The organism is Herbaspirillum sp. 1130 (assembly GCF_017833835.1).
Lineage (GTDB): Bacteria > Pseudomonadota > Gammaproteobacteria > Burkholderiales > Burkholderiaceae_D > Herbaspirillum > Herbaspirillum huttiense.
Window position 1 is genome coordinate 171,320 of sequence record NZ_JAFICQ010000007.1, and the last position, 56,378, is coordinate 227,697.

Genomic DNA, 56,378 nt, shown 5'->3' on the forward strand with positions numbered 1-56,378 from the left:
GCCGGTCCCTCTGGCCTTGGAAGTGACGTAGGGTTCGAAGGCACGCGCCAGGATGGTCGGCGAGAAACCGGGACCGTTATCCATGATCGACAAACGCACGGCCGGCCGGCGCTGGCCGTCGGTGCCGGCGATGTCGATCTGTTCGGTCAGCACGTCGATGCGCGGCGCGCTTTGGCCGTCATCGGTCACGGCATCCTGGGCATTCTGCAGCAGGTTGTGGATGACCTGGCGCATCTGGGTGGCGTCGCCCATGACCTTGCTCATTACCGGGGCCAGGCGCGCATGGATCACGTCGCGGCCATCGCCGGCCAGGTAGAGGTTGAGGATTTCCTCGATCAGGGCATTCAGATCGAGCGCCACCGGCTTGGCCGGCGGGGTCTTGGCGTAGTCGCGGAAGTCGTCGACCATGCGCTTCATGGCGGTGACCTGGTTGACGATGGTGGTGGTGCCCTTGTCGAGGATGGCGGCATCGGCCGGCATGAGCTTGTCGGCCAGGCGATGCTGCAGGCGTTCGGCGGAGAGCTGGATGGGGGTCAGCGGATTCTTGATCTCGTGCGCCAGGCGGCGCGCCACCTCACCCCACGCAATCGAGCGCTGGGCCGAGATGACGTTGCTGATGTCATCGAACACCACCACGTAGCCGACGCCGTTTTCCACCGGCAGGTGCGAGCCACGCGCCAGCAAGGTCAGCTTGTCATGGTCGGGCTTGCCGCCTTGCTCGTCACCGGCATCCAGCACCGCGCCGGGCTGGCGCGACAGTTCGAACTGCCGCTGCCAGTGCAGGCCGTCGGCCCCTTCGCTGCTGTGCTGGGCCAGCTGTTCGGAGAAGGCGCGGATGACTGCCTGGGCAAACGGTGCCTGGCTGTCGATGGTTTGCAGCGGCGTGCCGATGTTGGCCGAGAAGTCGTAGCCCAGGATGCGGCGCACCGAATCGTTGGCGCTGACGATGTTGAATTGCCCGTCCAGCACCATCACCCCGGCCGACATGTTGGCCAGCACCGATTCCAGATAGGCCTTGGCGTTTTCCAGTTCGGCCCGGTTCTTTTCGACCGAGGTGCGCGCTTCCAGCAGCTGGCGCGTCATGGTGTTGAAGGATTGGGTCAGCGTGCCCAGCTCATCCGAGGTACTGACGATGGGGCGCGGCGAGAGGTTGCCTTCGGCCACCGCCTTGGTACCTTCGGCCAGCAGCAGCAGTGGCTTGGCGAGGTCGCTGGCGATCAGGAAAGCGCTGGCGATGGCGGCGAAAATGGCCAGCAGCAGGGTCAGGGTCAGCGTCACCAGATAGATCTTGCGCAGCCCCGAGCGCGACACGGAACGTTGCTGGTACTCGTTGTAGGCCAGGCGCAGCGTCTCGGCGTTGGTGGCCAGATAATCCGGGACCGGCTGCAGGATCTGCAGGTAGCGCGTTTCATTCTGCAGCGACAATCCGCGGCTGGGAGCCGGAACCAGCACCACCACGTGCAGCCGCAGGTTGCCGTCGGTATCGGAGCCGCTGGGGGGGCGGGTGTCATCGCTTTCTACCGCCGAGAAGGCACGCGAGACCCGCGCCTGGCGCATCGCCTGGCTGCTGGGCAGGATGGGCGTGAGCGAGCCGATGGAGCCGCCCACCGTACTCATCACCTGGCCATTGGCGTTGGCGATGGTGATCTCCATGTTCTGGTCGCGCTGGCGCGAAAGGTAGGTCACCTGTTCGGAGTCGCTCATGTCGGAGAGCTCCTGGGCCATGCCGCGCGCCCGCGAGACCAGGTCCGACAGCGAGGAGTCCAGTGCATTGCGGCCCAGGTTCAGGCCCGATTCCAGCGCCGCTTCCATGCGCACGTCGAACCAGGATTCGATGGAGCGCGACACGAACTGCACCGACATCAGATAGATCACCGCCCCCGGCACGATGCCCACCAGGGCAAACATCAGCACCAGCCGCGCCAGCAGCTTGGAGCCGAACTTGCCGCGCCGGTAGCGTTTGTAGAGCCGGCCCAGCAGCAGCAGCACCAGGCCCAGCAGCGAAATGGCCGCCAGGCCGTTGAGGAACAGCAGCCACGGATAGTGCTGCTCGAAGAGGGCGGAATTCTCGGAGGCCGACGCCAGCAGGAACAGCAGGACACTGATGACGCCCCCGCCGACCACCAGCAGATAGCGTAAGGTGCGGCTCATTCGGGTTTGTAGTTGAATTCGATCCAGTCGGAGGACAGCCGCCAGTCATTGTTGTTGAGCGCGTTGACCTGGAAGGGCTTGGGCAGCTGCGCCACGTCCAGCCGCATGCGCAGGCCGACATGGTAAGTCTCGCCGGCCTTGAGCGTGTTGTTGTCGGCGATGATCCAGCGTGGCGGACGGCGGATCAGGGTCAGCGCGTCGTCCAGGTTGGTGAAGCTCTGCTGCAGCTGGCCGCTGATGGCGGTGTGATATTGCCGCGTCAGCACGTTGTAGGACAGGCGCAGGGTGCGGGTGGCCGCGACGCTGGTCTCGTCGAACCAGTACCAGCGCCGCCGGGTCAGTTGGACCTCGGTGGTGAAGTACAGGGGCACGCCGCGCGAGAGCGCATCTTCCAGGCCGCGATTCAATTCGAAGTCATAGGACACCGAGAGCCGGTAGCCTTCGTCGCTGGCTTCGATGGCGGCCTGGTTGACGGTGATTTCAGCAGCCTGGACGGCCAGAGCGGAACAGGCCAGCAGCAGCGCCAGCAGCCATTGCAGCGCCGCGCGCAGCAGCCGCGGGAAGCCGGCATCGCGCGGGCGTGCGGACGTGGAAGTGGGGAAGGGGGCCGATTGCGTCAAATTCATGCACCAGGTTTTTGGAACAGCGCATAGAACAGGCCATCGTGATCGGCATCGGCACCGGCGGTCGGCAGCAGTTGACCTGGAGCGGGCAGCCGGATGGCATGGTTTTTCTGCGCGAAGGCGATCGCTTGCTGCTCCGATTCCTGGGGCCACAGCGAGCAGGTTACGAGCAGCAATTTACCATCCGGTCGCAGCATCTGCCAAAGCTTGTCCAAAATTTGCGCGGAAAGTGTTGCAAGCTGCGCGGTGTCGGTCTTGCGGCGCAGCCAGCGGATATCCGGGTGGCGGCGCACGATGCCGGAGGCGGTACAGGGCACGTCAGCCAGGATGCGGTCGAAGCCCTGGCCATCCCACCAGCCATCTTCCCGGGCATCGCCGGTGATCAGTTGCGCCTTGAGCTGCAGACGGTCCAGGTTTTCGGCGATGCGCTGCAGGCGGCGCGGATCGTGGTCCAGCGCCTGCAGTTCGATGTCGGCCAGTTCCAGCAGGTGGCCGGTCTTGCCGCCCGGCGCGGCGCAGGCATCGAGCACGCGCATGCCATCAGCTACCTCCAGCAGCGGCGCGGCCAGTTGGGCCGCCGCATCCTGCACCGAGACCACGCCCTCGGCAAAGCCGGGGATCTGTTGCACCGGGACCGGCTTGTCCAGCCGCACCGCGTAGGGCCCGACGGCACGTGCGCCGATGCCGGCCTGCTGCAGGGTGGACAGGTACTGTTCCACGCTGGCGCGGCGGCGGTTCACGCGCAGGGTCAGCGGCGGTGGCTGGTTGCCGGCGTGCAGGATGGCCTGCCACTGCTCGGGATAGGCGCCCTTGAGGCGGTCGATCCACCAGGTCGGATAATTCCAGGTGCCAGGCGGGGTCTTGGTGGCCTGCGGCATGAGCGTCGCGCGTTCGCGCAGGAAGCGGCGCAGGATGGCATTGACCACGCCCTTGGCGAAACTCATCTCCTGGCTGATGGCGGCGGCCTCGACGGCCTGGTCCACCACGGTGAAGCTGTCGTAGCCCGCGTCTTCTTCATTGACCAGCAGTGCCAGGGCCGTCACCAGCAGGCCGTGCAGGACCTCCGGTTGCGGTGGCTTGTTGGCCAGCAGGCCCAGCAGGCTGTCGCTCAGCCCCAGGCTGCGCATGGCGCGATAGCTCAGGTCCTGGATGGCACCGCGTGCCGGCGGCGGGGCGTCGCTGCGGGAGAAGATCTGCGCCAGTGCCTGCGGCAGGGCGTGGCCGGCGCGTACGGCGGCCACTGCCTGGGCGGCATAGGCCAGCTGATAGGCCAGGGAATCGGCCTTGGCACCGGGAGGGAGGAGAGAAATCTGGATCACGTCTTTGCTGGCTCGGAAGATAAGGCGGCACCCCGTATTGCAACCCGGCAATGGTCGGAGCAAGGGGCGCGGGCCGCCAGTGTACCAGCGGCCAATGGTGCTCACACCTGCGCGATGCATTTTGGGTGGTGCAAGTGTCGGTCCGGCACGGCAGAATGCCGCCCGACAAGGACAAACGGCCGCCGCGGTGGATGTTCGCGGCAGCCGTTCGGCGCGGGTATGTCAGGGTGATGCAGGCAATCAAGCGTCAGGAAGTGTCAGGAGCGCAACGCGTCCGGGCTTCCTGCGGGCATCAGACGCCCCACAGGATGTCGTAATTGCCCTTCTTGGCTTCGCGCAGCATGTCCAGCAGCGGATAGGCGCGTGCCGAGAAGCTGACCGGCTCGATCTTTTCGTGGTTGTGGTCGTCGACGTCGGCGTTGTGGTGGGCGTTGACGTCACGCGCCAGCGCTTCGGCCGCTTCATGCGACTTGCTGGCGTTGATCTGCTGTTCCAGCAGAGTGATGGCGTCACCGGCCTCGGCGGCGGTGATCACGCCACGGGCAGGATCCTTGTGCAACAGGTCCAGAATGGGTTTGGCGTGCGACTCATACATCACCACATCGGCAGCCGCTTTTGATTTGAAGGTAATCAGCATATTTCCTCAGGGTCTTTGATTGATAACGTTTTTTGGGCAGGCCCGCCAAGGCGGGCGCGCTGGAAATGCGCTGCAGACTGCATCCGCATTTCTGCGGGAATGCCTGTTTGGAGAGTCAGGCAGGACAAGAATACCCCGGTAGCCGGAATATTGTCATCCGGCTCGGCCCCGCTCAGGTTGGTTTGAAAGAGCTGAAAAAGGTTTCAATATTTTCCTCGGTGAAGGCCTTTAGTTCCCCCACGATGAGAATCTGGTACACCCGCCGCTCACGCACCGCCAGCCGGGCGACCAGCCGCAGAGGGCGGCCGCGGGACACGCCCCGCGCGTCCAGGTCCAGCGTGCGCGCCAGGCCCGTGGTCTTGCCCGGCCACACCGGCGTGCCCTGCGGCTGGCCGCCGATGTTGTTGAGCAGGGCGGTGCGCATTGCCTCCAGCGCCCGGTTGGCCGCGGCCGCATCGGGCAGTTCGGCCGTTCCCACGGCGAAGGTGAGGCCGTCGACTTCGGCGGCGGTCATGCTCATGTCGACCTTGGGGCCGTCCAGGTCGACCGGGCGCGTCACGCTGGCCGGCTTGGCGGGCAGGAGCACCACGAAATGCGCGCCGTTGTCGCTGGCTTCACGCCAGTTGTAGCGCGGAGAGCAGGCCGCCAGGCACAGGCAGGCCAAGGACAGCAACAGCAGGGCAGGGCGGAGGCGGCGCATGGGAAGGGTCCGGAACGGGGAGAGGGGCATCATATCAAAGCCGGTTTGAGGCACATATGAAGCAAATAGCGCGATTGTCCGATGGCCGTACGGCAATTCTTGCGGTATAAGAACGCATCGAAACGGAACCCTTTCCCGATATGAACCAAGATAACCAAACCGGCCTGCCGGAACTGACCCTGCGCGGGATGCTGCTGGGCGCGCTCATCACGGTGGTCTTCACCGCCTCCAACGTGTATCTCGGGCTGAAGGTCGGCCTGACCTTTTCCTCGGCGATCCCCGCAGCGGTGATCTCGATGGCGGTCTTGCGCCTGTTTTCCAATGCCAACATCCTGGAAAACAACATGGTGCAGACCCAGGCCTCGGCGGCCGGCACGCTCTCCTCCATCATCTTCATCCTGCCCGGCCTGGTGATGATGGGCCACTGGCAGGGCTTCCCCTTCCTGCAGACGCTGGGCATCTGCGCCGCCGGCAGCATGCTGGGGGTGATGTTCTCCATCCCGCTGCGCCGGGTGATGGTGGTGCAGAGCGCGCTGCCCTATCCGGAAGGCGTGGCGGCCGCGGAGATCCTGCGCGTGGGCAGCGCCGACGCCGAGGGCGGCGAGGAAACCCGGCGCGGTCTGCGTGACATCCTCTTCGGCGGCACAATTGCAGCAGCCTTCAGCGTGATCGCCAGCGGACTGAAGCTGTTTGCCGAAAGCATCAGCCTCTGGTTCACCGCCGGTGCTTCGGTGGTCCGCCTGACCATGGGCTTCTCGCTGGCCCTGGTGGGCGCGGGCTACATGATTGGCATCGTCTCCGGCATCGCCATCCTGATCGGCCTGGTAATCGCCTGGGGTGTGGCCGTGCCTTATCTCACCGCCGTCACCCCGCATGCGGCCGATGTCGCCCTGTCGGACTTTGCCAACGGATTGTGGAAGAGCCAGGTACGCTTCATCGGTGCCGGCATGATCGGCGTGGCCGCAGTGTGGACCCTGGCCACCCTTTTCAAGCCCATGCTGGAAGGCGTGAAGGCCTCGCTGTCGACGCTCTCGCGCCGTCAGCAGGGCAGCACCGAGCGCACCGACCAGGACATGTCGCCGCGCTGGATCATCGTCATCAGCCTGGCCATGATTGCGCTGCTGGCGGTGGTGTTCGCGTCCTTCCTGTCCGAAGCACCGGTGTCGCCTGCGCTGTTCATCGGGCTGATCGTCTATGCGGTGGTGTTTGCCTTCATCTTCGGCTTCCTGGTGGCGGCGGCTTGCGGCTACATGGCCGGGCTGATCGGCTCCTCCTCCAGCCCGATCTCGGGTATCGGCATCGTGGCCGTGATCCTGGTGTCGGTCCTGCTGCTGGTCTCGGGCGCAGTCGATCCGCTGCTGGCCACGCCCGAAGGCAGCAAGCTGGCCATCGCGGTGGCGCTGTTCGTCACCGCGGCCATCATTGCGGTGGCGGCCATCGCCAATGACAACCTGCAAGACTTGAAGACCGGCCAACTGGTCGGCGCCACCCCCTGGCGCCAGCAGGTGGCGCTGCTGGTCGGTTGCGTGGTGGGCGCGCTCATCATCCCGCCGGTGCTGAACCTGCTCTACAACGCCTATGGCTTCACCGGTGCCCTGCCGCGCGCGGGCATGGATGCAGCCCAGGCCCTGGCGGCTCCGCAGGCGACCCTGATGACGGCCATTGCCACCGGCATCTTCACCCGCGAGCTGAACTGGACCATGCTGGGTGTCGGCGTGGCACTGGGCATCGTGCTCATCGTGATCGACTGGCTGCTGGCCCGCCGGGGCGGCGTGGCGCGCTTGCCGGTACTGGCCGTGGGCATCGGCATCTACCTGCCGCCGATGGTCAGCAGCGCCCTGTTCCTGGGGGCGGTTCTGGGCTGGCTGATCGAACGCGCACTGCGCCGCCGGGCACTGGCCGCCGGTGCGGATCTGGAAGCCTATACCGACAAGCCGCGCCAGCGCGGCATCCTAGTGGCCTCAGGCCTGATCGTGGGGGAAAGCCTGGTGGGTGTGCTGCTGGCCGCCATCATCGGCTTTACCGGCAAGGATGCACCGCTGGCCGTGGTGTCGGGGGCCTTTGAATTGACCGGGCAGTGGCTGGGCCTGGTTGCGCTGGTGCTGGTGCTGATCGCGTTTGCGCGCCGCATCCTGCCGTCACGTTGACGTTAGCGGGAATGCGCTGCTGGTGGTGCTTCAGTGCACCCACCAGTAGCGCAGGATATGAAAGAAAATCGGTGCCGAGAAACTGATCGAATCGACCCGGTCCAGCATGCCGCCATGGCCTTCGATCATGGCACCCCAGTCCTTGAGTCCGCGGTCACGCTTGATCGCCGACAGCACGAATCCCCCGAAGAAGCCCAGAATGTTGATGGTCAGCGCCACCAGCGCCGCCTGCCACACATTGAAAGGCGTGATCCAGTACAGCGCAGCACCGACGGCGGTGGACGTCAGCACGCCCCCGACCAGGCCTTCCAGCGTCTTGGAAGGTGAAATCTGCGGGGCCAGCTTGCGCTTGCCGAACAGCTTGCCCCACACGTACTGGAACACATCACTGGATTGCACCGTCAGCACCAGGAACACGATGAGCTGCAGGTTGCGGCCTTCGAAGCCCTCGATGGGCAGCGTCAGCAGGGCCGGCACGTGCGAGATGCAGTAGACGCAGATCATCAGCCCCCACTGCACCTTGGCCGCACGCTCCAGGAAATGCTTGGTATCGGTGGAGAGCGAGGCCGAGATTGGCAGCAGCAGGAAGGCGTAGACCGGGATCAGGATGGAGAACAGGCCATACCAGTCCATCCCGATGAGCACGTACTGCAGCGGCAGGAACACGAAGAAGCACCACAGCAGCGCCCGATGGTCGCCCACGCGGGTGTAGGTGACGGAAATGAATTCACGCAGCGCCTGCAGCGAGATGAAGGCAAACAGCACCACCACGCCGGTCTTGCCGATCCAGAACGCGATGGCCAGCGCGCCGATCATCCACCACCAGGCCTTGATGCGGGCATTGAGATTGTCGATGACGCTGCTGCTGCGTCCGGCCAGCCGCCAGCGCAGCAGGCCACCAACCGAACTGGCCAGGGCGAGGACGGCGAACACGCCGCCAAACAGGGCGATGAGGGTATCTTGAGGAGTCATGGTCGTTCGTCGCGGATCATTCGGCCACGGGGGCCAAGGCGAGCAGGGCCTGGCGGGTGCGGGCCAGGAATTGTTCCTTGCTTTCGTCGGGGCGCAGCATCAAGGGCTCGCCGAAGCTGAGGGTGCAGAGCAGCGGCAGCGGCACCAGATGGCCTTTGGGCATGGCCCGGCCGAGGTTCTCGATCCACACCGGCACCAGTTCCACTTCCGGATGAGCGCAGGCCAGGTGGTACAGCCCGCTCTTGAAGGGCAGCAGGCCCTCTTCCAGGTTGCGCGTGCCTTCCGGGAACAGGATCAGCGATTCACCCCCTGCCAGCACCTGCCCCATCACGCCGATGGGATCGGCGCTACGGCCAGCCTGGCGGTCCACCAGTACACCCCGGAAGACCCGATTGATCACATAGCGCCGCACGGCACTGCTGAGCCAGTAGTCCGAGCCGGCCACTGGCCGGGTGCGCTTGCGCATGGCGCGCGGCAGCATGCTCCAGACCAGCACGAAATCACCGTGGCTGCGGTGGTTGGGATAGTAGACACGCAGCTTGCCGGGATCGGGCGCGGCAAACCAGCGGGCGCGCACGCCCGTGAGGACGCGGGCGAAGGTGCAGATGGCGGAGGCGAAGAGGCGGTCGATCAGCATACAAATTCAGTTTTCAAGGATCAGGAAAGGAACAGTAACGCCAGGGTGACCACCCAGGCCACCACCTGCAAGGCCAGGTATCGGACCTGATTCTTCACCAGGCGGCGTACCCCGGCGATGCGTTGCGCCAGCGGGCGCGGCGCCGCACCGGCTTTGGGCCCAAGACCGCTGTCTGCGAGGGCCAGGTCAAAGGCAGCCAGATCGTCCTGCGGTGGATTTCCCTGGTGCCAGCGGCGCGCCCATGAGGTGAAGATGGGGACATCGAAGGCGCAGCGCAGCGCGAAACTGCATTCGGCGATCCCGAACACGATGGACAGCGCCAGCGCAGCCCAGACTGCAGGGCCGCCTGGATGCAAGACCAGCAAGACCAGCGCGCAGAGGCTGAGCAGGCGGCTGGTGTTGTCCAGCGGACGGCTCACGGCCAGGATTGCCAGGGCAATGTCGGCCTGGTGGGCTGCCTGCTGCGCAGCTGGGGCGTTTTCAGGCGGGAGGCCTTGATGAGCGGCATCGTTGGCGGCATCGCTGCCGGATCCTTGGCGCAGGTCAGACATGGCGTTCTCCCTTCAGCAACTGCTGCTCGACCTCCCGCAGGCGTTCCCGCAGCGCGGCGTTGATGACCACCGTGGGGCGGCGTTCGGCCAATAGCGCGAGAGCAGAGTCCATGTCGGGACAGCGTCCGCTCAGGCACAGCCAGGTCGCCACTGCAGCAGCGCTGCGCGAATAGCCCAGCGCACAGGCCACCAGCACGGGTCCATGGCTGCGCAGCGATTCGATGCTGCGGGCGGCCGCCAGCAATTGGTCGGCGTCGGGGGCGACCAGGTCCAGCCAGGCATGGCCGGCATAAGCCCACGGACCGCGCGGGGCGGGCAGTTCGGCGCAGAGGTCGCACAGGGCGGCGAACGGGCTGGCGCGCAGCTCGGCAGCGCTTGGCAAGCGGCCCAGCCAGACATCCCCGGTGATGGGATCTGGCTGCGGACGGCGGCGGGTCCACAGGCGGGCATTGAGCCAGGCACCCAATACATGTGGAGCCAGCAACCAGGTGACGGCCAGCGACCGGCGGCCGTCGTGCTTCTGGAAACCGGCGGCACCGGCATGGGCGTAATTCCAAGCCACGATGGCCAGCGACAAGGCCAGCCAGCCCAGTGGGGCGGCCAAGGCGCGCACGGAGATTGCCAGCGCCAGTGCCAGCAAGGCTCCCAGCGCGTAGGCCAGCGCCAGACGCATGCGTCGCGCACTGCGCTGGCCGCTGCGGCGCAGCGGCGTACCCCCCTCATCCGGCCACAGCCACAGGCAGAACAGGCCCAGCATGGCACCGGTCGGGATATCAATGAAGTGATGCTGCCAGGTCGTCAGCACGGACAGGCCGATCAGCAGCGCCCAGCCATGGATGACCAGCTGCCAGAACCAGTGCGTGCGCAGCCGGGCGAACTGGACCCAGATCAGCACCAGCAGTGCGATATGCAGCGAGGGGGCTTGGTTGAAGGGCAGGTCGAAGGCCGCCAGCGAGGCGAAGAGCGCGCCAAACAGTCCGTCGGTGGCCGGCCGCACGAAGGCAAAGCGCAGCGGAAAGGCCAGGAAGCAGGCCACCGCGATCAGCTGCGTCGTCAGCAGCCGCAGCGCGTGGCGATCGGTCTCGCGCGGGGTGCGGCAGCACAGGAAGGAAAATCCGTAGAGCAGGTCGATGGACCAATAGGGCAGGATGGTCCAGGGCAGGAAGGGAATATGACGCTCCCAGCCATAGAAGAAGCTGGGCACGCTGGCGCGCGCGGCGGCTGCATGGTTGGCGAAGCCATAGCTGAGGAAGAACAGCGGCCCCAGCAACAGCAGCCAGGCCACGCCGCGCTTCCACGGCAGCGGCGTGGCCGGTGCTGCCGCGGGCAGCAGGCGGTCGGCCTGGCTCATGCGGCCTTGCGCCGGGCCAGCGAGACGGTAAAGATGCCCCACTGGTCGATGCGCTGTTCGATCTTCTCGAACCCCGCTTCGGCCACCAACTGGTCCATCTCGGCTTGCGTGCGGCGGCGCATGACCCAGGCCTGGCCGCCGCGATGGCTGGTCAGGGCGCGGGCGATCAGTTCCAGTTGCGGATGCCAGGGCTGGCCGGTGTAGACCAGATAGCCACCCGGCGCGATGGCATCGGCCAGTCCGGCCAGGGAGGTGGCCACGGCGTCATTGTCCGGGAACAGTTCGTACAGGCCGGAGACGATGCCCACCGTCGGGCGCGGCGTGACGGCGGCCAGGCTGGCGCGGTCGAAGGCGTCTCCCTGCACGAAGCGGGCAATGTCGGCGAGGCCCTTGTCGGCAATCAGCGCCGTGCCTTGCTGCACATTCAGTTCGCTGTAGTCGCGCAGCAGGATGGAGTGGGGACGCGGTCCCTGGCCCAGCGCTTCCAGTACGTAGCGGCCATGGCCGGCGGCGATGTCAAGCACGTGCAGCGGCTGTCCCTCGGCCTGCAGGCGGGCCAGGGCCGTGCGCAGCAATTCTTCCACATGCAGCTTGCGCTGGCGGATGCCTTTCCAGCCGATCGCGTCCAGATACTGGCGATCGATGGCGCGGCCCAGCGGACCGACGCCTTCGGAGGTGTTGCGGTAGACGTAGTCGAGCGTGCTGCCCGAATCAAAACCGGTGCGATGCCCCAGCGCCACGCCCTTGGAGAGCAGGCCGCCCAGCTTCATGTTGGCGCGGTAACCGGCCCAGTACAGCCCCTTGGGGCTGAGAGCGGGCAGCGGCGCGGACAGCTGGCGCGACTCCTCGAAGGTCGGGCCCTGGCGGTGCGACTGGCGCAGGTCCGGACGGGCCCAGGCTTGGGAGAATTGACGCAGGATGAATTCACGCGCCAGGTCAGTGGCGATCTTGCGGTCCTTCTCGCCGAAGGTGTCGTGATAGAAGCCGGGGAGGACGTGCTTTTCCTTCACTGGTGTGCCCAGGCGTGCGAAGAAATCGTGCTGGGGGCCATGGTGCACCACCCAGTCCGCGCCGGATATGAGCAATTGCGTGGGAATGGTGATGGCCTGGGCATCGGCGACCACGCGTTCGGCCGCTTCATACAGCGCCAGCAGGATATTCACGGAGATCGGACGGCTGATCAGCGGATCGCTGTCGTAGGAGGCCTGGCGCTGCCGGTCGTGGGTCAGATACTTCGCCTTGACGTAGCTGTTGACGAAGAAATTGCCGCGCAGCTTCTGCTGCAGGGCCAGTCCCGGACGGGCGAACGGAACATAAAGCTTCACCTTGAAGGCGGGCGAGGCCAGCACCAGGCAGCGTACGCGGGGCGCGTAGTCATGCGCCCAGGTCGAGACCAGCACCGCGCCCACGCTCTGGGCCAGCACGGCCATGTCTTCCTCGGCCACCTGCCACTGGTCGCGCAGATGGTGGATGAAGGTTTGCACGTCCCGCACCGAGTGCGCAAAGCTCGGGGAATAGCCACGCGGGCCGGGCGAACGGCCATGGCCGCGCGCATCCCAGGCATAGAAATCGAAATCGGAGAGGCCGAGTTCATCGACCAGATGCTCCATGCGCCCGCCGTGCTCGTGGCCGCGATGGAACATGACGACAGCGCCGCGCCGCTGCGGGCCGGTGGCCGGCCAGCGGCGATAGAACAGGGATTGGCCGTCGTGGGTGGTGAACTGGTGTTCCTGGCAGGATCGTGTCATGGGTGGGGGGCGGCGCGCAGGCCGCTGCGGATGCGGTTGACGATATTGAGGAGGATGGCGGCGACAGCCAGCGGCAGCACCCAGAAGATCCAGCCCGGGAGGCTGCCGGCCAGTCCCAGCCACAAGCCCAGCGCGCCGAACAGGAAGGCGCGGTCGCTCTTGCCCATGGGGCCGTCGTACTGGCGCGGCGCACCGACCATGGGGCCGAGCGCCCCGGTCATCTCCGACACCGCCGACAGGAAGATCACTCCGCCCACGCTGGCCCAGCCAAATGGGGCCACCAGCGCAAAGGGCAGGTACAGGGCGGCATCGGAGACGACGTCGGTCAGCTCGTTGAGATAGGCCCCCAGCGCCGACTGCTGGCCGAATTCACGCGCCAGCATGCCATCCACGGCATTGAAGGCCATGCGCAGGAACATCCACAGCGGCAGCAGCAGGAACAGCGCCGGCCGCTGCGGCCCGGCCACGAACAGCAGCGCGCCCAGTGCCAGCGAGACCAGCATGGCCAGCACGGTGACCGCATTGGCCGTCACGCCGGCCTCGGCCAGGGCACGCACCATCGGCCGCAAGAGTGCCTGAAAGCGGGGTTTGAGTTGATAGATGCTGATCATGCGGCACCTGCCGCACGGTCGTCGGGGAGGGAAGAGGGCATGGGGGATCGTCCTTGTTGTCGATTCTGATTTGTTATTTGTTGTATCGGGCGAAGCTCACCTTAGGCAACGCAATGACGATTTCTGTTCCCGGCTTATGCGAGCAGAAGTTGAATCCGAGGGAATGAAAAGGGGGAGTTCTCGTCGCCGTTCGAGGCTTGCGTTGACTGAATGTCATCGGCTTTGGCGCCTTTGCGCAGGCAGGCGAGGGAGAAGGCGACGTAACGATGCGCTCCCGGTGAGCGCATCGTTACGTCGGGAAGTGAGGCGGGGGAGGGTCAGCGGCGCTGGATCAGCATATGGACGGCCAGTCCGGCCAGCACGCTGCCCATCAGCCAGCGCTGCAGGCGTTGCCAGTGTGGACGGCCAGCCAGCAGGGCCGAGATGGAAGCCGCAGAGAAGGTGATCACGGCGTTCATGCTGACGCCGACCACGATCTGCGTCAGGCCCAGGGCGAAGGACTGGAGCAGTACGCTGCCGTGCTCGGGCTGGATGAATTGCGGTAGCAGCGACAGATACATCACGGCGATCTTGGGATTGAGCAGGCTGGTCAGCAGACCCATGCTGAAGAGTTTGCGGGGGCTGTCCGGGGGCGGGGTGCGCAGGGCAAACGGCGATCGGCCGCCTGGCTTGAGGGCTTGCCAGGCCAGGTAGAGCAGGTAGAGCGCTCCCGCCAGGCGCAGCGCGTCGTAGGCCAGCGGCAGGGTCATCAGCAGGGCGCTGATGCCCAGCGCGGTACAGAGCATGTAGAACACCAGCCCCAGCGCGATTCCGGCCAGCGAGATCAACCCGGCCTTGCGGCCCTGGCAGACCGAACGCGAGACCAGATAAAGCATGTTGGGGCCGGGGGTGAGCACCATGCCCAGGCAGAGGGCGGCGAAGGCCAGCAGGGTGGAGACAGTGGGCATGGCGATGATCCTCTTTCGGTCGGCAGGTGGGGGCGGCAGTCGATGCCGTGTGAATTGCAAGGCTAAAGCCCGGCCGGCCGAGGGAGAAGATACAGACGGTCCTCTTGCATGGCGCAACAGGGGAACGCTCTTGTCTGCCGGGACAGATCCGTTGCCGCTCAATTACCGGCCAGCATCCGCCGGTATTGCACTGCCTCGGCCACATGCGCCTGTGTGATTACATCGGACTCCGCCAGATCGGCGATGGTGCGCGCCAGTTTCAGCACCCGGTGATAGGCCCGCGCCGACCAGTTCAGCCGCAGCATGGCGGCTTGCAGCAGTTGGGCCGCCGCCACATCGTGCTGGCAGTGCCGGTCGATTTCGCTACCCCCCAGCTGGCTGTTGGGTTTGCCCTGGCGCTGGCGCTGTCGTTCAAACGCGCGCGCGACCCGTTCCGCGATGGCGGCGCTGGTTTCACCCGGCTGCTGGACGGCCAGTTCGGCGGGGCTCAGGGCGTTGACGTGCAGTTGCATGTCGATGCGGTCCAGCAGCGGGCCGGACAAGCGCGCCTGGTAGCGCTTGACCAGTTCCGGCGTGCAGCGGCAGCGGCCTTGGCTGTCGCCATACTGTCCGCACGGACAGGGATTCATGGCCGCGATCAACTGGAATCGTGCCGGGAATTGCGCCTGCCGCGCCGCCCGCGAGATCACGATGTGGCCGGACTCCATCGGCTGGCGCAGCACATCCAGCACGCTGCGGGGATATTCGGCGATCTCGTCCAGGAACAGGACCCCATGATGTGCCAGCGAGATTTCACCCGGCCTGGGCGAACTGCCGCCGCCGACCAGTGCCACGGCGGAGGCGGTGTGGTGCGGCGCCCGATAAGGCCGCTGCCGCCAGCGCGCGATGTCGAAACTGCCGCTCAAGGATTGCACTGCGGCGGATTCCAGCGCTTCGTCCTGCGTCATCGGCGGCAGGATCCCGGGAAAGCGGGTCGCCAGCATCGACTTGCCGGCACCGGGCGGGCCGACCAGCAGCAGGCTGTGCTGGCCCGCCGCGGCCACTTCCATGGCGCGCCGCGCCTGCAATTGCCCCTTGATATCGCTGAAATCCGGATAGGCCGCCCGCTTGCCGACCGGCTGCGGATGGTGCCGCTGCAGCCGGGCGGCGGGATCGCGCGTGCTGAAGTGGGTGCAGACCTCTAGCAAGGAGGTCGCCGGGAGGATTTGCGCCTCGGGCAGCAGTGCGGCTTCGTCGGCATTGGCGGCCGGCAGGATGAAGCTGCGCCGGTGGCCATCCTGCTGCTGCTCGCGCTGCATGGCGCAGGTCATGGCCAGCGCGCCGCGAATGGGCAGCAGCTGGCCCGACAGCGACAGTTCGCCGGCATATTCGTGGTCGTCCAGACGATCCGCAGGCATCTGTTCGGAGGCGGCGAGGATGCCCAGGGCGATGGGCAGGTCGAAGCGACCGGAGTCCTTGGGCAGGTCGGCGGGGGCCAGGTTGACGGTAATGCGGCGGGCGGGGAATTCAAACCGGGCGTTTTGCAGCGCCGCCCGGACGCGGTCCTTGGCTTCCTTCACCTCGGCCTCGGGGAGTCCGACGATGGTGAAGGCCGGCAAGCCATTGGCCAGATGCACCTCGACCGTCACTGGCGGGGCGCTCATGCCGGCCAGGGCGCGGCTGCGCAAGACTGCCAGGCTCATCGCGATGAACCCGGCAGCTGGTCAGCAGAAAGAAGGGAAGGGGGAGGGAAAGAGAAAAGTGTCCGGGCCAGGGTCATGGATTCTGTTTTTGCTGAGCCTCAAGCTCGGCAACACGCGCTTCCAGCGCCTCCAGGCGGGCACGGGTCTTGGCCAGTACCTGGGCCTGGACGTCGAATTCCTCGCGCGTGACCAGGTCCAGTTTGGCAAAACCCTGACTCAGCATGGCCTTGACGTTCTTCTCGATGTCCTTGGCCGGAGAGTTCTCGATCGCCTTGTTGATCTTGGATTGCAGGTCTTCAAAAAATGGGGGCTTGTCCATGTCGGATCTCCTTGGCAGATAGCTGTACTGCAAGTTTAGCGGTTTCCCGCCCATCCTCCTACCGGGATGTCCCGCTGAGACCGCATTTTTGCCAACAGGTGCCGGCTAGCGCTTCAAAACGGGCAGAAAACGCGCTGAAATGCAGTGAATTTTCCTGCAGGAAATGCTCCGACTTGGTGATCTTTGCTTCGCCCGCCACCCGCGCACCAAAATGTGTTCGCCGCGTTTGATGCAGGATTAATAAAAAACCATCAATATCGCACCAGCAGCGTGCATTTGGGTGGCGCATGCACTATTTTGAAGCTGATCTCGAAAAAAATCGTTGCAAATCTCTGGTTTCACGCAAAAAGACAAGTCTGCCTTGCCGAACGGACATGGCACGGCTCCTGCTAATGAGTCTGGGCAAAGACAAAAAAACCGACTTTATTGTTAAAACATAAACCAGAGGGAAAGTCATGAAGAAACTGATTCTTGCAACAGCCATCGCCGCATCCTTCGTTTCTACCGTGGCCCGCGCAGAAGACGCCAAGCCGGACAATGAACTGAGCTTCAACGCTGCCGTGGTGAGCGACTACCGCTATCGTGGCCTGACCCAGACCCGCTTTGATCCGGCCCTGCAGGTTGGCGCTGACTACACGCACAACCCGACCGGCCTCTACGCCGGGACCTGGCTGACCAACATCAAGTGGATCAAGGACGCGGGCACCCTGACCGGTACCGACACCAAGGGTGACGTCGAGTGGGACATCTACGGCGGCAAGCGCGGCGACATCGGCGGCGGCTTCACCTATGACGTCGGCGGCCTGTACTACTACTACCCGGGCAACACCCTGGCCAACAGCGGTGCCAAGAACGCCAACACCTTCGAACTGTATGGCCAGGTCGGCTACGGTCCGGCTTACTTCAAGTATTCGCAATCGCTGACCAACCTGTTCGGCGCCGTCAACAGCAAGTACAGCCAGTACTTCGACCTGGGTGCCAACATCGAGACCTACTACGGCGTGATGCTGGGTCTGCACGTCGGTCACCAGAGCGTGCGCGGCAACCCCAACGACTTCAGCTACACCGACTGGAAGATCGGCCTGTCCAAGACCTTCGACGAGGCAGCCGGCATCACCCTGGGCCTGGCCTACGTCGGTACCGACCTGAAGGACGGCGTGACCACCACCCCGGCATCGGATGGCGCCAAGAACGTCGGCAAGAACGGCTTCGTCTTCTCCATCAGCAAAACTTTCTAACAAGAGGTTCGTATGAAACTGATCACTGCGATCATCAAACCGTTCAAGCTGGATGAGGTGCGTGAAGCCCTCTCGGCCATCGGTGTGCAAGGCATCACCGTGACTGAAGTCAAGGGCTTCGGTCGTCAGAAAGGCCATACCGAGCTGTATCGCGGTGCCGAGTATGTGGTGGATTTCCTGCCCAAGACCAAGATCGAGGCCGCCGTGGACGACGCCATCGTCGAACGCGCCCTGGAAGCCATCGAGACCGCCGCCCGCACCGGCAAGATCGGCGACGGCAAGATCTTCGTCCAGGACTTGCTGGACGTGATCCGTATCCGTACCGGCGAGACCGGTAAAGACGCTCTGTAAAAAAGGGGAATTCTAATGAGCATGAAGAAAATGTTTTCCGGCGCGCTCGCCATTGGCGCGCTGTTGTTGGCGGTAGGTTTTACCGCTCCGGCCCAGGCGCAGGACGCGCCCAAGCCTGAAGCTGCAGCGGCCACCGCCGCTGCCCCGGCCGCTGCCGCTCCGGCTGCGCCCAAGGCTGAAGCAGCTGCCCCGGCTGCCGCTGCCCCTGCAGCGCCGGCCGCGGCCGCTGCTGCTCCGGCTCCGGTCCCCAACAAGGGCGACACTGCCTGGATGCTGGTGTGTACCGCTTTCGTCATCCTGATGACCCTGCCGGGCCTGGGCCTGTTCTACGGCGGCCTGGTGCGCAGCAAGAACATGCTGTCGGTGCTGATGCAGTGCTTCATGATCTTCTCGTTGATCTACATCCTGTGGTTCGTCTACGGCTACAGCATCGCGTTCACCGAGGGCAGCGCCTTCTTCGGCGGCTTTGATCGCCTGTTCCTGCACGGCCTGACCGGTGACTCCAACACCGCTACCTTCAGCAAGGGCGTGGTCATTCCGGAACTGGTCTTTGTCGCCTTCCAGGGTGCCTTTGCCGCCATCACCGTGGCGCTGATCATCGGTGCCTTCGCCGAGCGCGTGAAGTTCTCCGCCGTGATCCTGTTCTCGATCCTGTGGTTCACCTTCTCCTACCTGCCGATGGCCCACATGGTCTGGTTCTGGCCGGGTCCGGACGCCTTCACCGATACCGCCGCCGCCGAAAAGGCGACCGCCATCTCGGGCTGGCTGTTCCAGAAGGGCGCGCTGGATTACGCTGGTGGCACCGTGGTGCACATCAATGCCGCCATCGCCGGCCTGGTGGGTTCCTACGTGATCGGCAAGCGTATCGGTTTCGGCAAGGAAGCCTTCAAGCCGCATAGCCTGACCCTGACCATGGTCGGTGCCTCGCTGCTGTGGTTCGGCTGGTTCGGCTTCAACGCCGGCTCCGGTCTGGAAGCCAACGGCACTGCTGCCCTGGCCTTCGTCAACACCATCCTGGCCACTGCTGCCGCGGTCCTGTCCTGGAGCTTCGGCGAATGGATCGGCAAGGGCAAGCCCTCCATGCTGGGTGCTGCTTCGGGTGCCGTCGCCGGTCTGGTGGCGATCACCCCGGCGGCCGGCTTCGTGGGCGTCATCGGTGCCGTGGTCATGGGTCTGCTGGCCGGCCTGCTGTGCCTGTGGGGCGTGAGCGGCCTGAAGAAGATCCTGGGTTCGGACGATGCACTGGACGTCTTCGGCGTGCACGGCGTGGGCGGCATCCTGGGTGCCATCCTGACCGGCGTGTTCGCAGCGCCCAGCCTGGGCGGCACCGGCATCTACGACTACGTGGCCAACGCCGTTGCTCCGGATTACTCCATCGGCGGCCAGGTCTGGATCCAGTTCCAGGGCGTGCTGACCACCGTGATCCTGTCGGGTGTGGTTTCCTTCATCGCCTACAAGATCGTCGACGTCGTCATCGGCCTGCGTGTGACCGAGGAAGAAGAACGCGAAGGCCTGGACATCTCCAGCCACGGCGAATCGGCCTACCACTAAGCATCTGTCGTACTGAGTCTGCAGTATTCCTTCGGGGCTGGAAACGGCCTCTTTACAAGGCACCTTCGGGTGCCTTTTTTCATTTGCAGGCTTCACGACATGAAGAGGATGCAAGCTTGCCAGGGAGTCAAGCTGTCGTTTTTTTGCCATTTCCTTCAGGTAAAGCGGTTTCCTGATGCATTGCCGCGTCGCAGGGGGATAATTCCCGAGTATTTGAGTCGGACTCTTTAAAATGCCGCCATCATCGCCATGTGAACACTCCCGGCCACGCCTTTGCAGCGATCGTGGCCGGATCCCGGCTTTGCTGAAATGGCAACAGCGGCGTCTACTGCGTCGCAACACGGTTTCAGGAATCCGCTAAAATCGAAGCTCGCTGCCGGCATTTACATATTGTTAAGGTCTTTTATGGTCCCGCATCTCGTCACCGCTCTGAATGGTCCCCTGCTGGAGCTGGAGAAGAAAATCCTGGGTGCCACGCCGGCCATCGAACGCTGGTTCCGCATGGAGTGGCAGGAGCACACGCCGCCCTTCTATTGCTCGGTGGACCTGCGCAATGCCGGTTTCAAGCTGGCACCGGTCGATACCAACCTGTTCCCGGGCGGCTTCAACAACCTCTCGCCGGAAATGCTGCCGCTGGCGGTGCAAGCGGCCATGGCGGCCATCGAGAAATACTGCCCGGATGCACGCAACCTGCTGCTGATCCCCGAAACCCAGCCCGGCAATACCTTCTACCTGCAGAACATCGGCCGCCTGATGCAGATCTTCCGCCAGACCGGGCTGAACGTGCGCCTGGGTACGCTGGCCCAAGGCGCAACGAAGCCGCAGCAGATCGAACTGCCCGACGGCACCCACATTACGCTGGAACCGCTGGAGCGCTCGGCCAACGGCCGCCGCCTGGGCCTGAAGAACTTCGACCCCTGTACGGTGCTGCTCAACAATGACCTCTCCAGCGGCATTCCCTCGGTGCTGGAAGGGCTGCATGAACAAAGCGTCCTGCCGCCGCTGCACGCGGGCTGGGCGCTGCGCCGCAAGAGCAACCACTTTGCCGCCTACGATGAAGTGGTGAAGAAGTTTTCCAAAATGGTCGAGGTCGACCCCTGGATGCTCAACCCGCTCTTCGCCAAGGTCAGCGACATCGATTTCCAGGAGAACACCGGCACCGACGCGCTGGCCGACAGCGTGTCCTCGCTGCTGTCGAAAATCCGCAAGAAGTACAAGGAATACGGCATCAAGGAACAGCCCTTCGTCTTCATCAAGGCCAATGCCGGCACCTATGGCATGGGCATCATGGCGGTCAAGGATGCCAGCGAGATCAAGGACCTCAACCGCAAGCAGCGCACCGGCATGCTGGCCGGCAAGGAAGGCCTGGAAGTCTCGGAAGTGATCGTGCAGGAAGGCGTGCACTCCTTCGAACGCATCAACCAGGCCGTGGCCGAGCCGGTGGTCTACATGATCGACCGCTATGTGGTGGGCGGTTTCTACCGCGTGCACGCCGAACGTGGCGTGAACGAAAACCTGAACGCCCCCGGCGCGCATTTCGTGCCGCTGGCCTTCGCCCAGCAGCATGCCCTGCCTGACATGCATGCCAAGCCGGGCACGGCGGCGCCCAACCGTTTCTACATGTATGGCGTGGTGGCGCGACTGGCGCTGCTGGCCGCCTCGGTGGAGATGGAAAAGACCGACCCCAACCCGGAAGTTTATTAATATCGCGCCTTTGCCAGGCTCAACAGGACCCCAGCCTCATGAAAATCGCTTTCCTCGCCGATCCTCTGGATACGTTCAAGACGTACAAGGATTCCACCTTCGCCATGATGCGCGAGGCCGCACGCCGCGGGCACAGCATCTACGCCTTCGAACAGGGCGACCTGGTGCTGGAAAACGGTCTGGTGACTGCCAATGCCTTCAAGATCACGCTGACCGGCGAGGCCGATGACTGGTACCGCGCCGACAAGCCGGCGTCGTCCTTCCTCTCCGAATTCGATGCGGTGATCGTGCGCAAGGATCCGCCCTTCGACATGGAGTACATCTACACGACGTACCTGCTGGAGCTGGCCGAGAAGCAGGGGGCGCGCGTATTCAACAAGCCGGCTGCCATTCGCAGCCACAACGAGAAACTGGCCATTGCCCAGTTCCCGCAGTACACCGCGCCGACCCTGGTCACGCGCGACGCCAAGCGCCTGCGCGCCTTCCACGACGAGCACCAGGACGTGATCCTGAAGCCGCTCGACGGCATGGGCGGCATGGGCATCTTCCGCGTCAAGGCCGATGGCATGAATCTGGGCTCCATCATCGAAACCCTGACCGACAACGGTCAACGCACGATCATGGCGCAGCGTTTCATTCCCCAGATCAGCGCAGGCGACAAGCGCATTCTCCTGATCGGCGGCAAGGTGGTGCCCAATGTGCTGGCACGCATTCCGCAGGGCAACGAGGTGCGCGGCAACCTGGCCGCAGGCGGTCTGGGCAAAGCGCAGCCGGCATCGGCTCGCGACATCGAGATCGGCGAGGCTTTGGGGCCGATCTTGTATCAACGTGGCCTGTTACTGGTAGGATTGGACGCTATCGGCGACTATCTCACCGAAATCAACGTCACCAGCCCGACCTGCTTCCAGGAAATTACCCAGCAGACCGGCTTTGATGTGGCGGCGATGTTCGTGGACGCGCTGGAGGCAGCCGCAGGGGCAGCAGAGGTTACAGGGTCGGTCGGATAATGGGATCGACAGAGCATGACGGGCTGCTCGGGGAAAAGCGCGTCGCAACAGATGGCAACAATTCCATGGTTGGTATTCTTCTCTTGACGCACGCCCCGCTGGGGCAAGCTTTCCTGGCCGCCGCCACGCACGTTTTCCGCGGCCGCCCCGAACGGATGGAGGCGATCGACGTGATCGCCGACCAGAACCCGGCGGAAGTGCAAAAACTGGCCATCGAGGCGGTCGGACGCCTCGATGATGGCAGCGGCGTACTGGTCATCACCGATGTGATGGGCGGCACGCCCTCCAACTGTACGGGCTTCCTGTGCGGCTTGGGCAACGTCCAGGTGATCGCCGGCATCAGCCTGCCCATGCTGCTGCGGGCGCTGACCTACCGTAACGATACGCTGGATGTGGTGGTGGAAATGGCGCTGGCAGGGGGCCAGAATGGTGCGGTGCGGATCGACAACCGCATCCGGGTGGCGGCCTCGGCCTGAACCTTGCTTGCCCGGCGGCATCGAACCGCGCCAATACGATAAAAACGAAAGCAGAACATGATTCAAAAAGAACTCGAAATCGTCAACAAGCTGGGCCTGCATGCACGCGCCTCGGCCAAGCTGACCCAACTGGCCGGCAAGTTCAAGAGCGAAGTCTGGCTGACCTTCAACAAGCGCCGCGTCAATGCCAAGTCCATCATGGGCGTGATGATGCTGGCCGCTGGCAAGGGCAGCATCATCACCCTGGAAACCAACGGCGCCGATGAGCAGGAATGCTTCACCGCCCTGGAAGCGCTGATCGCCGACAAGTTCGGCGAAGGCCAGTAAGCCCCTTCACCGCGCTCGCGGTATTGCGCCGCAGCACCGCGGCGCGGCTGGAATGCTTCTTGCGATATGTCAAGGCCCGCGCACTTCCTGTGCGGGCTGAAACAATGTTCATATACGCTGCCTGTCCATCTGTCTTCAGTGTGTCGCGCCCGGTCCTGATTGCCAAACCGTACATTGTTCGGTAACTTGCTCCAGCTACCGCGCGCAGGCAACACGGCGGACTATAAGAAAACAGGCAGGAGATACGCGATGGCTTCATTCAGCTTACATGGAATCGCGGTGTCGCAAGGCATCGCCATCGGACGCGCGCACTTGATGGCGCCGGCCGCACTGGACGTCAAACACTACCTGATCGCGCCCGACCAGGTCGAGGCCGAGATCGGGCGCTTGAAGAGCGCGGTCAAGGCGGTGCACCAGGAACTTCATATCATCCGCTCGGAATTGCCCAAGGATGCGCCGCCCGAGCTGGGCGCGTTCATTGATGTGCATTCGCTCATTTTGTCGGATCCGATGCTGGCCGAGGTGCCGCAGGACATCATCCGGCACCGCTACTACAACGCCGAATGGGCGCTGGTGACCCAGATCGAGGAATTGTCGGCCCAGTTCGACGAGATCGAAGACCCTTACCTGCGCGAGCGCAAGGCCGACATCCAGCAGGTCGGCGAGCGCATCCTCAAGATCCTGACCGGCAGCGCCACCCACCTGCCGCCCACCGGCGAGGCCGCCGCCAACATCATCGTGGTGGCCCACGACATCTCGCCGGCCGACATGCTGCAGTTCCGCGAGAGCGCCTTCGCCGGCTTCGTCACCGACCTGGGCGGTCCCAACTCGCACACCGCCATCGTGGCGCGCAGCCTGGCCATTCCGGCAGCGGTCGGCATGCACAATGCGTCGGTGCTGGTGAAGCATGACGATGTGCTCATCATCGATGGCGACGCCGGCGTGGTCATCGTCGATCCATCCCCGCTGGTACTGGCGCAGTACCGCGCACGGCAGGAGAGGCTGCTGCGCGAGCGGAAGAAACTTTCACGTCTCAAGAAGACCCCGTCCATCACCCAGGATGGCGAGCCGATCACGCTCCTGGCCAACATCGAGCTGCCCAACGATGCCGCCAACGCCTTCGAGGCGGGCGCGATGGGCATCGGGCTGTTCCGTTCGGAATTCCTGTTCATGGGAAGGGCCGGGCATCTGGAGAAATTCCCCAGCGAGGATGAGCAGTTCGAATCCTACAAGCAGGCCGTCATCGCCATGAAGGGCAGGGTGGTCACCATCCGTACCCTGGACGTGGGCGCCGACAAGCCGCTGGACGAGGATGAAGAAACCGCCCTGAACCCGGCGCTGGGTTTGCGCGCCATCCGCTACTGCCTGTCCGAGCCGCAGATGTTCCTGACGCAGCTGCGGGCCATCCTGCGGGCGTCGGCCTATGGTCCGATCAAGCTGCTGGTGCCGATGATGGCGCATGCCTTCGAGATCGACCAGACCCTGGCCATGATCGAACAGGCCAAGCAGCAGCTGCGCGACCGCAAGCAGAAGTTCGATGAAGAGATCCCGGTCGGTGCCATGATCGAGATCCCGGCGGCTGCCCTGGCGCTGCCCTTGTTCATCAAGCGGCTGGACTTCCTCTCCATCGGCACCAACGACCTGATCCAGTACACCCTGGCCATTGACCGCGTGGACCATGAGGTGGCGCATCTCTACGATCCCCTGCATCCGGCGGTGCTGTTCCTGCTCTCGACCGTGATTGCCCAAGGCCGCAAGGCGGGCATTCCGGTCTCGGTGTGCGGCGAAATGGCCGGTGACCTGAAATGGACACGCCTGCTGCTGGGCATGGGGCTGCTGGAGTTCTCCATGCATCCTTCGCAGATTTTGTCGGTGAAGAACGAGATCCTCAACAGCGACTTGCGCCTGCTGGAACCGCAGGTCAAGAAGGTCCTGCGTGCCACCGAGCCCGCCGCCATCAGTGCGGCCATGGCGCAGTTGCAAGCCTTGCACGCCGAGCCGGCCGTGGCTGAAGCCAAGGTGGCGGCGCGCCGCCGTTAACCGCAAGGGAGCCGGGCAGGGCCGTTTGACGGGCCTGCCCGACTTGGGTATTCTTACGCCACTGCGCCGATTTGAACGGTTTGACCAACTTCAGCTTGCGGGCGCCGGGATCCTGATCCCATCTAAATGCGGCTAAAGCGAGCTTGGATCAGCTGTTCCTCCCAAGACTGCCCCGCCCCATCGATGAGTGAGCCCGCAAGCACTGCTTCCGGGCTTTTTTGTTGCCCGCGCACGAGACTGGCCACCCGCCCGGCGAAGCGACCGCCAATGCCGCTCCCCGGAGCCGGCTGGCGCCGAGTCACTTACGCAGAACAATCATGTCGATCGGAATCGTATCGCCCCAGGTCATGCATTTCGCCGAGCCGCTGCCGCTGCAAAGCGGTGCCGCGCTGGCGGACTACTCGCTGACCTATGAAACCTACGGCACCTTGAATGCCGACAAATCCAATGCCGTGCTGGTCTGCCATGCGCTCAATGCTTCACATCACGTGGCTGGCGTCTACGCCGACGCCCCGGACAACGTGGGCTGGTGGGACAACATGGTCGGTCCCGGCAAATCGCTGGATACCGACCGCTTCTTCGTCATTGGCGTGAACAACCTGGGGTCCTGTTTCGGCTCGACCGGGCCGATGCACCCGAACCCGGCTACCGGCCAGCCCTATGGTGCAGACTTCCCGGTGGTGACGGTGGAAGACTGGGTCAACGCCCAGGCGCGCCTGGCCGACCGCCTCGGCATCACCTGTTTCGCCGCCGTCATGGGTGGCTCGCTGGGCGGCATGCAGGCGCTGGCCTGGAGCATGATGTATCCGGACCGCCTGCGCCATTGTCTGGTGATCGCCTCCACGCCCAAGCTGTCGGCGCAGAACATCGCCTTCAATGACGTCGCGCGCCAGGCCATCCTGACCGATCCGCAGTACCACGGCGGCGATTTCTATGCGCATGGCGTGGTGCCCAAGAACGGCCTGCGGGTGGCGCGCATGGTGGGCCACATCACCTATCTGTCGGACGACGACATGGCCGAGAAATTCGGCCGTGACCTGCGTTCGGGCGAGTACCAGTTCGGCTACGGGGTGGATTTCGAGATCGAATCCTATCTGCGCTACCAGGGCGACAAGTTCTCGACCTACTTCGACGCCAACACCTATCTGCTGATCACCAAGGCGCTGGACTACTTCGATCCTGCGCGCGAATTCGGCGGCGACCTGGCGCGCGCTTTCGCCCGCACGAAGGCCAAGTTCCTGCTGGTGTCCTTCACGACCGACTGGCGCTTCTCGCCCGAACGCAGCCGCGAGATGGTGCAGGCGCTGGTGGCCAACAAGCGCCGCGTGAGCTATGCCGAAATCGACGCCCCGCACGGGCATGACGCTTTCCTGCTGGACGATGCGCGCTACATGAAGGTGGTGCGCGAGTACTACGGAAGCATCTGGACTGAACTGCAGCAGGAGGGCCGCGCATGACTTTCGAACAATTGAGCGCGCTGCGCCCCGACCTGGCCTTCATCGCCCACTGGGTGCGCGAGAAGTCGCAGGTGCTGGATCTGGGCTGCGGCGATGGCGTGATGCTGGACTATCTGCAATCCGACAAGGGCTGCTCGGGCTATGGCGTGGAGATCGACGATGAGCAGATCCCCAAGTGCGTGGCGCGCAATGTCTCGGTGATCCAGCAGGACCTGAACGGCGGTCTGGCCATGTTCGAGGACAATGCCTTCGATACCGTGCTGTGCCTGTCGGCGCTGCAGATGGTCAAGGATGTGGAGGGGACCTTGCGCGAGATCGCCCGGGTCGGACGCGAGGTGACGGTGTCCTTCCCCAACTTCGCCTACTGGCCGCACCGCGTGGCGCTGCTGCGCGGACGCATGCCAGTGTCCAGGAGCCTGCCCTACCAGTGGTACGATACGCCGAACCTGCGCTGCGCCACGATCAGGGACTTTGAGGCGCTGGCCAACGAGCTGGGCCTGGAAGTGCTGGAATGCGTGGCCCTGAAGGATGGCAAGCCGGTGCGCTACTTCCCGAACTGGCGCGGCAGCCTGGCGGTCTTCCGGCTGCGCAAGAAATAAGCTGGAATCGCATCGACAGGTTTTTGCAAAAAGCTTCACCATGCCCCGCAGACGCCGGTCCGGCAGTGCCTATCGCTGGCGACCGGCGTTTTTTGTTTCATGTTTCGCGTTTTTCGAGCTGATCCGCCCATGACCGCACCCGCCGCTTCCTGGCAGCAATACCTGAACCGGCGCATGCTGATCTGCGTCTTCCTCGGATTCACCTCCGGCCTTCCGCTGTTCATCCTGCTGAGCCTGTTGCAGGCGTGGCTGGCCAAGTCCGGCCTGAACGTCAAGACGCTCGGGCTGTTTGCGTTGGTGATGTTCCCCTACACCTGGAAGTTCGTCTGGTCGCCGCTGATGGACCGCTTCCACTTCGGCCGCATCGGTCGCCGGCGCGGCTGGATGGTGTTCACCCAGCTGCTGCTGTTCCTGGCCATCGGCGGCATGGGCATGCTCGATCCGCTCACTGACGTGAGCACGATTGCCTTCATGGCCTCGGTGGTGGCCTTTCTCTCGGCCAGCCAGGACATCGCCATCGATGCCTACCGGCGCGAGATCCTGCCCGAAGCCGAACTGGGCCTGGGCAGCGCCATCCACGTCAATGCCTACAAGCTCTCCGGCATGGTGCCGGGCGCGCTGTCGCTGGTGCTGGCCGACCAGATGCCATGGCCGACCGTGTTCTGGATCACTGCAGCCTTCATGCTGCCGGGGCTGCTGTGCTCGCTGGTGGTGAAGGAGCCGAAGGTCTACGGGACGCCACCCAAGAGCCTGACTGAAGCCGTGGTGCTGCCTTTCCGCGAATTCATCGCCCGGGGCGGCTGGGTCAATGCGCTGTGGGTGCTGGGCTTCATCTTCCTCTACAAGCTGGGCGACAGCATGGCCACGGCGCTGGCCACCAAGTTCTACATCGACCTCGGCTTCTCGATGACGGAGATCGGCGTGGTCTCCAAGACGACCAGCCTGTGGGCCAGCGTGGCCGGCGGCATCATCGGCGGCATCTGGATGGTACGGCTGGGCATCAATCGCGGGCTGTGGGTGTTCGGGGTACTGCAGGCGGTACCCATCCTCGGGTTTGCCTGGCTGGCCCACGTCGGTGCCAGCCTGCCGGTGCTGGCGGTGGTGATCGGGCTGGAAGCCTTTGGTGTGGGCCTGGGGACCACGGCCTTCGTCGCCTACATCATGCGCGAGACCGATCCGCGCTACACCGCCACGCAGTTTGCTTTGTTCACCAGTTTGATGGCCGTGCCTCGAACTTTTGTGAATTCTTCGGTGGGTTACATCGTCGCCGACACCGGCTGGTTAAATTTTTTTCTAATTTGTTTCGTTCTGGCCTTGCCTGGAATGCTGATGTTGCCTAGAATTGCGCCCTGGAATGAAAAGCCGGTTGAGTCGCAGACACAAAAAGCCTGAAGATTCGAAAAAACGTCGCGGGTCGTTCCTCTGAGCAATATCCGGCAGTTGATAAAATATTTTGCCCCGAAGCGAAAATTTAGTTGACAGTCCAGAGATGTTCCTCTATAGTTTTGAGTTCCCTGCACGGAGAGGTGGCCGAGTGGTTAATGGCAGCAGACTGTAAATCTGCCCTCTTACGAGTACGCTGGTTCGAATCCAGCCCTCTCCACCATTAGGCCGGGAGTCAAAGCAGTCTGCAGTACATACGCGATCGAAAGACGCGGCGGTTGTGAAGTGAAGGTTGTTTCCTCGCGGGTGTAGCTCAATGGTAGAGCTGAAGCCTTCCAAGCTTAAGACGAGGGTTCGATTCCCTTCACCCGCTCCAAGTTTTGGTCCGGTTGCATGTTTGGTTGTTGTGCAGTCGGAAAAATGCCCTTGTAGCTCAGTGGTAGAGCACTCCCTTGGTAAGGGAGAGGCCACGTGTTCAATCCACGTCAAGGGCACCAGTTTCTCGTCGTATCGCTGACAAGTCAGTAATCAGTCGGGCGTGTTGCCTGGACATTCTCATCAAATTTAGGAGTCTAAGATGGCAAAAGGCAAGTTTGAACGGACCAAGCCGCACGTGAACGTCGGCACCATCGGTCACGTTGACCACGGCAAGACCACCCTGACCGCTGCAATCGCAACCGTTCTGTCGAAGAAGTTCGGCGGCGAAGCGAAGGCCTACGACCAGATCGACGCAGCGCCTGAAGAAAAGGCACGCGGCATCACCATCAACACCGCACACGTCGAATACGAAACCGCAAACCGTCACTACGCACACGTTGACTGCCCAGGCCACGCCGACTATGTGAAGAACATGATCACCGGCGCAGCCCAGATGGACGGCGCGATCCTGGTGTGCTCGGCCGCTGACGGCCCGATGCCCCAGACCCGCGAACACATCCTGCTGTCGCGTCAGGTTGGCGTGCCTTACATCATCGTCTTCCTGAACAAGGCTGACATGGTGGACGACGCTGAACTGCTGGAACTGGTGGAAATGGAAGTCCGCGAACTGCTGTCGAAGTACGAGTTCCCTGGCGACGACCTGCCCATCGTGAAGGGTTCGGCCAAGCTGGCGCTGGAAGGCGACACCGGTCCCCTGGGCGAGCAAGCCATCATGGCCCTGGCCGAAGCCCTGGACACCTACATCCCGACCCCGGAACGTGCCGTTGACGGTACCTTCCTGATGCCGGTGGAAGACGTGTTCTCGATCTCCGGCCGTGGCACCGTGGTGACCGGTCGCGTTGAGCGCGGCATCATCAAGGTCGGCGAAGAAATCGAAATCGTCGGTATCGCTGACACCCAGAAGACCACCTGCACCGGCGTGGAAATGTTCCGCAAGCTGCTGGACCAGGGTCAAGCTGGCGACAACGTTGGCGTGCTGCTGCGCGGTACCAAGCGTGAAGACGTGCAGCGTGGCCAGGTTCTGGCCAAGCCGGGTTCGATCAAGCCGCACAAGCACTTCACCGGCGAGATCTATGTTCTGTCGAAGGATGAAGGCGGCCGTCACACCCCGTTCTTCAACAACTACCGTCCGCAGTTCTACTTCCGTACCACTGACGTGACCGGTGCGATCGAACTGCCGAAGGACAAGGAAATGGTCATGCCGGGCGACAACGTGTCGATCACCGTGCAACTGATCAACCCGATCGCCATGGAAGAAGGTCTGCGCTTCGCTATCCGTGAAGGCGGCCGTACCGTCGGCGCCGGCGTGGTTGCCAAGATCTTCGACTAAGATCAAGCTGTAAAACACTTTGCCGCGGTGCGTAACGTATCGCGGCATTCGTGTCTCAATCGCGAGTTTTTGTAGGGGCGTAGCTCAATTGGCAGAGCGTCGGTCTCCAAAACCGAAGGTTGGGGGTTCGATGCCCTCCGCCCCTGCCACCGAATCTGGTGCAGGGTACTGAAAGTAAATATGTCTAGCCAGCCAGTTCAAACCGTCAACACCTCCAACGACAAGATCAAGATCGCATTGGCGATCGTGGCTGTGGTTGCAGGCGTGGTCGGTTTTTTTGTGTTGTCTGATCAGTCGACTCCGGTGCGCGCTGTCGCCCTGGTCGCCGGTCTGCTGGTGGCTGTGGCGTTTGCCTGGACGTCTGCACAAGGCCGCGGCTTCGTCGGTTTCGCCAAGGAATCCGTGCGCGAAACCAAGAAAGTCGTCTGGCCCACCCGCAAGGAAGCCATGCAGATCACGGCGGTGGTCTTCGCCTTCGTGCTGATCATGGCGATCTTCCTCTGGGGTACGGACAAGTTGCTCGAGTTCCTGTTGTACGACGTAATTTTGGGCTGGAAATAACATGAGCGATAGCACGCAAGACAGCGCACCGATTGGTGCGCAAAGCGTTTCAAGCGCAGGAAACAAGCGCTGGTACGTGGTGCATGCATATTCCGGCATGGAAAAGAGCGTGCAGCGCGCGCTGACCGAGCGCATCAATCGCGCCGGCATGCAAGAACAGTTCGGCCAGATCCTGGTGCCGACTGAAGAAGTCGTTGATATGAAGAATGGTCACAAGTCCGTGACCGAGCGTCGTTTCTTCCCGGGCTACGTCCTGGTCGAGATGGAAATGACGGACGAAACCTGGCACCTGGTGAAGAATACCGCCAAAGTGACCGGTTTCATCGGTGGCAAGTCGAATCGTCCGACTCCGCTGCCGCAGCGCGAAGTGGACTCGCTGCTCCGCCAGATGCAAGAAGGCGTCGAGAAGCCCCGTCCGAAGGTGCTCTACGAAGTTGGCGAAATGGTCCGTATCAAGGAAGGCCCGTTCACCGACTTCAACGGCAACGTCGAGGAAGTGAACTACGAGAAATCGCGCGTGCGCGTCTCGGTCACCATCTTCGGTCGCGCCACCCCGGTCGAACTCGAATTCGGCCAACTGGAAAAAGTCTGATCCCGCCCTCCGGAATCCCGCCTTTCCCTGTCAAGTTTTCAACGCCCGCTGGAGCGTACCGGACAAGTCATCGTCCGATCATCCAGTCATCCGAGGAGCCGCAGTAAGGAGCCGCAAGGCGAATGACACGGCGCTACAACTCAATCAATAAGGAGCCGTCATGGCAAAGAAGATTATTGGTTTTATCAAGCTGCAAGTGCCAGCTGGTAAAGCAAACCCGTCCCCCCCGATCGGCCCGGCCCTGGGTCAGCGCGGTCTGAACATCATGGAGTTCTGCAAGGCCTTCAACGCCCAGACTCAAGGTGTCGAACCCGGTCTGCCGATTCCGGTCGTGATCACCGCCTTCGCGGACAAGTCCTTCACCTTCGTGATGAAGACCCCGCCGGCGACCATCCTGATCAAGAAGGCTGCTGGTATCCAGAAGGGTTCCGCCAAGCCGCATACCGACAAGGTCGGCAAGATCACCCGCAAGCAAGCGGAAGAGATCGCAACCCAGAAGAAGCCGGACCTGACCGCTGCTGATCTGGAAGCTGCCGTGCGTACCATCGCTGGTTCCGCACGTTCGATGGGCATCACGGTGGAGGGTCTGTAATGGCTAAGGTATCCAAGCGCGTCAAGGCAATGAAGGAAAAGGTCGATCGTACCAAGGCCTATCCGTTCGACAACGCCGTTTCCCTGATCAAGGAATTTGCAACCGCCAAGTTCAACGAATCGATCGACGTCGCCGTCCAGCTGGGCGTGGACGCGAAGAAGTCGGACCAAGTGGTCCGTGGTTCGGTGGTGCTGCCTGCCGGTACCGGCAAGACCGTTCGCGTGGCCGTGTTCGCCTCCGGCGACAAGGCTGAAGCTGCCAAGGCAGCCGGCGCTGACGTGGTCGGCATGGAAGACCTGGCAGAGCGCGTGAAGGCCGGCGACATGCCGTTCGACATCGTCATCGCTTCGCCCGACACCATGCGTATCGTCGGTACCCTGGGTCAGATCCTGGGTCCCCGTGGCCTGATGCCGAACCCGAAGGTTGGCACCGTGACCCCGGACGTGGCAACTGCCGTCAAGAACGCCAAGGCTGGTCAAGTGCAATACCGTACCGACAAGTCCGGTATCATCCACGCCACCATCGGCCGCAAGTCGTTCTCCGACGCCGATCTGAAGGCCAACCTGCTGGCCCTGATCGATGCCCTGAACAAGGCCAAGCCGGCCAGCAGCAAGGGTGTGTACCTGCGCAAGATCGCTCTGTCGTCCACCATGGGCGCTGGCGTTCGCGTGGACCAGGCTTCCCTGGCTGCCTAAGCAAGCAATACAGTCCCCGTTTCCGTAAGGAGGCGGGGCATCTCTTTGGGCTGTCGCAGTTGAGCGCAATCAGCAATCGATTGCGGCAGGCCTTCAAAGACCGTTGGGCGGAAGCCGGCAGCAACAAGCCGGACGAAGTTAAAAACGCTGGCCGCAAGTCCAGTGAACCCAACGCAGATGGTGAACCCGAGCAAGTTTCGTAGTCTCAGGCAGCATATTCAGTTTTGCCCTATGCTGCAGTGAACTCCTAAACGTCGGACGCCGTGTTCGAACCGGTGCAAGGCAAGCAGGCAGTGGCCTGTGTAGTGGCCGAGTACTATTTTTGGAGGTTGATCTTGAGTCTCAATCTGAATGACAAGAAGGCCGTCGTCGCCGAAGTTTCCGCAAAGGTAGCAACTGCGCAAACGATCGTCGTGGCCGAATACCGTGGCATCCAGGTTGGTTCCTTGACGCAACTGCGCGCACAAGCGCGTGCCCAAGGCGTGTACCTGCGCGTGTTGAAAAACACGCTGGCTCGTCGCGCTGTTGAAGGCACGAAGTTTGCCGACCTCGCCCCGCAACTGACCGGTCCGCTGATCTACTCGATCTCGGAAGATGCCGTGGCCGCTGCCAAAGTCCTGTCGGACTTTGCCAAGACCAACGACAAGCTGGTTGTGAAGGCAGGTAACTACGAAGGCAAGCAGCTGGACAAGGCTGCTGTGGCTTCGCTGGCAAACATCCCGTCTCGCGAAGTTCTGCTGGCCCAGGTCCTGGGCATGATGCAGGCTCCGGTGTCGGGCTTTGCGCGCGCTCTGGCTGCCCTGGCAGCCAAGAAGGAAGCCGAAGCCGCATGAGGCACGGCCGCCTGAGGCGGCCCCGCTCTGCAGTTTCGATGCTTTCGCGTCACTACCAATCTGATGTTATTACCGAAATAAATTTAGGAGTTTCAAATGGCAATTAGCAAAGAAGACATCCTGGAAGCCGTTGGCGCGCTGTCCGTGATGGAACTGAATGACTTGGTCAAGGCATTCGAAGAGAAGTTTGGTGTTTCCGCTGCCGCAATGGCCGCTCCCGCTGCTGGCGGTGGCGCTGGTGCCGCTGCTGCTGCTGAAGAGCAGACCGAGTTCACCGTTGTGCTGGCTGAAGTCGGCGCCAACAAGGTCGGCGTCATCAAGGCCGTGCGTGAAATCACCGGTCTGGGCCTGAAGGAAGCCAAGGATCTGGTTGACGGTGCACCGAAGCCGGTCAAGGAAGGCATCGCCAAGGCTGACGCTGAAGCTGCCAAGAAGAAGCTGGAAGAAGCTGGCGCCAAGGCCGAACTGAAGTAATTCTCTTGCCTACCAAGGCGAGTCATTACTCCGGAGTCAAAGTGCAGAATCCCTTGAAAAAGGGATTCGGCTTTGGCTCCTTTGTCGTTTCTTATTTTTGCTGGTGATGTTGATGCGCCGCAGTATTCGTTGTCGGGAATATTAAGCGCGATCTCAGCAAAAAACTAGGGTAGACATTTGAAGATTTGAGTGCCGATGGCCCGGACTGCTTTGCCGGCAAGTCGCGCGGTCTGATCGAATCTTGAATTCTCTATCCTTCCTGTCACTCACGGAGTGTCCATGCACTACTCATTTACTGAGAAGAAGCGCATTCGCAAATCCTTCGCGAAACGCGCAAACGTCCACAACGTTCCGTTCCTGCTCGCGACTCAGATCGAGTCGTATCAGAATTTCCTGCAACCCGAACGTGCCGCATCGGAACGCAAGAATGAAGGCCTGCAATCGGCTTTCACCTCGATTTTCCCCATCGTGTCGCACAATGGCTTTGCGCGCCTCGAATTCCTGTCGTATGTGCTGGGCGCTCCGCCGTTTGACGTCAAAGAGTGCCAACAACGTGGCCTGACCTTCGCGTCCCCGCTGCGTGCCAAGGTGCGCCTGGTGATCCTGGACAAGGAATCGCCGACCAAGCCGGTCGTCAAGGAAATGAAGGAACAGGAAGTCTACATGGGCGAACTGCCCCTGATGACCACCACCGGTTCCTTCGTCATCAACGGCACCGAGCGCGTGATCGTGTCCCAGCTGCACCGCTCCCCGGGCGTGTTCTTCGAACACGACCGCGGCAAGACACACTCGTCGGGCAAGCTGCTGTTCTCGGCCCGCATCATTCCTTACCGTGGCTCCTGGCTGGACTTCGAATTCGACCCGAAGGACATCCTGTTCTTCCGCGTCGACCGCCGCCGCAAGATGCCGGTGACGATCCTGCTCAAGGCCATCGGGATGACCTCCGAGCAGATCCTGGCGAACTTCTTCGTCTTCGACAACTTCAACCTGCACGCCGAAGGCGCGGACATGGAGTTCGTCTCCGAGCGCCTGCGCGGTGAAGTCGCACGTTTCGACATCACCGACAAGTCGGGCAAGGTGATGGTCGCCAAGGACAAGCGCATCAACGCCAAGCACGTGCGTGACATCGAAGCCGCCGGCATCAAGCACATCTCCGTGCCTGAGGACTACCTGCTGGGCCGCGTGCTGGCCAAGAATATCGTCGATCCTGAGACCGGTGAAGTCGTGGCCAGCGCCAACGACGAGCTGACCGAAGAACTGCTGGCCAAGCTGCGCGAAGCCAACATCTCGGCCATCCAGACCCTGTACACCAACGACCTGGACCAGGGCGGCTACATCTCGCAGACCCTGCGCACCGACGACACCGCTGACCAGACCGCTGCACGCGTGGCGATCTACCGCATGATGCGTCCTGGCGAACCGCCGACCGAAGAGTCCGTGGAAGCCCTGTTCAACGGCCTGTTCTACAGCGAAGACCGTTACGACCTGTCGGCCGTGGGCCGCATGAAGTTCAACCGTCGCGTCAGCCGCGACGAGCTGACCGGTCCGATGACCCTGTCCAATGACGACATCCTGGCCGTCATCAAGATCCTGGTCGAACTGCGTAACGGCCGTGGCGAAGTCGATGACATCGACCACCTGGGCAACCGTCGCGTGCGTTGCGTGGGCGAACTGGCCGAAAACCAGTTCCGCGCCGGCCTGGTGCGCGTGGAGCGCGCTGTCAAGGAACGCCTGGGCCAAGCCGAGGCGGACAACCTGATGCCGCACGACCTGATCAACTCCAAGCCGATCTCGGCTGCCATCCGTGAGTTCTTCGGTTCGTCCCAGCTGTCGCAGTTCATGGACCAGACCAACCCGCTGTCGGAAATCACGCACAAGCGCCGCGTTTCCGCCCTGGGCCCTGGCGGTCTGACCCGCGAACGTGCCGGCTTCGAAGTGCGCGACGTGCACCCGACCCACTACGGCCGCGTCTGCCCGATCGAAACGCCTGAAGGCCCGAACATCGGCCTGATCAACTCGCTGGCGCTGTATGCCCGCCTGAACGAATACGGTTTCCTGGAAACCCCGTACCGCAAGGTCGAGGGCAGCAAGGTCACCAACCAGATCGACTACCTGTCGGCCATCGAAGAAGGTCGTTACGTGATCGCCCAGGCGAACGCGACCATCGACGGCGAAGGCAAGCTGTCCGACGAACTGGTGTCGGCCCGTGAAGCTGGCGAAACCATCCTGGTCTCGCCGGAACGCGTGCAGTACATGGACGTGGCCCCGGGCCAGGTGGTGTCGGTGGCAGCCTCGCTGATTCCGTTCCTGGAACACGATGACGCGAACCGTGCACTGATGGGCGCCAACATGCAGCGCCAGGCCGTGCCTTGCCTGCGTCCGGAAAAGCCGCTGGTCGGCACCGGCATCGAGCGTACCGTGGCAGTCGACTCGGGTACTACCGTGCAAGCCCTGCGTGGCGGCGTGGTGGACTACGTCGATGCAGGCCGTGTGGTGATCCGCGTCAACGACGAAGAAGCGCAAGCGGGCGAAGTCGGTGTGGACATCTACAACCTGATCAAGTACACCCGTTCCAACCAGAACACCAACATCAACCAGCGCCCGATCGTCAAGATCGGTGACCGCGTGGCCAAGCATGACGTGATCGCCGACGGTGCCTCCACCGACATGGGCGAGCTGGCCCTGGGCCAGAACATGCTGGTGGCGTTCATGCCCTGGAACGGTTACAACTTCGAAGACTCGATCCTGATCTCCGAAAAGGTCGTGGCCGATGACCGCTACACCTCGATCCACATCGAGGAACTGTCGGTGGTCGCACGTGACACCAAGCTGGGTGCAGAAGAAATCACCCGCGACATCTCCAACCTGGCCGAGAACCAACTGGCCCGTCTGGATGAGTCGGGTATCGTCTACATCGGCGCCGAAGTCGAAGCCGGCGACACCCTGGTCGGCAAGGTCACCCCGAAGGGCGAGACCCAGCTGACCCCGGAAGAGAAGCTGCTGCGCGCGATCTTCGGCGAGAAGGCTTCCGACGTGAAGGACACCTCGCTGCGCGTGCCCTCGGGCATGGTCGGCACCGTCATCGACGTGCAAGTGTTCACCCGCGAAGGCATCCAGCGTGACAAGCGCGCCCAGCAGATCATTGATGATGAACTCAAGCGCTATCGCCTGGACCTGAACGACCAGCTGCGTATCGTGGAAGGCGATGCCTTCCAGCGTCTGGAGCGTCTGCTGATCGGCAAGGTCGCCAACGGCGGTCCGAAGAAGCTGGTCAAGGGCACCAAGCTGGACAAGGCTTACCTTGACGACCTGGACAAGTTCCACTGGTTCGATATCCGTCCGGCCGATGACGACATCGCCAACGCGCTGGAAGCCATCAAGGAATCCATCGCCGAGAAGCGTCACCAGTTCGACCTGGCCTTCGAAGAGAAGCGCAAGAAGCTGACCCAGGGCGACGAACTGCCGCCGGGCGTGCAGAAGATGGTCAAGGTCTACCTGGCCGTGAAGCGCCGCCTGCAGCCTGGCGACAAGATGGCCGGCCGTCACGGTAACAAGGGTGTGGTCTCGCGTATCCTGCCGATCGAAGACATGCCGCACATGGCCGACGGTACCCCCGCCGACATCGTGCTGAACCCGCTGGGTGTTCCGTCCCGTATGAACGTCGGCCAGGTGCTGGAAGTTCACCTGGGCTGGGCGGCCAAGGGTCTGGGCCTGCGTCTGGGCGAGATGGTGCAGGCGCAAGCCAAGGTCGCGGAACTGCGCAAGTTCCTGACCACCATCTACAACGAATCGGGCAAGAAGGAAGAACTGGATACCTTCAGCGATGAGGAAATCATCGAGCTGGTGACCAACCTGAAGAAGGGCGTGCCCTTCGCGACCCCGGTGTTCGACGGTGCGCATGAGGAAGAAACCCGCCGCATGCTCGATCTGGCCTATCCGGACCCGATCGCCAAGCAGCTGGGCATGACCCCGTCCAAGAACCAGGTCACCATGTATGACGGCCGTACCGGTGAAGCCTTCGAGCGCACCGTGACCGTTGGCTACATGCACTACCTGAAGCTGCACCACCTGGTCGACGACAAGATGCACGCCCGTTCCACCGGCCCGTACTCGCTGGTGACCCAGCAGCCGCTGGGCGGCAAGGCGCAGTTCGGCGGCCAGCGTTTCGGCGAAATGGAAGTGTGGGCACTGGAAGCTTACGGTGCCTCCTACGTCCTGCAGGAAATGCTGACGGTGAAGTCCGACGACGTGAACGGCCGTACCAAGGTGTACGAGAACCTGGTCAAGGGCGATCACGTGATCGATGCCGGCATGCCGGAATCCTTCAACGTGTTGGTGAAGGAAATCCGCTCGCTGGGTATCGACATCGACCTGGAACGCGAATGATGTAAAGGGGTGCGTGGCGCAGGCTGCGCACCCCGCCGGTTTTTCCGGCAAAACAAGAATTCAAGAATTCAGTAGTGACGCATCGCTCCACGGGCGATGTGAACGAATCAAGAGATTCAACAGATTCAAGAGATTCAAGCGAAGTACGGCAGTAAGCTGGGGAGGTCTGTCCCGGTATCGAGCGGCACCACGAAGCAGAGGCTTCGCTGGCTCTCCCGCCGATGCGAACAGGGTTAAGCAGGGTGAACCGGCCACACGTAAATTTAGTTTCTCACGCCAACCTGGAGTGATACATGAAAGCACTGCTCGATCTATTCAAGCAAGTCCAGCAAAACGAACAATTCGACGCGATCAAGATCGGTCTGGCTTCGCCTGACAAGATCCGCTCGTGGTCCTTCGGCGAAGTCAAGAAGCCGGAAACCATCAACTACCGTACCTTCAAGCCTGAGCGCGACGGCCTGTTCTGCGCCAAGATCTTCGGCCCCATCAAGGACTACGAGTGCCTGTGCGGCAAGTACAAGCGCCTGAAGCACCGTGGCGTGATCTGCGAGAAGTGCGGCGTGGAAGTGACCCTGGCCAAGGTGCGCCGTGAGCGCATGGGCCACATCGAGCTGGCTTCCCCGACTGCCCACATCTGGTTCCTGAAGTCGCTGCCGTCCCGTCTGGGCATGGTGCTGGACATGACCCTGCGCGACATCGAGCGCGTGCTGTACTTCGAAGCCTACGTCGTGACCGATCCTGGCATGACCCCGCTGAAGAAGTGCCAGATCATGTCCGAAGACGACTACGCCGCCAAGTACGAAGAGTACGGCGACGACTTCATCGCCTTCATGGGCGCCGAAGGTATCCGCGAACTGCTGCGCTCGATCGACATCGACCGCGAAGCGGAAACCCTGCGCCAGGAACTGAAGGACTCCAAGTCCGAAGCCAAGATCAAGAAGTACGCCAAGCGCCTGAAGGTGCTGGAGGCGTTCCAGCGCTCGGGCATCAAGCCCGACTGGATGATCATGGAAGTGCTGCCCGTGCTGCCGCCGGAACTGCGTCCGCTGGTGCCACTGGATGGCGGCCGCTTCGCGACCTCCGACCTGAACGACCTGTACCGCCGCGTCATCAACCGCAACAACCGTCTGAAGCGCCTGATGGAGCTGCGTGCTCCAGAAATCATCACGCGCAACGAAAAGCGCATGCTGCAGGAAGCAGTGGACTCGCTGCTGGACAACGGTCGTCGTGGCAAGGCCATGACCGGCGCCAACAAGCGCCCGCTGAAGTCGCTGGCCGAAATGATCAAGGGCAAGGGCGGCCGTTTCCGTCAGAACTTGCTGGGCAAGCGCGTGGACTACTCCGGCCGTTCGGTCATCGTGGTGGGCCCGCAGCTGAAGCTGCACCAGTGCGGCCTGCCCAAGCTGATGGCCCTGGAACTGTTCAAGCCCTTCATCTTCAACAAGCTGGAACTGATGGGTCTGTCGACCACCATCAAGGCCGCCAAGAAGCTGGTGGAAGCGCAAGAGCCGGTGGTCTGGGACATCCTGGAAGAAGTCATCCGCGAACACCCGGTCATGCTGAACCGTGCGCCGACCCTGCACCGTCTGGGCATCCAGGCGTTCGAGCCGGTCCTGATCGAAGGCAAGGCGATCCAGCTGCACCCGCTGGTTTGCGCGGCGTTCAACGCCGACTTCGACGGCGACCAGATGGCTGTCCACGTTCCGCTGTCGATCGAAGCGCAGATGGAAGCCCGCACCCTGATGCTGGCCTCCAACAACATCCTGTTCCCGTCCAACGGCGAACCGTCGATCGTGCCGTCCCAGGATATCGTGCTGGGTCTGTACTATGCCACCCGTGAAGCCATCAACGGCAAGAACGAAGGCATGATGTTCCAGGACGTGTCGGAAGTCATCCGCGCTTACGACAACAAGGAAGTCGAGCTGGCCACCCGTATCACGGTGCGTATCGTGGAACACCCGAAGGATCCGGTCACCGGCGAATTCGTGCGTACCGTCAAGCGTTACGAGACCACCATCGGCCGCGCCATCCTCTCCGAGATCCTGCCCAAGGGCCTGCCGTTCTCGGTGCTGAACCGTGCGCTGAAGAAGAAGGAAATCTCCAAGCTGATCAACACGTCCTTCCGCAAGTGCGGTCTGCGTGCCACCGTCGTGTTTGCCGACCAGCTGATGCAGTCGGGCTTCCGCCTGGCGACCCGCGCCGGTATCTCCATCTGCGTGGACGACATGCTGGTGCCGCCGCAAAAGGCCACCCTGATCGCGGCTGCCGAATCGGAAGTCAAGCAGATCGAACAGCAGTACTCGTCCGGTCTGGTGACCGCAGGCGAGCGTTACAACAAGGTTGTGGACATCTGGGGCAAGGCCGGTGACGAAGTCGGCAAGGCCATGATGGACCAGCTGAAGGTGGAAGACGTCATCACTCGCGAAGGCAAGAAGACCACTCAGGAATCGTTCAACGCGATTTACATGATGGCCGACTCCGGCGCCCGTGGTTCGGCTGCCCAGATTCGCCAGCTGGCCGGTATGCGCGGCCTGATGGCCAAGCCTGACGGCTCCATCATCGAGACGCCGATTACCGCGAACTTCCGCGAAGGCCTGAACGTGTTGCAGTACTTCATCTCGACGCACGGCGCCCGTAAGGGTCTGGCCGACACCGCGCTGAAGACCGCAAACTCCGGTTACCTGACCCGTCGTCTGGTGGACGTGACCCAGGATCTGGTCGTGATCGAAGACGATTGCGGCACTTCCAACGGTTCGGCCATGAAGGCGCTGGTCGAAGGCGGTGAAGTCATCGAAGCCCTGCGCGACCGTATCCTCGGCCGTGTGGCTGCGACCGACATCGTCAACCCGGAAGATCAATCCACCCTGTTCGAAGCCGGCACCCTGCTGGACGAAGACAAGGTCGAAGAGATCGAACGCATGGGTATCGACGAAGTGAAGGTGCGTACTCCGCTGACCTGCGACACCCGCTATGGCCTGTGCGCCAAGTGCTATGGCCGCGACCTGGGCCGTGGCCTGCTGGTGAACTCCGGCGAAGCCGTCGGTGTGGTGGCTGCGCAGTCCATCGGTGAGCCGGGTACCCAGCTGACCATGCGTACCTTCCACATCGGTGGTGCGGCATCGCGTGCAGCGGTGGCCTCCTCGGTGGAAGCCAAGTCCAACGGCACCGTGCGCTTCACCGCCACGATGCGTTACGTGACCAATGGCAAGGGCGAACAGATCGTCATTTCCCGTTCCGGCGAAGTGCTGATCACCGACGACCTGGGCCGTGAGCGCGAGCGTCACAAAGTGCCGTACGGCGCCACCCTGATCGTCAAGGATGGCCTGACCATCAAGGCCGGTACCGCCCTGGCGACCTGGGATCCGCTGACCCGTCCGATCATCACCGAGTACTCCGGTACCGTGAAGTTCGAAAACGTGGAAGAGGGTTCGACCGTGGCCAAGCAGATCGACGAAGTCACCGGTCTGTCGACCCTGGTGGTCATCGATGCGAAGCGCCGTGGTCCTTCCTCGAAGGTCATGCGTCCGCAGGTGAAACTGCTGAACGAACAAGGCGAAGAAGTGAAGATCGCCGGCACCGAGCACTCGGTGACCATCGGCTTCCAGGTCGGCGCGCTGATCACCGTCAAGGACGGCCAGCAAGTGCATGTGGGTGAAGTGCTGGCCCGTATCCCGACCGAATCGCAGAAGACCCGTGACATTACCGGTGGTCTGCCGCGCGTGGCCGAGCTGTTCGAAGCCCGTTCGCCGAAGGATGCCGGCATGCTGGCCGAAGTCACTGGTACCGTTGCCTTCGGCAAGGAAACCAAGGGCAAGCAGCGTCTGGAAATCACCGACATGGAAGGCACCAAGCACGAGTTCCTGATCACCAAGGACAAGCAAGTGCTGGTGCACGACGGCCAGGTGGTGAACAAGGGCGAAATGATCGTCGACGGTCCGGCCGATCCGCAGGACATCCTGCGTCTGCTGGGTATCGAAGCGCTGGCTCGCTACATCGTGGACGAAGTGCAGGACGTGTACCGTCTGCAGGGCGTGAAGATCAACGACAAGCACATCGAAGTGATCGTGCGCCAGATGCTGCGCCGCGTGCAAGTGGTGGAGCCGGGCGACACCAACTACATCACAGGTGAGCAGGTCGAGCGCTCCGAGCTGCTGGACGAGAACGACCGCGTGACCGCCGAAGGCAAGATCCCGGCGACCTACGAAAACGTGCTGCTGGGTATTACCAAGGCATCGCTGTCGACCGACTCCTTCATCTCGGCCGCATCGTTCCAGGAAACCACCCGCGTGCTGACCGAAGCGGCGATCATGGGCAAGAAGGACGGCCTGCGCGGCCTGAAGGAAAACGTCATCGTCGGCCGCCTGATCCCGGCCGGTACTGGCCTGGCCTTCCACCGCGCCCGCAAGGAAAAGGATGCATGGGAAGCCGAAGAGCGCGCAGCACTGCTCGAAGCCGAACGTGCCTCCCGTTCCGACTTCGCCGACGAGGAAGTCTCCTCGACCGAATCCATCGGTGGCGGCGAAGGCGAAGCGTAAGCATCGCTGGCAAGGCATCAAGGGGTGGCCAGCTGGACCGGCCACCCCGGCAAAACAACAAGCTGCAAGAGAGAACGGCACCGGAAGCAATTCCGGTGCCGTTTTTTCGTTCATGGGGGTTATTTGCCGGGGCATCACGGCCTTCATATCCCTGTTTGTCCCTACTGGCGGTAGGCCTTGCTGCTTGCGGCATTGCCAAGGATGAGTGAATCTTTTATCATCTCCAAATAATAATGATTCTCATCTGATTCCCGTCGCGTGGAATCAATCTTCATATCGACGACGACCTGCGCCCGCAGGCCGTTTTTATCCAAGAGGTAGCCAGCCAGCGCTAGTAACCGAACCAGACCAAGGGGTGGTTACCAGTGTTTCCATGCAAATCGAAATGTGCAGCGGCCGTTTTCCTGGCGCTGCAGCAGTGGCTGTGTGCGGGTGCCTTTGCGCAATCGGCCGATGCCAATACCCAAGCCGATCCCGCTCGCGCGTCTGCGAGCGAGTCCATCACGTTGGCGCAAGCCAGCGGCAAGAAGCTGCAGGACGTGGTGGTCACGGCCAATCGTTCCGGCAGCAGTGACCTCGATCACGCGGCCGCCACTGTCTCCGTCATCACCTCCGAGGAGATCGAGCAGCACAACGCCAAGGACATCAAGGATGCCTTGCGCTACGAGCCGGGGGTGGAGGTGCGGCGCTCGGTGTATCGCATGTCCGGCATCACGGGGGCGACGGCCACCACCGGGCGTGGCGGCAATGAGGGCATCACCATTCGTGGCCTCGATGGCAATCGCGTGCTGATGCTGGAGGATGGCATCGTCATGCCGCGCGCTTTCAGCCAGGGCGTGGCCAGCGTGGGGCGGGGTGCGACTACGGACACCGAACTGTATCGCCGCATCGAAGTGCTGCGCGGGCCTGCGTCTTCGCTCTACGGCAGCGATGGGCTCACCGGCGCGGTCAACTTCATCACCAAGGACCCGTCCGACTTGCTGGACGTTTATGGCAAGTCCAGCTATTTCTCCTTCAAGCCTTCCTACGACTCGGTCGACAAGAGCTTTGGCGCGACCGCCAGCGCGGCCTGGGGCAGCGAGCAATGGCAGGGCATGCTGATCCTCAATGCGCGCCACGGCAACGAGAGCGACAACAAGGGGACCAACGACGTGCGCGGCAGCGCCCGCACCACGCCCGACCCGATGAGCACTACCAATCGCTCGGCCCTGGGCAAACTGGTCTTCAAGCCCAATGGCATCGACACCTTCAAGCTCACCCTGCAGGCCACCGAAGAGCGCGAGAGCGGGGACAGCCTCTCTGCGATCGGCAATGGTGTGACCGCCTACAGCACCAGCAGCAAGTCCACCGGCCAGCGTGCCACGCTGGCCTATGAACGCAACGATGCGGATCAGCCGTGGATACAAAAATTCAAGGCCAGCCTCACCTGGCGCAATGCCGACACCGACCAGCTCACCAATGAAGCCGGCACCAGCACGGCGACGATCGTGCGGCCGCGTTTCCGTGCGGTTTCCTACAGCGACCAGATGATCAGCGGCAGCCTGCTGGCCGAGAGCAACTTCGGCTCCGATAGCTGGCGGCACAAGCTGGTCTATGGGCTGGACCTGAGCCTGTCCACCTTACAGACCAGCGCCGACGGCACCGGCTGGACCAGTTGCACCGGCACGCAGTATTGCCAGTACTTCCCCAAGACCGAGAGCACCCAGCTCGGGGCCTATGTGCAGGATGAGATGCGCACCGGCGCGCTCACCACCATCGCTGGCCTGCGCCTGGACAGCTATGAACTCAAGCCCAAGGCCAGCGCGAAATATGACGCCCAGGCCATCGCCAACGGGCAGCCTGCAGTGAGCAGCCGCGACAGCGCCTTTTCGCCGCGCCTGGCGTTCCTCTATGAAGTCACGCCGGCTTTCATCCCCTACATCCAATATGCGCGCGGCTTCCGTTCGCCCTCGCCGCAGGAGATCAATTCCTTCTTCAACAATACCGTCTATCGCCAGATCTCCAATCCTGACCTCAAGCCCGAAACCAGCAACACGGTCGAAGTCGGCCTGCGCGGCAAGCTGGCGGCCGGGCCCGGAGCGCTGCGCTACAGTGCGGCGGCATACAAGGGCAATTACCGCAACTTCATCGACCTCGTGACGGTGGGCGGCAACCTCACGGCGGCCAACCCGACCATCTTCCAGTACCGCAATGCGGCCAAGGCCGAGATCCACGGGCTGGAAGGGCGGATCGATTACGCGCTCGACAATGGCTTCACCGTCAAGGGCGGGTTCGCCTGGACCAAGGGAACTACGACCACCAATGGCGTCGAGCAGGGACTGGAATCCGTGGCCCCGCTGTCGGTGGTGGCGGGCCTGCGCTATGAGCGTGCCCAGCAGTGGTTCGTGCAGAGCGACCTGGTCTACAACGCGGCCAAGAAGAAGGAAGACATTCCGACCGCCACCAACTTCGTCTCGCCCTCCTTCTTCGTGATGGATCTCTCGGGGGGCTATCACCTCACCCGCAACATGACCGTCACCGCCGGCATCCGCAACCTGTTCGACCGCAAGTACTGGAGCTGGACCGACATCCGCGGCTTGTCGCTGGCCGACAGCGCGGTCAACAAGGATGCCTATACCGAGCCGGGGCGCAGCTTCAATGTCAGCCTGAAGATCGCCTACTGATTCACCGGACCCGTCCACCTCTCATTCATCCTGAAGGAATTCCATGAGCAAGCACATCATCGCCCGCCCCGCATTGCGCCGTACCTCCCTGGCCGTGTTGCTGGCCGCGACCTTGGCCGCTGCCGGCTGCGCGACTCAGCCCTCCTTGTCCGAACGCTGGGCAGAGCTGCAGCGTTCGCAGCCAAAACTTCATACCCGAGATGCCGCACGTGAACTCGGTGTCAAAGAATCGGCCTTGCTGGCCACCCAGGTCGGCCGCAATGCCGTGCGCCTCAAGGGGGACCCGGCCGATATCGAGGCCCTGTTCGAACGTCTGCCGGAGCTGGGCCGCATCAAGGCCATCACGCGCAATGAAGATGCCGTGCTGGAGCGCAGCGGCGAAGTCACGCCCGTCAAACGGGATGAGCAGGGCAGGGTGATCCCCGGGACCGGCTTCGCGGGCGGCCCCATTGATCTGCGTTTTTTCACGGCCAAATGGGGCAGCGCCTTTGCGGTGGTGCAAGCGCGCCGGGATGGCAAGACCAGCCGCAGCCTGCAGTTCTTCGACCGCCAGGGCGATGCCGTGCACAAGGTCTATCTGGACAATGAGCAGCACGTGGCCCAATTCGATCGTCTGGTGGCGGACTTCAGGCTGCCCGATCAACAGGCGGCCTTGAACATCGAGCCCGGCCCGGTGACGGCGACTGCACAGCAGGCTGCGCCACCCAGTGCCGAGGCGATCCGCGAACTGCGCCAGTCCTGGCATGAGTTGACCGACGTGCACCAATTCCCGCGCCTGCTGCGCGAGCTCAAGCTGACCCGCGAACAGGCACTGCAGCTCATTGGTCCCGACTCCGCCTGGCGCATCGCTCCGCAGGCGGCCCAGGCGCTGCTGGAAGACGCCAGGCAACGCCAGCAGCCCATCATGGTGTTCGTCAGCAATGGCGGCATGACGCAGATCTATAGCGGCCTGATCGGCAAGACAGCCGTGGCGGGGGACTGGTACAACGTCCTCGATCCGGATTTCAACCTCCATCTGCGCGCCAAGGCGGTGGATCACGGTTGGGTGGTGCGTCGTCCGACCGATCACGGCATGATCACCTCGGTGGAGTTCTATGACGCCCAGGGCAAGCAGATCGTCAACTTCTTCTCGCGCCGCGACCGCGGCCAGCCCGAGACGATGCAGTGGCGCAACATGGTCGAGGCGCTGCCGCGCGGCTGAACTTGCCACGAGGGCAATGCAGGCGTTGCGTGCAACTCTTGCATCAAGGAAAACATTGCCATTTCGCCACCCGTAAACCGTGGCGAAATGGCCATAAACCGCGTCAAATCGGCACCGGAGCCCGCTTCGGGTTGACCCGCTGGACATTCCGGCGTACACTCGCGAGTTCTCGAATTTAGGCTCTCCCGGGCTTATGCGTTCTTTGGTCTGAAACATCGCTTCTGCGACGCTACCCTCCCTTCCGGTCTTAAATCCGATTTGCGCATTGTCTTGCGCACAAGAGTTTCCTGTGTGGTTCCGGGCAACCGATTCCGGAACCTGTTTTCAATGTTGTACTTTGTTGGATTAAAACGATGCCAACCATCAATCAACTGATTAGCAAACCACGTGTCCGCGCGATCGTGAAGAGCAAGTCGCCGGCGCTGGAAAACAGCCCGCAAAAGCGCGGTGTCTGCACCCGCGTGTACACCACCACCCCGAAGAAGCCGAACTCGGCGCTGCGTAAGGTGGCCAAGGTGCGCCTGACCAACGGTTTCGAAGTCATTTCGTACATCGGCGGTGAAGGCCACAACCTGCAAGAACACAGCGTCGTGCTGATCCGCGGCGGCCGTGTGAAGGACTTGCCGGGTGTGCGTTACCACATGGTTCGCGGTGCACTGGATACCCAGGGCGTCAAGGATCGTAAGCAAGCTCGCTCGAAGTACGGTGCCAAGCGCGCCAAGGCAGCGAAGAAGTAATAATTGGTGTTTATCATGACGCTTTCGCGCGTCGTGTGAACAGACTCAGAGTCGGTCCAGGTTGGGCCGAGTAAGTGGAAGCCATGATGGCTCTCCGCGAGTGCAGGCGAAGTTGAAGCAGGGTTCGCCCACTCAACTGAAGATTGAAAGGAATCGAAATGCCACGTCGTCGTGAAGTCCCCAAGCGGGAAATTCTGCCGGATCCGAAGTTCGGCAACGTTGAAGTCGCCAAGTTTGTGAACGTGTTGATGCTGTCGGGCAAGAAGTCCGTTGCTGAAAACATCATCTACGGTGCCTTCGACTACATCCAGACCAAGTCGGGCAAGGACCCGCTGGAAGTGTTCTCCGCAGCCCTGAACAACTGCAAGCCGATGGTGGAAGTCAAGTCCCGCCGCGTCGGTGGCGCCAACTACCAGGTGCCCGTTGAAGTGCGTCCGGTGCGCCGTATGGCCCTGTCGATGCGCTGGCTGCGTGAAGCCGCCAACAAGCGCAGCGAAAAGTCGATGCCGCAGCGCCTGGGTGGTGAACTGATGGAAGCCGCCGAAGGCCGTGGTGGCGCCATGAAGCGTCGTGATGAAGTGCACCGTATGGCAGAAGCGAACAAGGCGTTCTCGCACTTCCGCTTCTAATCAAGACTGGGCCTGGACGTACCCTATCCGGGTGTTTCCTGGCCTGCATCTAAATTGGTTCGAGCCGAGCGTTTATTTGAAAAAAATGACGCTCGGTTTCGTGCATTAAAGACTTAGGAATAAATCATGGCTCGCAAGACCCCCATTGAGCGCTACCGCAACATCGGTATCTCCGCGCACATCGATGCTGGCAAGACCACCACGACCGAGCGCGTGCTGTTCTACACCGGTGTGAACCACAAGATCGGTGAAGTGCACGACGGCGCCGCCACCATGGACTGGATGGAACAGGAACAAGAGCGCGGCATCACCATCACGTCCGCAGCGACCACCTGTTACTGGAAGGGCATGGCGAACAACTTCCCGGCCCACCACATCAACATCATCGATACCCCGGGTCACGTTGACTTCACCATCGAAGTGGAACGTTCGATGCGCGTGCTCGACGGCGCCTGCATGGTCTACTGTGCAGTGGGCGGCGTGCAGCCGCAGTCGGAAACCGTGTGGCGTCAGGCCAACAAGTACAAGGTCCCGCGTCTGGCCTTCGTCAACAAGATGGACCGTACCGGTGCCAACTTCTTCAAGGTCTACGAGCAGATGCGTGCTCGCCTGAAGGCCAACCCGATCCCGATGCAAGTGCCTATCGGCGCCGAAGAAAACTTCGAAGGCGTGATCGACCTGGTCAAGATGCGTGCGATCTACTGGGACGACGCTTCCCAGGGCATGAAGTTCGACTACCGCGACATCCCCGAGCACCTGAAGGCTGACGCGCAGAAGTGGCGTGAAAACCTGGTCGAAACCGCTGCTGAAGCATCGGAAGACCTGATGAACAAGTACCTGGAAGAAGGCGACCTGACCGAAGCCGAAATCAAGGGCGCGATCCGTCAACGCACCATCTCCGGCGAAATCGTCCCGATGATGTGCGGCACCGCCTTCAAGAACAAGGGCGTGCAAGCGATGCTGGACGGCGTCGTTGAATACCTGCCGTCGCCGGTGGACATTCCCCCGGTTCCGGGCCTGAACGAAGACGACGAGCCGGTCGTGCGCGAAGCCAAGGACGACGAGAAGTTCTCCGCCCTGGCCTTCAAGATCGCTACCGACCCGTTCGTTGGCCAGCTGTGCTTCATCCGCTGCTACTCCGGTACCCTGAACTCGGGCGACACCGTGCTGAACTCGGTGAAGTCGAAGAAGGAACGTATCGGCCGTATCGTTCAGATGCACGCCAACCAGCGTGAAGAAATCAAGGAAATGATGGCTGGTGACATCGCCGCCGTCGTGGGCCTGAAGGACACCACCACCGGTGACACCCTGTGCGACGACAAGGCAATGGTCGTGCTGGAGCGCATGGTCTTCCCCGAGCCGGTGATCTCGCAGGCTGTGGAACCCAAGACCAAGGCCGACCAGGAAAAGATGGGCCTGGCCCTGAACCGCCTGGCTGCTGAAGATCCGTCGTTCCGCGTGCGTACCGACGAAGAATCGGGCCAGACCATCATCGCCGGTATGGGCGAGCTGCACCTGGACATCATCGTTGACCGCATGAAGCGTGAATTCAACGTGGAAGCCACCGTTGGCAAGCCGCAAGTGGCTTACCGCGAAACCATCCGCAAGACCTGCGAAGAATCCGAAGGCAAGTTCGTCAAGCAGTCGGGTGGCCGTGGTCAGTACGGTCACGTCGTCCTGAAGATCGAGCCGCAAGAAGCCGGCAAGGGCTTCGAGTTCGTCGACGCGATCAAGGGCGGTACCGTTCCTCGCGAATTCATCCCGGCCGTTGAAAAGGGCGTGCGTGAAACCCTGAACACCGGCGTGCTGGCGGGTTACCCTGTCGTTGACGTCAAGGTCACCCTGTTCTTCGGTTCGTACCACGATGTGGACTCGAACGAAAACGCCTTCCGCATGGCCGGCTCGATGGCCTTCAAGGAAGGTTGCCGCCGCGCCAGCCCCGTCATCCTGGAACCGATGATGGCTGTCGAAGTGGAAACCCCGGAAGATTACGCCGGTACCGTGATGGGCGACCTGTCCTCCCGCCGTGGCATGGTCCAGGGCATGGATGAAATCGCCGGCGGTGGTGGCAAGATCATCAAGGCGGAAGTGCCCCTGTCGGAAATGTTTGGTTACTCGACCACGCTGCGTTCGGCTACCCAAGGCCGTGCAACCTACTCGATGGAATTCAAGCACTACTCCGAAGCGCCCAAGAACGTGATCGACGCAATCGTCACTTCCAAGGCCAAGTAAGTTGCAGGAATGGCGATCTCTTCCGAGTGGAGGGGATCGCTGGCTGGATCACCAGCCTTACATTGAATATTGAACATCGAACATATCGTTCTTTTGAAGGAAATTTAAAATGGCAAAAGGCAAGTTTGAACGGACCAAGCCGCACGTGAACGTCGGCACCATCGGTCACGTTGACCACGGCAAGACCACCCTGACCGCTGCAATCGCAACCGTTCTGTCGAAGAAGTTCGGCGGCGAAGCGAAGGCCTACGACCAGATCGACGCAGCGCCTGAAGAAAAGGCACGCGGCATCACCATCAACACCGCACACGTCGAATACGAAACCGCAAACCGTCACTACGCACACGTTGACTGCCCAGGCCACGCCGACTATGTGAAGAACATGATCACCGGCGCAGCCCAGATGGACGGCGCGATCCTGGTGTGCTCGGCCGCTGACGGCCCGATGCCCCAGACCCGCGAACACATCCTGCTGTCGCGTCAGGTTGGCGTGCCTTACATCATCGTCTTCCTGAACAAGGCTGACATGGTGGACGACGCTGAACTGCTGGAACTGGTGGAAATGGAAGTCCGCGAACTGCTGTCGAAGTACGAGTTCCCTGGCGACGACCTGCCCATCGTGAAGGGTTCGGCCAAGCTGGCGCTGGAAGGCGACACCGGTCCCCTGGGCGAGCAAGCCATCATGGCCCTGGCCGAAGCCCTGGACACCTACATCCCGACCCCGGAACGTGCCGTTGACGGTACCTTCCTGATGCCGGTGGAAGACGTGTTCTCGATCTCCGGCCGTGGCACCGTGGTGACCGGTCGCGTTGAGCGCGGCATCATCAAGGTCGGCGAAGAAATCGAAATCGTCGGTATCGCTGACACCCAGAAGACCACCTGCACCGGCGTGGAAATGTTCCGCAAGCTGCTGGACCAGGGTCAAGCTGGCGACAACGTTGGCGTGCTGCTGCGCGGTACCAAGCGTGAAGACGTGCAGCGTGGCCAGGTTCTGGCCAAGCCGGGTTCGATCAAGCCGCACAAGCACTTCACCGGCGAGATCTATGTTCTGTCGAAGGATGAAGGCGGCCGTCACACCCCGTTCTTCAACAACTACCGTCCGCAGTTCTACTTCCGTACCACTGACGTGACCGGTGCGATCGAACTGCCGAAGGACAAGGAAATGGTCATGCCGGGCGACAACGTGTCGATCACCGTGCAACTGATCAACCCGATCGCCATGGAAGAAGGTCTGCGCTTCGCTATCCGTGAAGGCGGCCGTACCGTCGGCGCCGGCGTGGTTGCCAAGATCTTCGACTAATCGTCGGATCAGCAGTAGCAGTACCCCAGTAACACTAGTCGCATTTTTAACATCGCCGGGGATGATTCCCATCCCCGGTTCGTTCTTTAAAGGAAAATCATGTCGGTTCCTAGCCAAAAAATCCGTATCCGTCTGAAAGCTTTCGACTATCGTCTGATCGACCAGTCCGCACTGGAAATCGTTGACACCGCCAAGCGTACCGGCGCTGTCGTCAAGGGCCCGGTTCCCCTGCCGACCCGCATCCAGCGCTTCGACGTTCTGCGTTCGCCGCACGTCAACAAGACCTCCCGCGATCAGTTTGAAATCCGTACCCATCAGCGCCTGATGGATATCGTCGATCCGACCGACAAGACGGTTGACGCATTGATGAAGCTGGACCTGCCCGCTGGCGTTGATGTTGAAATCAAGCTGCAGTAATCAGCTGGCATAGTGTTGGAAAAGCGCACAACCTCGGTTGTGCGCTTTTGTTTTACGGGCTATAATGCTCGGCTTCGATGTGGGTTTTGCGTTTGCAAGGCCCATAATTTATGGTAGTACGAACATCAGCCCCGCCCAATCGCAGGCGGGAATGGAGAAAACAATGAGCCTGGGCCTTGTTGGTCGCAAGGTTGGTATGATGCGCATCTTCACGGAAGATGGGGATTCGATCCCTGTGACCGTGCTGGACGTGTCCAACAACCGCGTGACTCAAATCAAAACGCCTGAAGTGGATGGTTATTCCGCTGTTCAGGTGACCTTCGGTCAACGCCGCGCTTCGCGCGTGGTGAAAGCCGCCGCCGGCCACTTCGCCAAAGCTGGCGTCGAGGCAGGTACTGTCCTCAAAGAATTCCGTGTTGACGCTTCCAAGGCTGCCGAACTGAAGGCTGGCGACGTCGTTGGCATCGGCATGTTTGAAGCTGGCCAGAAAGTCGACGTGCAAGGCGTGTCGATCGGTAAGGGCTACGCCGGTACCATCAAGCGTTACAACTTCTCGTCGGGTCGCGCGACCCACGGTAACTCCCGCTCGCACAACGTTCCTGGCTCCATCGGTATGGCGCAGGATCCGGGCCGCGTGTTCCCCGGCAAGCGCATGACCGGTCATCTGGGTGATGTCAAGACCACCGTCCAGAACCTGGAAATCGCCCGTGTGGACGCAGAGCGTCAGTTGCTGCTGGTGAAGGGTGCCGTTCCTGGCGCCAAGAACGGTCAAGTGATCGTTTCGCCGGCAGTCAAAGTCAAAGCGAAGAAGGGGGCTTAATAATGGAACTGAAGCTCCTGAATGACCAAGGTCAAGCTGCTTCGAACGTCGCCGCACCGGATACCATTTTCGGTCGTGACTACAACGAAGCCCTGATCCACCAGGTCGTGGTTGCCTACCAAGCCAACGCTCGTAGCGGCAACCGCAAGCAAAAGGATCGTGAAGAAGTCAGCCACACCACCAAGAAGCCTTGGCGTCAAAAGGGTACTGGCCGTGCACGTGCCGGTATGTCCTCGTCGCCTCTGTGGCGCGGTGGTGGCCGTATCTTCCCGAACTCGCCTGACGAAAACTTCACCCACAAGGTCAACAAGAAGATGTATCGCGCAGGTGTCTGCTCGATCCTCTCCCAGTTGGCACGTGAAGGCCGCCTGTCGGTCGTCGAAGAGTTCGCCGTCGAAGCCCCGAAGACCAAGCTGCTGGCCCAGAAGTTGAAGGGCATGGGCATGGAATCGGTGCTGGTTATTACCGACAGCCTGGACGAAAAGCTGCTGCTGGCCTCGCGCAACCTGCCGGGCGTGCTGGTGGTCGAGCCGCGTCAAGCTGATCCCGTGTCGCTGGTGTACTTCAAGAATGTCTTGATCACCAAGCCGGCTCTGGCAAAGATTGAGGAGTTGCTGGCATGAACGCAATCGTGAAACATAGCGAAGAGCGCCTGATGAAGGTGCTGCTGGCACCGGTGATCTCCGAAAAGGCAACCTTTGTCGCCGAGAAGAACGAGCAAGTCGTCTTCCTGGTCGCCAAGGACGCCACCAAGCTGGAAGTCAAGGCCGCCGTCGAACTGCTGTTCAAGGTGGAAGTGGAATCGGTGCAAGTCGCCAACCGTCAGGGCAAGCAGAAGCGCTCGCGCAACGGTATGGGCCGCCGCAACCACACCCGCCGTGCTTTCGTCAGCCTGAAGCCGGGTCAAGAAATCAACTTCACCGAGGAGGCTAAATAATGGCACTCGTAAAAGTGAAGCCGACCTCGCCCGGTCGGCGCGGCATGGTCAAGGTCGTCAATCCCGACCTGTACAAGGGCCGTCCGCTGGCATCGCTGGTCGAAAAGAAGTCCAAGACCGCCGGCCGTAACAACAACGGCCACATCACCACCCGCCACATCGGCGGTGGTCACAAGCAGCACTACCGTGTTGTCGACTTCCGTCGCAACAAGGATGGTATCCCTGCCAAGGTTGAGCGTATCGAATACGACCCGAACCGTACCGCGCACATCGCACTGCTGTGCTACGCGGACGGCGAGCGCAAGTACATCATCGCTCCCAAGGGCGTGTCGGTTGGCGATCAGCTGATCAGCGGTTCTGAAGCTCCGATCAAGTCGGGCAACACTCTGCCGATCCGCAACATCCCCGTCGGTACCACCATCCACTGCGTGGAAATGCTGCCGGGCAAGGGCGCGCAAATCGCCCGTACCGCTGGCGCCGCTGTCGTGCTGATGGCACGCGAAGGCACCTACGCTCAGGTTCGTCTGCGTTCCGGTGAAGTGCGTCGCGTTCACATCGAATGCCGCGCCACCATCGGTGAAGTCGGTAACGGCGAGCACAACCTGCGCAAGATCGGTAAGGCCGGTGCAACCCGTTGGCGCGGTGTGCGTCCGACCGTTCGTGGCGTTGTCATGAACCCGGTGGATCACCCGCACGGTGGTGGTGAAGGCAAGACCGCCGCTGGCCGTCACCCGGTTTCCCCGTGGGGCCAGCAGACCAAGGGCAAGAAGACTCGTAGCAACAAGCGTACGACTTCGATGATTGTCTCGCGTCGCGGCAAGAAATAAAGGATAAAACATGACACGTTCATTGAAAAAAGGTCCTTTCTGCGACGCCCACCTGGTGAAAAAGGTTGAGGCTGCCCAGGCTACCAAGGACAAGAAGCCGATCAAGACCTGGTCGCGTCGTTCGACCATCATGCCGGACTTCATCGGCCTGACGATTGCCGTGCACAATGGCAAGGCACACGTGCCGGTCTATGTGTCGGAAAACATGGTTGGTCACAAGCTCGGCGAATTCGCGCTGACCCGTACTTTCAAGGGTCACGCTGCCGATAAGAAGGCTAAGAAATAAGGTCCTATGATGGAAACTAAAGCTACTCTGCGCGGTGTGCACCTGTCGGCCCAGAAAGGCCGCCTGGTTGCAGACCTGATCCGCGGTAAAAAAGTTGATCAGGCACTGAATATCTTGGCCTTCAGCCCCAAGAAGGGCGCGGTCATCATCAAGAAGGTTCTGGAGTCCGCTATCGCGAACGCCGAACACAATGATGGTGCCGACATTGACGAGCTGAAAGTCAAGACCATTTATGTGGAAAAGGGTGCGGTCCTCAAGCGCTTCACGGCGCGTGCTAAGGGCCGTGGTGATCGTATTTCCAAGCAGTCGTGTCACATTTACGTGACCGTCGGAAACTAAGGAGTCACGATGGGACAGAAGATTCATCCAACCGGTTTCCGTCTGGCGGTTACGCGTAACTGGGGCTCGCGTTGGTATGCAGGCAACAACAACTTTGCCGACATGCTCAACGAGGACCTGAAGGTCCGCGCTTACCTGAAGAAGAAGCTGAAGAACGCTTCGGTTGGCCGCGTGGTCATCGAGCGTCCGGCCAAGAACGCCCGCATCACCATTTACAGCTCCCGTCCGGGCGTTGTGATTGGCAAGAAGGGTGAAGACATCGAAGTGCTGAAGTCGGCACTGGCCAAGCTGATGGGTGTGCCCGTGCACGTCAACATCGAAGAAATCCGCAAGCCGGAAGCCGATGCTCAGCTGATCGCTGACTCGATCTGCCAGCAGCTGGAAAAGCGCATCATGTTCCGTCGCGCCATGAAGCGCGCGATGCAGAACGCCATGCGTCTGGGCGCTCAAGGCATCAAGATCATGTCGTCGGGCCGTCTGAACGGCATCGAAATCGCACGTACCGAATGGTACCGCGAAGGCCGTGTGCCTCTGCACACCCTGCGTGCCGATATCGACTATGGCTTCGGCGAAGCTGAAACCACCTACGGCATCATCGGTGTGAAGGTGTGGGTCTACAAGGGCGATCGCCTGGCAAACGGCGAATCGCCGGTGCTGGTCGGCGAACTGGAAGACGACAAGAAGCGTCGTGGTCCCCGTCGTGACGACGGCAAGCCGGGTGCACGTCCCCGCTCCAAGACTGGTGCTCCTGGCGCCGGTGCAAAGCGTGGCGGTGGTCGTCCTCAAGCTGCCGATGCCGGTGTATCGGCTGAGAAAGCAGGAGAATAATCATGCTGCAACCAGCACGTAGAAAATATCGTAAAGAACAAAAAGGTCGTAACACCGGCATTTCGCACACCCGCGGAACCGCCGTCTCGTTCGGCGATTTTGGTCTGAAGGCAACCGGCCGCGGCCGTATCACTGCCCGTCAGATCGAAGCTGCTCGTCGTGCGATGACCCGTCACATCAAGCGCGGTGGTCGTATCT

The 56,378-nt window shown here is 62.1% G+C and carries 51 protein-coding genes and 4 tRNA genes (2 of these 55 running past the window's edge); 40 read left to right on the top strand and 15 right to left on the bottom strand.

Annotated elements, in window-relative coordinates:
• The 5 genes from JOD78_RS26315 to JOD78_RS26335 all read right to left on the bottom strand — a co-directional run.
• Positions 1–2,151, bottom strand: partial view of an ATP-binding protein gene (locus JOD78_RS26315; RefSeq protein WP_209569963.1) — the 5' portion only. The gene continues 126 nt to the left of window position 1, outside the view; the window shows 2,151 of its 2,277 coding nt (coding positions 1–2,151); it begins with the start codon at positions 2,149–2,151; the stop codon falls past the left edge of the window.
• Positions 2,148–2,777: a DUF4390 domain-containing protein gene (locus tag JOD78_RS26320; RefSeq protein ID WP_227022836.1), complete on the bottom strand. Its 630-nt coding sequence runs from the start codon at positions 2,775–2,777 to the stop codon at positions 2,148–2,150. The genes JOD78_RS26315 and JOD78_RS26320 overlap by 4 nt, the downstream gene beginning before the upstream one ends.
• Entirely contained in the window at positions 2,774–4,093 is a 1,320-nt protein-coding gene (gene rsmB / locus JOD78_RS26325) for a 16S rRNA (cytosine(967)-C(5))-methyltransferase RsmB (RefSeq protein WP_121037248.1), read from the bottom strand. The genes JOD78_RS26320 and rsmB overlap by 4 nt, the downstream gene beginning before the upstream one ends.
• Positions 4,094–4,385: 292 nt before the next feature.
• A complete protein-coding gene (locus JOD78_RS26330) occupies positions 4,386–4,730 on the bottom strand; it encodes a DUF1840 domain-containing protein (protein ID WP_039790503.1) in 345 nt (114 codons plus the stop codon).
• A 172-nt stretch (positions 4,731–4,902) separates the two neighbouring features.
• Complete coding sequence (locus tag JOD78_RS26335; protein ID WP_134137610.1) at positions 4,903–5,430, bottom strand: hypothetical protein; 528 nt, start codon at positions 5,428–5,430, stop codon at positions 4,903–4,905.
• Positions 5,431–5,570: 140 nt separating this feature from the next.
• Between JOD78_RS26335 and JOD78_RS26340 the strand changes: the two genes are divergently transcribed.
• Positions 5,571–7,577: an oligopeptide transporter, OPT family gene (locus JOD78_RS26340; protein WP_209569965.1), complete on the top strand. Its 2,007-nt coding sequence runs from the start codon at positions 5,571–5,573 to the stop codon at positions 7,575–7,577.
• A gap of 30 nt (positions 7,578–7,607) precedes the next feature.
• Here the strand turns inward: JOD78_RS26340 and JOD78_RS26345 are convergent, their stop codons facing one another.
• The 10 genes from JOD78_RS26345 to JOD78_RS26385 all read right to left on the bottom strand — a co-directional run bounded on the left by JOD78_RS26345 (position 7,608) and on the right by JOD78_RS26385 (position 16,684).
• Positions 7,608–8,549, bottom strand: coding sequence for a phosphatidate cytidylyltransferase (locus JOD78_RS26345; protein ID WP_121037242.1), 942 nt, complete (start codon positions 8,547–8,549; stop codon positions 7,608–7,610).
• A 16-nt stretch (positions 8,550–8,565) separates the two neighbouring features.
• The gene (locus tag JOD78_RS26350) at positions 8,566–9,186 is read right to left on the bottom strand and encodes a lysophospholipid acyltransferase family protein (protein ID WP_083859687.1); all 621 of its coding nucleotides are present in this window, start codon (positions 9,184–9,186) and stop codon (positions 8,566–8,568) included.
• A 20-nt stretch (positions 9,187–9,206) separates the two neighbouring features.
• Positions 9,207–9,737: a hypothetical protein gene (locus tag JOD78_RS28160; RefSeq protein WP_240733822.1), complete on the bottom strand. Its 531-nt coding sequence runs from the start codon at positions 9,735–9,737 to the stop codon at positions 9,207–9,209.
• Positions 9,730–11,088 carry a phosphatase PAP2/dual specificity phosphatase family protein gene (locus tag JOD78_RS26355; protein ID WP_245202312.1) on the bottom strand — a complete coding sequence of 453 codons (1,359 nt, stop codon included), beginning with the start codon at positions 11,086–11,088 and terminating at the stop codon, positions 9,730–9,732. Before JOD78_RS26355 ends, JOD78_RS28160 begins: the two co-directional genes overlap by 8 nt.
• Positions 11,085–12,836 carry a bifunctional alpha/beta hydrolase/class I SAM-dependent methyltransferase gene (locus JOD78_RS26360; RefSeq protein ID WP_121037239.1) on the bottom strand — a complete coding sequence of 584 codons (1,752 nt, stop codon included), beginning with the start codon at positions 12,834–12,836 and terminating at the stop codon, positions 11,085–11,087. The genes JOD78_RS26355 and JOD78_RS26360 overlap by 4 nt, the downstream gene beginning before the upstream one ends.
• Positions 12,833–13,447: a CDP-alcohol phosphatidyltransferase family protein gene (locus JOD78_RS26365; RefSeq protein ID WP_121037236.1), complete on the bottom strand. Its 615-nt coding sequence runs from the start codon at positions 13,445–13,447 to the stop codon at positions 12,833–12,835. The genes JOD78_RS26360 and JOD78_RS26365 overlap by 4 nt, the downstream gene beginning before the upstream one ends.
• A 317-nt stretch (positions 13,448–13,764) precedes the next feature.
• Positions 13,765–14,394, bottom strand: coding sequence for a LysE family translocator (locus JOD78_RS26370; RefSeq protein WP_121037234.1), 630 nt, complete (start codon positions 14,392–14,394; stop codon positions 13,765–13,767).
• Positions 14,395–14,552: 158 nt separating this feature from the next.
• Positions 14,553–16,076 carry a YifB family Mg chelatase-like AAA ATPase gene (locus JOD78_RS26375; RefSeq protein WP_121037231.1) on the bottom strand — a complete coding sequence of 508 codons (1,524 nt, stop codon included), beginning with the start codon at positions 16,074–16,076 and terminating at the stop codon, positions 14,553–14,555.
• Between the two features lie 73 nt (positions 16,077–16,149).
• A complete protein-coding gene (locus tag JOD78_RS26380) occupies positions 16,150–16,395 on the bottom strand; it encodes an accessory factor UbiK family protein (RefSeq protein WP_121037228.1) in 246 nt (81 codons plus the stop codon).
• Between the two features lie 58 nt (positions 16,396–16,453).
• Positions 16,454–16,684, bottom strand: a complete 231-nt coding sequence (locus JOD78_RS26385) for a hypothetical protein (protein WP_147432024.1) — start codon at positions 16,682–16,684, stop codon at positions 16,454–16,456.
• Between the two features lie 166 nt (positions 16,685–16,850).
• Here JOD78_RS26385 and JOD78_RS26390 point away from each other — a divergent pair, with 166 nt between their 5' ends.
• From JOD78_RS26390 to rplP, 39 genes are all read left to right on the top strand, one after another.
• Positions 16,851–17,633 (top strand): TorF family putative porin, encoded by a 783-nt coding sequence (locus JOD78_RS26390; protein WP_034334997.1) that lies wholly within the window; start codon positions 16,851–16,853, stop codon positions 17,631–17,633.
• Positions 17,634–17,645: 12 nt separating this feature from the next.
• Positions 17,646–17,984: a P-II family nitrogen regulator gene (locus tag JOD78_RS26395; RefSeq protein ID WP_006713297.1), complete on the top strand. Its 339-nt coding sequence runs from the start codon at positions 17,646–17,648 to the stop codon at positions 17,982–17,984.
• 15 nt (positions 17,985–17,999) lie between these two features.
• Positions 18,000–19,535, top strand: a complete 1,536-nt coding sequence (gene amt, locus JOD78_RS26400; RefSeq protein WP_134134532.1) for an ammonium transporter — start codon at positions 18,000–18,002, stop codon at positions 19,533–19,535.
• A 405-nt stretch (positions 19,536–19,940) separates the two neighbouring features.
• The gene (gene gshA / locus JOD78_RS26405) at positions 19,941–21,239 is read left to right on the top strand and encodes a glutamate--cysteine ligase (protein ID WP_034335012.1); all 1,299 of its coding nucleotides are present in this window, start codon (positions 19,941–19,943) and stop codon (positions 21,237–21,239) included.
• Positions 21,240–21,277: 38 nt separating this feature from the next.
• On the top strand, positions 21,278–22,246 hold the full coding sequence (gene gshB, locus JOD78_RS26410; protein WP_039790493.1) for a glutathione synthase: 969 nt from the start codon (positions 21,278–21,280) through the stop codon (positions 22,244–22,246).
• Positions 22,246–22,722, top strand: coding sequence for a PTS fructose transporter subunit IIA (locus JOD78_RS26415; RefSeq protein ID WP_134134530.1), 477 nt, complete (start codon positions 22,246–22,248; stop codon positions 22,720–22,722). Before gshB ends, JOD78_RS26415 begins: the two co-directional genes overlap by 1 nt.
• A gap of 57 nt (positions 22,723–22,779) precedes the next feature.
• Positions 22,780–23,049 carry an HPr family phosphocarrier protein gene (locus tag JOD78_RS26420; RefSeq protein WP_121037219.1) on the top strand — a complete coding sequence of 90 codons (270 nt, stop codon included), beginning with the start codon at positions 22,780–22,782 and terminating at the stop codon, positions 23,047–23,049.
• A gap of 249 nt (positions 23,050–23,298) precedes the next feature.
• A complete protein-coding gene (gene ptsP / locus JOD78_RS26425) occupies positions 23,299–25,089 on the top strand; it encodes a phosphoenolpyruvate--protein phosphotransferase (RefSeq protein ID WP_121037216.1) in 1,791 nt (596 codons plus the stop codon).
• A 317-nt stretch (positions 25,090–25,406) separates the two neighbouring features.
• The gene (locus JOD78_RS26430) at positions 25,407–26,546 is read left to right on the top strand and encodes a homoserine O-acetyltransferase (protein ID WP_209569967.1); all 1,140 of its coding nucleotides are present in this window, start codon (positions 25,407–25,409) and stop codon (positions 26,544–26,546) included.
• Positions 26,543–27,145, top strand: coding sequence for a methionine biosynthesis protein MetW (metW, locus tag JOD78_RS26435; protein WP_034337480.1), 603 nt, complete (start codon positions 26,543–26,545; stop codon positions 27,143–27,145). Before JOD78_RS26430 ends, metW begins: the two co-directional genes overlap by 4 nt.
• 129 nt (positions 27,146–27,274) lie before the next feature.
• Complete coding sequence (locus JOD78_RS26440; RefSeq protein ID WP_134134526.1) at positions 27,275–28,537, top strand: AmpG family muropeptide MFS transporter; 1,263 nt, start codon at positions 27,275–27,277, stop codon at positions 28,535–28,537.
• Between the two features lie 128 nt (positions 28,538–28,665).
• Positions 28,666–28,751: transfer RNA gene (locus JOD78_RS26445), tRNA-Tyr, on the top strand.
• Between the two features lie 79 nt (positions 28,752–28,830).
• A tRNA-Gly gene (locus tag JOD78_RS26450) sits at positions 28,831–28,904 on the top strand.
• A 46-nt stretch (positions 28,905–28,950) separates the two neighbouring features.
• Positions 28,951–29,025, top strand: a tRNA-Thr gene (locus JOD78_RS26455).
• Positions 29,026–29,105: 80 nt separating this feature from the next.
• A complete protein-coding gene (gene tuf / locus JOD78_RS26460) occupies positions 29,106–30,296 on the top strand; it encodes an elongation factor Tu (protein WP_008334097.1) in 1,191 nt (396 codons plus the stop codon).
• 73 nt (positions 30,297–30,369) lie between these two features.
• Positions 30,370–30,445: transfer RNA gene (locus JOD78_RS26465), tRNA-Trp, on the top strand.
• Positions 30,446–30,476: 31 nt separating this feature from the next.
• The gene (gene secE, locus JOD78_RS26470; protein ID WP_013232176.1) at positions 30,477–30,857 is read left to right on the top strand and encodes a preprotein translocase subunit SecE; all 381 of its coding nucleotides are present in this window, start codon (positions 30,477–30,479) and stop codon (positions 30,855–30,857) included.
• Between the two features lies 1 nt (position 30,858).
• Positions 30,859–31,449 (top strand): transcription termination/antitermination protein NusG, encoded by a 591-nt coding sequence (nusG, locus tag JOD78_RS26475; RefSeq protein ID WP_034333546.1) that lies wholly within the window; start codon positions 30,859–30,861, stop codon positions 31,447–31,449.
• Positions 31,450–31,609: 160 nt separating this feature from the next.
• Positions 31,610–32,041, top strand: coding sequence for a 50S ribosomal protein L11 (gene rplK / locus JOD78_RS26480; protein WP_007875265.1), 432 nt, complete (start codon positions 31,610–31,612; stop codon positions 32,039–32,041).
• Positions 32,041–32,736: a 50S ribosomal protein L1 gene (gene rplA / locus JOD78_RS26485; RefSeq protein WP_008334113.1), complete on the top strand. Its 696-nt coding sequence runs from the start codon at positions 32,041–32,043 to the stop codon at positions 32,734–32,736. The genes rplK and rplA overlap by 1 nt, the downstream gene beginning before the upstream one ends.
• A 335-nt stretch (positions 32,737–33,071) precedes the next feature.
• A complete protein-coding gene (gene rplJ, locus JOD78_RS26490; RefSeq protein WP_006465496.1) occupies positions 33,072–33,569 on the top strand; it encodes a 50S ribosomal protein L10 in 498 nt (165 codons plus the stop codon).
• Positions 33,570–33,665: 96 nt separating this feature from the next.
• Positions 33,666–34,043, top strand: coding sequence for a 50S ribosomal protein L7/L12 (gene rplL / locus JOD78_RS26495; protein WP_034333536.1), 378 nt, complete (start codon positions 33,666–33,668; stop codon positions 34,041–34,043).
• A gap of 279 nt (positions 34,044–34,322) precedes the next feature.
• Positions 34,323–38,429, top strand: coding sequence for a DNA-directed RNA polymerase subunit beta (gene rpoB, locus JOD78_RS26500; RefSeq protein ID WP_034333534.1), 4,107 nt, complete (start codon positions 34,323–34,325; stop codon positions 38,427–38,429).
• A gap of 293 nt (positions 38,430–38,722) precedes the next feature.
• Positions 38,723–42,964 carry a DNA-directed RNA polymerase subunit beta' gene (rpoC, locus tag JOD78_RS26505; protein WP_121037792.1) on the top strand — a complete coding sequence of 1,414 codons (4,242 nt, stop codon included), beginning with the start codon at positions 38,723–38,725 and terminating at the stop codon, positions 42,962–42,964.
• A gap of 365 nt (positions 42,965–43,329) precedes the next feature.
• Positions 43,330–45,627 carry a TonB-dependent hemoglobin/transferrin/lactoferrin family receptor gene (locus JOD78_RS26510; RefSeq protein WP_121037789.1) on the top strand — a complete coding sequence of 766 codons (2,298 nt, stop codon included), beginning with the start codon at positions 43,330–43,332 and terminating at the stop codon, positions 45,625–45,627.
• 43 nt (positions 45,628–45,670) lie between these two features.
• The gene (locus tag JOD78_RS26515; RefSeq protein ID WP_121037786.1) at positions 45,671–46,828 is read left to right on the top strand and encodes a ChuX/HutX family heme-like substrate-binding protein; all 1,158 of its coding nucleotides are present in this window, start codon (positions 45,671–45,673) and stop codon (positions 46,826–46,828) included.
• A gap of 353 nt (positions 46,829–47,181) precedes the next feature.
• Positions 47,182–47,565, top strand: coding sequence for a 30S ribosomal protein S12 (rpsL, locus tag JOD78_RS26520; RefSeq protein WP_006465490.1), 384 nt, complete (start codon positions 47,182–47,184; stop codon positions 47,563–47,565).
• A 158-nt stretch (positions 47,566–47,723) separates the two neighbouring features.
• Positions 47,724–48,194: a 30S ribosomal protein S7 gene (gene rpsG, locus JOD78_RS26525; protein WP_006465489.1), complete on the top strand. Its 471-nt coding sequence runs from the start codon at positions 47,724–47,726 to the stop codon at positions 48,192–48,194.
• Positions 48,195–48,320: 126 nt separating this feature from the next.
• Positions 48,321–50,426, top strand: coding sequence for an elongation factor G (fusA, locus tag JOD78_RS26530; protein ID WP_013232184.1), 2,106 nt, complete (start codon positions 48,321–48,323; stop codon positions 50,424–50,426).
• A gap of 109 nt (positions 50,427–50,535) precedes the next feature.
• Complete coding sequence (gene tuf / locus JOD78_RS26535) at positions 50,536–51,726, top strand: elongation factor Tu (RefSeq protein WP_008334097.1); 1,191 nt, start codon at positions 50,536–50,538, stop codon at positions 51,724–51,726.
• Between the two features lie 99 nt (positions 51,727–51,825).
• Positions 51,826–52,143, top strand: coding sequence for a 30S ribosomal protein S10 (gene rpsJ / locus JOD78_RS26540; protein WP_006464935.1), 318 nt, complete (start codon positions 51,826–51,828; stop codon positions 52,141–52,143).
• A 151-nt stretch (positions 52,144–52,294) separates the two neighbouring features.
• Entirely contained in the window at positions 52,295–52,963 is a 669-nt protein-coding gene (rplC, locus tag JOD78_RS26545) for a 50S ribosomal protein L3 (RefSeq protein WP_013232185.1), read from the top strand.
• 2 nt (positions 52,964–52,965) lie between these two features.
• Positions 52,966–53,586, top strand: coding sequence for a 50S ribosomal protein L4 (rplD, locus tag JOD78_RS26550; protein ID WP_006464933.1), 621 nt, complete (start codon positions 52,966–52,968; stop codon positions 53,584–53,586).
• Positions 53,583–53,900 (top strand): 50S ribosomal protein L23, encoded by a 318-nt coding sequence (rplW, locus tag JOD78_RS26555; RefSeq protein WP_006464932.1) that lies wholly within the window; start codon positions 53,583–53,585, stop codon positions 53,898–53,900. Before rplD ends, rplW begins: the two co-directional genes overlap by 4 nt.
• The gene (rplB, locus tag JOD78_RS26560) at positions 53,900–54,727 is read left to right on the top strand and encodes a 50S ribosomal protein L2 (RefSeq protein WP_006464931.1); all 828 of its coding nucleotides are present in this window, start codon (positions 53,900–53,902) and stop codon (positions 54,725–54,727) included. Before rplW ends, rplB begins: the two co-directional genes overlap by 1 nt.
• 10 nt (positions 54,728–54,737) lie before the next feature.
• Complete coding sequence (gene rpsS / locus JOD78_RS26565) at positions 54,738–55,013, top strand: 30S ribosomal protein S19 (protein ID WP_006464930.1); 276 nt, start codon at positions 54,738–54,740, stop codon at positions 55,011–55,013.
• Between the two features lie 6 nt (positions 55,014–55,019).
• Complete coding sequence (gene rplV / locus JOD78_RS26570) at positions 55,020–55,352, top strand: 50S ribosomal protein L22 (RefSeq protein WP_008334132.1); 333 nt, start codon at positions 55,020–55,022, stop codon at positions 55,350–55,352.
• 9 nt (positions 55,353–55,361) lie between these two features.
• On the top strand, positions 55,362–56,180 hold the full coding sequence (gene rpsC / locus JOD78_RS26575) for a 30S ribosomal protein S3 (protein WP_008334135.1): 819 nt from the start codon (positions 55,362–55,364) through the stop codon (positions 56,178–56,180).
• Positions 56,181–56,182: 2 nt separating this feature from the next.
• Positions 56,183–56,378 carry the 5' end (the start) of a 50S ribosomal protein L16 gene (rplP, locus tag JOD78_RS26580; RefSeq protein WP_008334136.1) on the top strand. Its footprint extends 224 nt past the window's final position, so only the first 196 of its 420 coding nucleotides appear in the window; the start codon lies at positions 56,183–56,185; its stop codon lies off the right edge, out of view.

What these genes read in the sequence shown, in the direction of transcription:
- rplK (WP_007875265.1), top strand. Translation starts at nt 31,610, where the DNA reads ATGGCAAAGAAGATTATTGGTTTTATCAAGCTGCAAGTGCCAGCTGGT.
- JOD78_RS26345 (WP_121037242.1), bottom strand. Translation starts at nt 8,549, where the DNA reads ATGACTCCTCAAGATACCCTCATCGCCCTGTTTGGCGGCGTGTTCGCC.
- JOD78_RS26440 (WP_134134526.1), top strand. Translation starts at nt 27,275, where the DNA reads ATGACCGCACCCGCCGCTTCCTGGCAGCAATACCTGAACCGGCGCATG.
- rpsC (WP_008334135.1), top strand. Translation starts at nt 55,362, where the DNA reads ATGGGACAGAAGATTCATCCAACCGGTTTCCGTCTGGCGGTTACGCGT.
- JOD78_RS26385 (WP_147432024.1), bottom strand. Translation starts at nt 16,684, where the DNA reads ATGCGCCACCCAAATGCACGCTGCTGGTGCGATATTGATGGTTTTTTA.
- JOD78_RS26380 (WP_121037228.1), bottom strand. Translation starts at nt 16,395, where the DNA reads ATGGACAAGCCCCCATTTTTTGAAGACCTGCAATCCAAGATCAACAAG.
- gshA (WP_034335012.1), top strand. Translation starts at nt 19,941, where the DNA reads ATGGTCCCGCATCTCGTCACCGCTCTGAATGGTCCCCTGCTGGAGCTG.
- JOD78_RS26375 (WP_121037231.1), bottom strand. Translation starts at nt 16,076, where the DNA reads ATGAGCCTGGCAGTCTTGCGCAGCCGCGCCCTGGCCGGCATGAGCGCC.
- metW (WP_034337480.1), top strand. Translation starts at nt 26,543, where the DNA reads ATGACTTTCGAACAATTGAGCGCGCTGCGCCCCGACCTGGCCTTCATC.
- JOD78_RS26515 (WP_121037786.1), top strand. Translation starts at nt 45,671, where the DNA reads ATGAGCAAGCACATCATCGCCCGCCCCGCATTGCGCCGTACCTCCCTG.
- rplW (WP_006464932.1), top strand. Translation starts at nt 53,583, where the DNA reads ATGAACGCAATCGTGAAACATAGCGAAGAGCGCCTGATGAAGGTGCTG.
- JOD78_RS26355 (WP_245202312.1), bottom strand. Translation starts at nt 11,088, where the DNA reads ATGAGCCAGGCCGACCGCCTGCTGCCCGCGGCAGCACCGGCCACGCCG.
- JOD78_RS26335 (WP_134137610.1), bottom strand. Translation starts at nt 5,430, where the DNA reads ATGCGCCGCCTCCGCCCTGCCCTGCTGTTGCTGTCCTTGGCCTGCCTG.
- ptsP (WP_121037216.1), top strand. Translation starts at nt 23,299, where the DNA reads ATGGCTTCATTCAGCTTACATGGAATCGCGGTGTCGCAAGGCATCGCC.
- rpoC (WP_121037792.1), top strand. Translation starts at nt 38,723, where the DNA reads ATGAAAGCACTGCTCGATCTATTCAAGCAAGTCCAGCAAAACGAACAA.
- rplA (WP_008334113.1), top strand. Translation starts at nt 32,041, where the DNA reads ATGGCTAAGGTATCCAAGCGCGTCAAGGCAATGAAGGAAAAGGTCGAT.
- JOD78_RS26360 (WP_121037239.1), bottom strand. Translation starts at nt 12,836, where the DNA reads ATGACACGATCCTGCCAGGAACACCAGTTCACCACCCACGACGGCCAA.
- JOD78_RS26415 (WP_134134530.1), top strand. Translation starts at nt 22,246, where the DNA reads ATGGGATCGACAGAGCATGACGGGCTGCTCGGGGAAAAGCGCGTCGCA.
- gshB (WP_039790493.1), top strand. Translation starts at nt 21,278, where the DNA reads ATGAAAATCGCTTTCCTCGCCGATCCTCTGGATACGTTCAAGACGTAC.
- amt (WP_134134532.1), top strand. Translation starts at nt 18,000, where the DNA reads ATGAGCATGAAGAAAATGTTTTCCGGCGCGCTCGCCATTGGCGCGCTG.
- JOD78_RS26395 (WP_006713297.1), top strand. Translation starts at nt 17,646, where the DNA reads ATGAAACTGATCACTGCGATCATCAAACCGTTCAAGCTGGATGAGGTG.
- tuf (WP_008334097.1), top strand. Translation starts at nt 50,536, where the DNA reads ATGGCAAAAGGCAAGTTTGAACGGACCAAGCCGCACGTGAACGTCGGC.
- fusA (WP_013232184.1), top strand. Translation starts at nt 48,321, where the DNA reads ATGGCTCGCAAGACCCCCATTGAGCGCTACCGCAACATCGGTATCTCC.
- rpsJ (WP_006464935.1), top strand. Translation starts at nt 51,826, where the DNA reads ATGTCGGTTCCTAGCCAAAAAATCCGTATCCGTCTGAAAGCTTTCGAC.
- rpsL (WP_006465490.1), top strand. Translation starts at nt 47,182, where the DNA reads ATGCCAACCATCAATCAACTGATTAGCAAACCACGTGTCCGCGCGATC.
- JOD78_RS26320 (WP_227022836.1), bottom strand. Translation starts at nt 2,777, where the DNA reads ATGAATTTGACGCAATCGGCCCCCTTCCCCACTTCCACGTCCGCACGC.
- JOD78_RS26420 (WP_121037219.1), top strand. Translation starts at nt 22,780, where the DNA reads ATGATTCAAAAAGAACTCGAAATCGTCAACAAGCTGGGCCTGCATGCA.
- rpoB (WP_034333534.1), top strand. Translation starts at nt 34,323, where the DNA reads ATGCACTACTCATTTACTGAGAAGAAGCGCATTCGCAAATCCTTCGCG.
- JOD78_RS26340 (WP_209569965.1), top strand. Translation starts at nt 5,571, where the DNA reads ATGAACCAAGATAACCAAACCGGCCTGCCGGAACTGACCCTGCGCGGG.
- JOD78_RS26365 (WP_121037236.1), bottom strand. Translation starts at nt 13,447, where the DNA reads ATGATCAGCATCTATCAACTCAAACCCCGCTTTCAGGCACTCTTGCGG.
- rpsS (WP_006464930.1), top strand. Translation starts at nt 54,738, where the DNA reads ATGACACGTTCATTGAAAAAAGGTCCTTTCTGCGACGCCCACCTGGTG.
- secE (WP_013232176.1), top strand. Translation starts at nt 30,477, where the DNA reads ATGTCTAGCCAGCCAGTTCAAACCGTCAACACCTCCAACGACAAGATC.
- JOD78_RS26370 (WP_121037234.1), bottom strand. Translation starts at nt 14,394, where the DNA reads ATGCCCACTGTCTCCACCCTGCTGGCCTTCGCCGCCCTCTGCCTGGGC.
- rpsG (WP_006465489.1), top strand. Translation starts at nt 47,724, where the DNA reads ATGCCACGTCGTCGTGAAGTCCCCAAGCGGGAAATTCTGCCGGATCCG.
- JOD78_RS26430 (WP_209569967.1), top strand. Translation starts at nt 25,407, where the DNA reads ATGTCGATCGGAATCGTATCGCCCCAGGTCATGCATTTCGCCGAGCCG.
- JOD78_RS28160 (WP_240733822.1), bottom strand. Translation starts at nt 9,737, where the DNA reads ATGTCTGACCTGCGCCAAGGATCCGGCAGCGATGCCGCCAACGATGCC.
- rplL (WP_034333536.1), top strand. Translation starts at nt 33,666, where the DNA reads ATGGCAATTAGCAAAGAAGACATCCTGGAAGCCGTTGGCGCGCTGTCC.
- rplD (WP_006464933.1), top strand. Translation starts at nt 52,966, where the DNA reads ATGGAACTGAAGCTCCTGAATGACCAAGGTCAAGCTGCTTCGAACGTC.
- rplV (WP_008334132.1), top strand. Translation starts at nt 55,020, where the DNA reads ATGATGGAAACTAAAGCTACTCTGCGCGGTGTGCACCTGTCGGCCCAG.
- JOD78_RS26350 (WP_083859687.1), bottom strand. Translation starts at nt 9,186, where the DNA reads ATGCTGATCGACCGCCTCTTCGCCTCCGCCATCTGCACCTTCGCCCGC.
- rplC (WP_013232185.1), top strand. Translation starts at nt 52,295, where the DNA reads ATGGAGAAAACAATGAGCCTGGGCCTTGTTGGTCGCAAGGTTGGTATG.
- tuf (WP_008334097.1), top strand. Translation starts at nt 29,106, where the DNA reads ATGGCAAAAGGCAAGTTTGAACGGACCAAGCCGCACGTGAACGTCGGC.
- nusG (WP_034333546.1), top strand. Translation starts at nt 30,859, where the DNA reads ATGAGCGATAGCACGCAAGACAGCGCACCGATTGGTGCGCAAAGCGTT.
- rplB (WP_006464931.1), top strand. Translation starts at nt 53,900, where the DNA reads ATGGCACTCGTAAAAGTGAAGCCGACCTCGCCCGGTCGGCGCGGCATG.
- JOD78_RS26330 (WP_039790503.1), bottom strand. Translation starts at nt 4,730, where the DNA reads ATGCTGATTACCTTCAAATCAAAAGCGGCTGCCGATGTGGTGATGTAT.
- JOD78_RS26390 (WP_034334997.1), top strand. Translation starts at nt 16,851, where the DNA reads ATGAAGAAACTGATTCTTGCAACAGCCATCGCCGCATCCTTCGTTTCT.